Here is a 56,388-nt window from a genome sequence, read left to right on the forward strand (position 1 = left end):
AGCACATACGCGGGCACGGGTGCCGGGACCTTCGGCGGTGACGGCGGCCCCGCCACCGCCGCCCAGTTGCAGTACCCGTTGGGGGTGGCGGTGGACAGCACCGGCTCCCTCTACATCGCCGACCAACACAACCATCGAGTGCGGAAGGTCACGACCGACGGGAAGATCAGCACATACGCGGGCACGGGTGCCGGGACCTTCGGCGGTGACGGCGGCCTGGCCACCGCCGCCCAGTTGCAGTACCCGGCGGCGGTGGCGGTGGACAGCACCGGCACCGTCTACATCGCCGACCGATACAACCAACGGGTGCGGAAGGTCACGGCTGACGGGAAGATCAGCACGTACGCCGGTGCGGGTGCCGGGACCTTCGGCGGTGACGGCGGCCCCGCCACCGCCGCCCAGTTGAACTACCCGGCGGGGGTGGCGGTGGACAGCACCGGCTCCCTCTACATCGCCGACGTCAACAACCACCGGGTGCGGAAGGTCACGACCGACGGGAAGATCAGCACATACGCCGGTGCGGGGGCTGGCACCTTCAGCGGTGACGGCGGCCCTGCCACCGCCGCCCAGTTGCAGTACCCGTTCGGGCTCGCTGTGGACTGCGTCGACACCCTCTACATCGCCGACCAACACAACCATCGGGTCCGGAAGGTCGCGTCGGCGAGGATGGCCGGGCTGCCCGATACGGGCACGGTGGTCTCCTGGGCCAACATCCGGAGCCGGTTGCGGATGGGGGTTCTGCGCGAGTCCACCAAGGACGGGGCCGAGGTCCACCAGTTGCTCGCCGCCGCCAGGGATCACCAGCGGTGGCGGCTGGTCGCGGCAGGTCAGGAGAACGGCGACGTCCTGTACAGGATCGAGAACGTGCGCAGCGGCAAGGTCCTGGAGGTCGTCGGAGCGCAGGAGGCGGCCGGGGCGGTGGTCGCGCAGCGCGCCTACGAGGGTGCTGACGCACACCACCAGCAGTGGAGGCTGATCCCCATGGGACCGGTGACCGGCACCCCGCGGGTGTACGAGATCGCGAACCGGAACAGCGGTCTGCTCCTGCGAGTCGACACCAACGCCCGCGCGGTGATCAAGCAGGACGAGGCGGAGGGTGACCCCCGAGGCCGACAGTGGCAGCTGCTCCCTGCGTGACACAGGAGGGGTCAGGGGCGACCTCGCCCCTGACCCCTCGGCCCTCCGGCCTTACTCGGACTCGAAACGGGACGGTTTCTCGGCGGTCGCCTTGGGCGCCTGGGCTTCGGGTGCCTTGGGCGCTTCGGGGGCCTTGGGGGCCTTGGGGTAATCGCTCTTCGGCTTGTCCCCCAGGTCCTGATTCTTCTGAAGGTCGGGGTGCCCCGTCACCGTCGTGCTCGATGCCCGCATGCCGGCGGCCGCCGCCGTGGACACCGAGCCGGAATCCTTGGCGTACTCGGACTGCGCATCGGCTGACGCCTGGGTGGTCCGGATGAAGGAGCCGAGGAAGCCCAGGACGGCCCGCGCTTCGGGCGACGTCTCCCGCACGACCTTCGCCCGGGAGGAAGCCCCGTGGATGGCGCTGTTGAACAGGCTCGTGCTCGTGTCGTCGTACGTGTCGTCGCCGGCGTCTTCGAAGTCGACACCCGCCCCCGGCTGCGGCTTGTCGCCATCGGTGGTCACCGAGAAAAGCCCCGCGCCTTTGCCCGCGAAGTCGAAGATGTTGCCGAACACCATGGTCGTCACCCCTGGTCGTCGTCGTTCGCCCGGTCAAGACTGCTTGTGCAGTGCCCGTTGGCTGTCGGTCAGGCTCTCGCCGTCGAACATCGTGTGGTGGACCTCCAGGGCGGAGACGACCTCGGCCAGCCCCATCATGCGGAAGCCGCCGCCCGCCAGGTCGAGGTCGCCGATGGGGCGGGCGACCACCCGGTCGAGGCCGGGATGGTCCCCGGACTGAGGGGGAGAGAGGACCGCCACCGGCACGTCGTACTTCACCGCGATCAGCCCGGAGAAGGTCACCGGGATCTCGTAGCAGTACTGCTTGCGGCAACGCCGCTGCGTGGCGATCGTCTGCACACGGGAGCTCGGCGGGACCTGGCCGGAAATCTGCGATCGCGAGGTCCAGCTGGTGTTCAGGGAGCCGCCGACGGAGGCCGTGATGCCCAGCATCAGCTGTGCGTTGAGCGTCGCGGTGCCGGTGGCGGTGCCCGTGGTATTGAAGCCCACCGAGTGCGTCATCGTATTCGCCGCGGAGTTCGTCATCGCGTTCCGCATGCCCATCTCGGTGCCGTTGGCGTTGTCCACTCCGACGTTGTCCTTGCTGTTCTTGTTGGTGGCCGTGTTGGTGTTCCTGGCCGCCACCTCGTTCTGGAGCTGTGTCTGAAGCTGCGCCTGGAGGTCCATCCGGAGCGTGTTCTGCAACTGCAACTGCAGCTGCGCGCTGACGCTGCCGCCGAAGGTGAGCTGGGCCGTCCCCTGGAGCGACCACGTGATCCCGTTCGACACGGTGAAATCGACCGAGTCGGTGAAGGTCATCGCAGACGCCTGGCTGCGGTTGACGTAGGCGCGCGAGGAGAACGTGTCGGGCGGGGGCTGGCCGATATCGCACCGTTCCTCGATCAGCGGCTCCCCCAGGTTCATGTAGGCGATCCATCCCAGCTGGAAGGCGGAGCCGGGGAAGGCGCCGAAGCTCGACTTGTTCACGGAGAAACCGACGGGCTTGTGCCGCACACCGTAGTCGTCGACGTAGACCAGGTTGGGGTCGTTCAGGATGGCCTGCCAGGTCTGCTCGATGTTGAGCTCCCGCAGGTTCTTCTTCGTCAGCGGCTGGCGCTTGGCCCGATCCAGGTTGTACGCGTTGGAAGACATTTCCCGCCCTCGACTAATCTGGCCGAATACTGCCCGGTGAAATGCAAGCGAGGCCATGCGTACGTTCCGAAACGCGAAGCTAGCACGGGCTCCGCACTCCCGGGAAGGGTGTCTCCTTATTATGTGCTCAATCGAGTGACAGGGCTCGGGCACTATCACAACTCGCCTGAGATATAAGGTAACTTGGGACCTGACGATTGCCCGATCGAAGACTTCCGGAATCTTCTTTCCTGTCGATTCCGCGGCCTTGACCGCCGCTGCGGACGAGGTGTCCAATCGGTTTTGGAGCCGTTTCCATCGAATGCGGTCGAGTATGCGGAGATACCGCGCGACAGGCCACTGCACCGAGCGTCCGACCCGTTGTTCTCCCATTCAGAACAGGTGAGGTTTCCGCGATGTACACCCAAGAACGCACGGTCATGTCGAACCTGGTGGTCGGCGGGCCGGTGGCGGTGAACAGCTACGACAACGCGATCGTGGCGGCACTGGTCGAAAATCGTCCGGTCATGCTCGTCCACGCCTTCAACGGCGGCTACCTCCGGCCGACCGAGCTGGCCGAGGCGAGCCACGACAAGGGGGTCAAACTGGCCACCGCGCTCGACCCGGCCACCAAGGAGGCGAAGGGCCACCTCTGGTACATCACCCCCGCCGGCTTCTTCGGACAGCGACCGCTGTACTTCATCGAGAGCGCCGCGGGCCAGGTCTCGCCCCAACCCGCGGGAGTGAGCCAGGCCGACGACGGCCGCGGCGACGACGGCGCGCCCAAGCCGCAGCGCAGGCGCATCACCGTCCACCAGGAGGCTCCCCAGAGCACGGCCGACACCGTCCAGGTGGGCCTGCCCGACAAGGTGGGCGACAAGTGGCGCGGGAAGAACGGCGCGCCCGAGGACAGCCAGCTGTGGGTCGTCACGGTGACGCCGTGGGGCGGGATCACGTTCGTGCCGATCACCCACCCCGACGCCATCCTCGGGTTCAAGGACCACGCGGTGGCGGCCGACAGCGAAGTGCGCCTCACCTACAACTGGGGCGGAGACTTCACCGGGACGGTCATCAACACCTTCTACCCGCGGCTACCCAACGAGTGGAGCGTCCCCTACCACCACGTCTTCACATGACCGGCGGCCACTGCCGCGCCGCCCTCGTCCCGAGCTCATGCCCCAACCGCCTGGAAGAGGCAGACCGATGCCCGTGCCCACGGAAGAAGTGAAGCTTCAGATCGTCAACGCCGCCACGGGGAAGGCCCTCGCCGCCAAGGCCGCGCCGGCCGCGGACGGGGCGCTCGTCGTCCGCGACGTCCCCGACGACGGCCCGAGCCCGGAGGAGTGGCAGTTCATCCCCGTGCAGCCCGCGCGGGACGAGCAGACATATGTGATCCGCAACGCGGTCAGCGGCAAGGTGTTCGACAACCCCGCCGCCGCAGACCGCGGCGTCCGCCAGGCGAACGCCGCCGCCGGCAACAACCAGGCCCAGCAGTGGCGCCTTGTCCCCGTCGAAGGGGAAGCGGGCCTCCACTTCATCGAGAGCGCGACCGATGACGCGGTCCTCGACCTCGACGACCCCGGCCCGGGCGACACCCGGATCGTCCTGCGTGCGTACGACGACAGCGCTCGGAACCAGCGGTGGCGCCTCGTCCCGGCCGAGCCCGAGCGCACCAGCGACCAGGTGCTGCGCTGGTCGTCCCTGAGCCACTGGAACAGTCGCCAGTCCTGGCGGCTGGCTCCCTCCGGCGCGCTGCGGCCGGCACCCGGAGCAGCGCCCTCCTTCAGCGACATGCTGCTGGTCCTTCAGCGGTTCGGAAGCGACCAGGACGCCGGCGGCTGGAAAAGCGGCGGAGCCAACCGCTCTCCCAGCGGGCAGCCCACCTGGTGGGCCGGGCTCGGTGCGCGGTTTCTCACCGACATCACGGGATCCGGACGGGCGGACATCGTCGGGCTCAAGCCCGCGAAGGGCGTGGTGACGTCGTCCAGCCAAGGTGACGGCACATTCGACGACGACGAGCGCGTCCTGCACCCACCCGCGCCCTCCCCGAGTCCCGCGGACCTGTGGACCCTCGCGGACATGACGGGCGACGGCAGGCCCGACATCGTCGTGCTGTCCGCCGATGGCGTCCGGGTGCACCCTCGAGCAGAGGACGGAACGTATCCGCCCCCGGGCGGTGAGCCCGTCGTCAAAGCGTTCGGCCACGGCGACCAGGCCGGCGGCTGGCTGGCCGACCAGCACCCTCGCTTCCTCGTCGACACCACCGGCGATGGCAGGCTCGATGTCGTCGGCTTCCACGACGACGGTGTGTGGGTGTCCCTCCAGGACGAGGACGGCTCGTTCGCACCGCTGACCGACGAGCCGGTTCTCCGGGCGTTCGGCCACGACGAAGAAGCGGGTGGCTGGCTGGCCGACAGGCATCCCCGCTTCCTCGCCGAGACCACCGGTGACGGACGCGCCGACATTGTCGGCTTCCATGACGACGGTGTCTGGGTGTCACTCCAGGACGAGGACGGCACGTTCCCCGAACCCCTCTACGTCCTGGGCGACTTCGGGGTCGATCAGGGGTGGAGTTCGGTCGAGGAGCACCCGCGGTTCCTGCTCAGGACCACCGGTGACGGAGCAGTGGACATCGTCGGGTTCGGCCCGCAGGGCGTGGTCGTCTCACGCGGGCGCGGCGACGGCACGTTCGAGCCCGCCAAGCTCGTCCTGAACGACTTCGGGCCCGCCCAGGGCTGGACGAGCAAGAGGCACCTCCGCTTCCTCGCCGACGTCACCGGCGACGGCAACCCGGACATCGTCGGCTTCGGCGACGAGGGGGTGTGGGTGTCGCACAGCTGCGGCGACGGCCGGTTCGAGCGGGCTCAGCTGGTGTGCCGCGGGTTCGGGTACCACGACGACGCCGGCGCCTGGCGGGTCGACCGCCACCCCCGCTTCCTCGCCGACATCACCGGCGAGGGACGCGCCGACATCGTCGGCTTCGGCGGCCCGGGCGTATACGTGGCACGAAACCTCCACCGCCGCTTCAGGACCCGATAGACCCCGGAGGATCTCCACAGCCGCATCATGGCGACTCGTCACCGGCGTACCGTAACCGGTCACCCCGACCCGACGTGCGGCCTGGCACGCCTTCGCCTGCGAGGCCGCACGACGAGCATCCGCCCCTCGCCGAGGGGCTCCCCGCCGAAGCCCGGCGGGGTCCGCGCGCCGCGATCGACACGGTCAGCGCAGGGAGCGGATCGCCGGGCTCGCGGCGACGAGGCCGGCGCATGCCAGGACGGCGCTGCCACAGATCAGGAACAGCGTCGTCGTGCCGAACGGGAGCAGGGCGCCGGCGACCACGTAGGAGAACGGGTCCAACGCCACCGTTGCCAGCACGACGAGGCTCATGACCCGGCCCAGCAGTCGCTCAGGCACTCGCTCCTGCAGAGTGGCCACGACGACCACGCCGAGAAACGCGGACCCGATGCCGATGAGTGAGACGACCGCCGTGGCGGCGACGACCTGGGTGACGGCGGCGAGTCCGGCCATGCCCGCGCCGATCGCCGCGACTCCGCCGACCACGGTCCAGCCGCGCCGGGCCGGCGGCCGCCACCCGGCCATGAGCGAGCCGGCCAGTGAGCCGACGCCGAAGCCGGAGAGCACGACGCCCAGGGACCCCGCGCCACCGAGGCGTTGATCGGCGAGCACCGCGCCACCCACGAGCACGGGGCCCACGACCGCAAGGTTGATCAGGGCGACAGCCGCCAGCATTCCTCGCACCAGCGGTTCATGCCAGGCGTATCCCAAGCCCGCGCCGAGGGCACGTGCACTGCTGAGCCGCTCGTCGCCGACGGCGTCCGGACCGGCGTCGTCCCCGGCACCTTCGCCACGTCGTACCACGCGGACGAGCGTGCCGAGGGCGACGGCGGCCAATGCGGCCAACGCCGTTATCCCGCCGAGCGTCGCACCGAAGCCGACCGCGGCGATGGCTCCGGCGGCCACTGCCGGGCCGACCAGATCGCCCCCCGACTCCGCGCCCTGCACCAGCGCGTTGACCCGGGAGAGCTTCTCCGTCGGCACGATGGCGGGCAGCAACGCCAGGGCCCCCGGGAAGTACGCGGCGTCGGCGGCGCCGAGCAGCCCGCCGGGCAGCGCGACCGTCGTCACCGATGGCGAGGTGAAGGTGACCAGGGCGCCGAGGGCGAGCAGGACGGCGACCCGGAGCCAGGAGGCGCCCGCCATGACGCGGGCGGGACCGAGGCGGTCGACCAGCACTCCCGCGGGAAGCAGGAGCGCCGCCCGCGGCAGCGCCACGGCCACGAGCACGAGCCCCGTGGCGACGCCGGGTTCCGACAGCTCCAGCACGAAGAGCGTGAGCCATACGATGAACAGCGCATCGACCACGGCCGCCAGCCCCTGGCCCACGACCAGGCGGCGCAGCTGGGGATCGCCGAGCGGTTCGCGCCGAAGGGAACGGGCGGTCGGTTCCGTCGTCACGGCCGGCTCCCCGGGCCGCCGCGTGGACCGGTCCCGTGCGAATGGCCCGCCGGATCCGGCTCCGGGCCTGCGACGTCACCGCCGGCGTGGTCGCGCCCGGCTGCACCGGGGCGGACATGACCCCATCGCTCACTGATCAACAACATGAACGCATCCACTCGCGGATTCCGTTGGGACGTGCTGCTCGGCCGACGGAGCTCGCCGCCGCGGGGTGCTTCCCCGCTGGCGATCGGGCTGCCCTAGGCGATGTGCGTGCCGCCGTCCACCGTCAGGGTGGCGCCGGTGATGTAGGACGCCGCGTCGGAGACGAGGAAGACCAGAGCCGCGGCGAGCTCCTCGGGCTGCCCGATGCGGCCCGAGAGCACCCGCGGCATCATCGCCTCCAGGTAACCCTCGGCATAGCCGTCGGTCATCGCGGAGGTGAAGAGGCCCGGCGCGAGGGCGTTCACGCGGATGCCCTTGCCGGGGGTCCACTGCTGGGCGAGATCGCGGGTGAGCCCGAGGATCCCGGCCTTCGACGCCGAGTAGGCGGCCTGCGGCAGACCGCCGGTGACCAGCGCGAGGATGCTCGACACGTTGACGATGGCGCTGCCGGGCTGCATCACCGCACCCGCGGCCTGGGCCATCCAGTAGGAGCCGTTGAGATTGATGTCGATGACCTCGCGGAACTGTTCCGGTGTCTCCTCCGCCGCGGGTTGTTCACTGCTGATACCGGCGTTGTTGACAAGAATGTCCACCCGGCCGAACGCGTGCACAGCCGCGTCGACCAGCGCCCGGCAGTCCTCCGGCTTGGCGACGTCGGTACGCACGGCGACGGCCCGGCGGCCGAGCTTCTCGACGGCCGTGCGCACGGCCTCCAGCCTCTCGACGCGCCGCGCCCCGAGCACGACGTCGGCGCCGGCCTCGGCCACCGCGGTGGCGAAGGCGATCCCCAGCCCCGAGGAGGCGCCGGTGACGACGGCGACGCGACCGTCGAGCCGGAAGCGGTCCAGGACGCTCACGGTCGCCCGGCCCTGTGGTGGTCGGCGACGTAGCCCACCACGTCGCCGACGGTCCTCAGCTCCGCGGCTTGATCGTCGGGGATCTTCACCTCGAAGCTGTCCTCGAGCTGCACGGTGATCTCCACCATCGAGAGGGAGTCGATGTCGAGGTCGTCGGTGAAGGACTTCTCGGTGGTCACCTGGGCGGAGTCGATGCCGGTGACCTCTTCGACGATCTTGGCGAGGGCGTCGAGGATGTCGGTGGTGTTCACCACGGGTACCTCCTTCTGAGGACGGGGTCGATGTCAGAGCCCGAGGCGCCGTCGGTAGGCGAGGAGGGTGCGCAGGAAGCCGTCCATCTGCTCCTCGGTGTGGCCCGCGTGCGGGAACAGGCGCAGGAGCGCCTCGTTCCGTGCGACGGCCGGGTAGGAGAAGACCGGTACGAGGTAGCCGTCCTCGACGAACCACTCCCTCATCTGCAGGGCGGCGGCGTCGTTCCCGATCGGCACCGAGAGCATGTACGACTCGGTCGGCGTCGTCGGCGTGCCGGCCTCGTGCATCTGCCGGCGAAGGCGGTCGGCGTGCGCCAGGTAGTCGTCGACGATTTCCGGTTTGCCCGCGAGGACGTCGATCGTGCGCTCGGCGGCGTAGGCGGTGGGCGGCTGGATGGCGGCCGTGAACATCGAGGTGCCGGAGAGCAGTTCGAAGGCGTCGATGGCCACCGCCGGTCCGGCGATCGCGCCGCCTTCCAGACCGACGGCTTTCGACAGCGACACCATGACGAAGTCGGCTCGCTCCCGGATCGCGGCCGCTTCCCGCGCGTACGGGCGGTGCTCGGGCCCGTAGACCATGAAGCCGTTCGCATCGTCGATCATGCTGATGGCGCCGTGCCGGTCGCACTCGTCGAGAATCTCCACGATCGGCCCCATGGTGCCGTCGGCCGAATAGATGCTCTCGGCGATCACCACGGTCTTGCGGGCCCGGGTCCGGTTCAGGATGCGTGTCAGGTCGGAGACGTCGTTGTGCCGGAACGCGTGGACGTTGCGGCCGTAGTCGAGTCCCTCGACGCCTTTCCAGATGCTCCAGTGGACGTCGCGGTCGACGACGAAGACGGTGTCGCGATTGCGGACTTCGATCCCGGCGTCGAAGTGCGCGGAGCTGCTCATGGCGTGGACGAACCCGATGTTGGCCAGGAGCCCCGTGGCGAAGCTGATGGCCTGCTCCTTGCCGGTGTGGCGGGCGATCGTCTCCTCCAGCGCCTGGTGCGGGCGGCAGATCCCCTGGGTCATCCTGGATCCGCTGGTGCTCAGGCCGTGGGCGAGCGCGCCCTCGGCGAAATGACGCCGTACCGGGACGTGGCGCTCCAGATCGAGGAAGCTGATGCTGGCGAAGTTCACCAGTTCGCGGCCGTTGCGGACGATGGTCGGCCCGACGGGACCGTCCACCACCGGCGGGCGGTATGCCGTGTCGTGCGTGTTCGCCTCGACGAAGGCGGCGAAGCCCCACGGGGCCAGGCGGTCCACGGACGGTGCGGTGCTGCGGGACGCGGTCACGGCGAGGCTTCTCCTCCATGTTGGGCGCGGGGCGGTAAGGGCTCCAGGGCTGCGGCGAGGTGGCCGAGCGAGGCGGTTCCGGCCAGTTCGTCCGACGCGATCCCGGTGAAGCCGGACTGGTGGAGCAGCGCCAGCAGACGGGGAATGGCGACCAGGGTGACTCCGTGGTCGGCGAGGCAACGGTTCATGTCCACGGCATCAGGGCTGTACAGGGCGCCGACCGGCGGACCATCGGGTGCGACAGCGGCCACGGCCGCGGCCAGAGCCCGTTCGGCGCCCGTCGCGGGCGGGCGCGACGGCACCCGCGGGGTTCCCGTGCCGCAGGTGGCGGTGCGGGACCGGTCGGACGGCCGGCCGGATCCGAGGCCGGCCGGGGACAGGACGTAGCGGCCCGGGGCCACGAGACCGGGCACTTCGCCGAGGTGGTCCAGGACGTGGCGGTGCAAGTCGCCCGGGGTGACACCAGAGGCGGTGCGGGCGTGCGCGACCAGATGTGGTTCGTCGCCCTCTCCCGCGGCGTCCCCTTCTCCCGCGGCGTCCCCGCTGGGCGCCACCGTCACGTCGAGCACTCCGGGATGGCGGCGTAACACGTCTTCGACCTTGGTCAAGCACGTCCACCCCTGCGGGGCGCGCCACCATCCGGAGGCCGCCGGTGTGAGCGGGCGTGCCGGAACCGGGCACTCGGCACCGTCGGCGACCGCGCGCAGGAAACCGCACAGACGGGCGGGCAACGCCACGGCCTGCTCGGCGTCGAGCAGGTGATCCCCGACGGTGACGTCGAGGGTCACGACCCGCGCGTCGAGGGCGAGGTCGACGTAGAGCGTGTCGCAGGGCTCGTCGGGCGCGCTGCTGATCCAGGTGGCGGGCCCGTCCGGCGGAGTGTTCCGCGCGGGGACCAGGTAGTCGCGCGGCCACGAGTAGCAGTTGTATTCGATGGTGGGTACGGTCACGACGCCGCGGCCACGGTCCATGCGTGCCTGGGCGGCCACCAGTTCCGCCGGGCGCCACTGACCGTGCCGGTAGGCGGAGGCGCAGGCGGCGGTGACCGAGTCGACCACCTCGCCGAACCCCGCGCCCGGGCGGAGTGCGATCTGTACCGGGACCGTCAGGGCCCGGACGCCGATGCTGTTCCGCAGAGCGGCCCGGGCTCGGTTGGAGACCACCACGGACGCGAGGAACCGGTGTTCGCCGGTGCGGGTGGCGACGTCGTGGGCCAGTGCTGCGAGCACAACGGCTTCCGGGCTGGCCCGATATCGCCGGGCGACGCGGTCGAGGTCCTCGTACGCACCCGCCGAGCAGTACTGGAGGCGGTGGCGCCCGGCGCCGTCGCCGGTCCCGCCGAACGGGGCCAGCAGGCCCGTCGGGTTGCTCGCCAGGCGCGTGAGCCACTCGCGCTCCGCTGCGCGGGCGCGGTCCGGGGGCTGGGCGGCGAGCGTGTCGAGCGGGTGCGGGGTTGGCTCCACCGGCGGGTCGTCGCCGCGCAGTCGGCCGTGCAGTTGGTCGATCAGTACCGCCAGCCCCCATCCGTCGATCACCACGTGATGTGCGGCCACCACCACCGCACACGGTTTTCCCGCCTTGAGCAGCACCCTGGCCTGCCAGGGCGGATTCCGCTCGGGATCGATCGGGCGGGCGGCCAGCGCCGCTGTGGCGGCTTCCAGGGTGTCGGCGTCGACGCCGGGAACGTCGACGTGGTCGACCGGCAACGGGGCCCAGTCCGCGCGGTGGACGTGCTGTACCGGGCGGAGCGGGTCGACAGAGGTGCGCAGCGCCTCGTGGCGGGCGGTGAGGGACGTGAGCGCCGCGTGGACATCGGCGAGGGTTGCCGAGGGCGGGACGTGGCAGTGGTCGGCGAGCGGCGTCGGGTTCACCCGCCGTGCCGAGGGAATGGTGCGCTCGAACCAGTGCCACTGCTGGACCCAGGTCAGCGGCCCACTGCGGGTGACGGTGGCGGGGCTCGGGGCCGCTTCCGGAAGACGGTTCACGTGACGGAACCTCATACCGCTCGGACCACGAGAGCGGCATTGTGGCCGCCGAAGCCGAACGAGTTGCTGAGAGCGATCCGCATACGCTCGTGGTGCTGTGTCCGGTGCGGCACGAAGTTGATGTCAGGGTCGATCGGCTCGTCGCAGTTGATCGTCGGCGGGACGTCACCCGTGCGGAGGGTCTGGATCGACACCACGAGCTCGACCGCTCCGGCGGCACCGATCATGTGCCCGGTCATGGACTTGGTGGAGCTGACCGGGATGTGGGTGACACGATCGCCCAGCACCTTGCGCAGGACGGCCGTTTCGGTGGCGTCGTTCAGCAGCGTTCCGGTGCCGTGCGCGTTGACGTAGTCCACGTCCGCCCCCGTGATCCCCGCGTCGCGCAGCGCTGCCTCGACGGCAAGGCACGCGCCCCGCCCCTCCGGATGCGGGGCGGTCCAGTGATGGGCGTCGGAACTCGCTCCGTAACCCGTGAGTTCGGCCATGACCGTCGCCCCTCGCCTGTCGGCCGCCTCGGCGGCCTCCAACACCACCACGGCGGCTCCCTCGCTCATCACGAACCCGTCGCGGCGCGCGTCGAACGGCCGGCATGCCGCGGTCGGGGCGTCGTTGCGCCGGGACAGCGCGCGGGCGTTGCCGCTGCCCGCGAGGTCGACGGCGGTGACGCAGGCGTCGGCGCCGCCGGCGAGGACGATGTCGGCCTCCCCATGGCTGATCATGCGCATTCCCGCGCCCACCGCGTCGGCGCCGCTGGCGCACGCCGTGCTCTGGGCACGGCTGGGCCCCTGCGTGCCGAGACGCATGCTGATCTCGCCGACAGCGCTGTCCATGGCGGTCGTGACCTGGGTGAACGGGCTGATGGCCCGCGGCCCTTTGTCGCGCAGCGTGTTCGCGGCGCGGTAGATCGACCCCACCGGGCCGTAGCCACTGCCGATGATCACGGCGACCCGTGGCGCCAGGCGGTCGTCGACGACGAGTCCGGCATGCTCGCAGGCCTCCAGCGCCGCGGCGAGGGCGTACTGCGCGTACGGGTCGGCGCGACGGCTGACCGTCGGGGGCATGTAGCGGCCGGGGGTGAACCCGCGGACCTGGCCGCCGATCCGGACCCCGAGACCGGTCACGTCGATCGCGTCCACGGTGTCGATGCCGCTGCGCCCGGCCAGCATCGCCGCCCATGTCTCGTCGACGCTGTGACCCAGCGGCGTCACCGCCCCGTACCCGGTGACCATCACCCGGCGACGGCCCCGGCCACGCCCGGCGCCGGCTCGCTCCGTCACTGGGGAACCACCCCGGCGTCGCGGAGGGCCGGAAGGACGTCATCGGGGGCGACCGGCACCATGAGCACAGCCGTGCCTCCCCGTGAGCAGAACCGCCGCGCGGCGAGAATCTCATCGGTCAGCGCGGCTTTGTCGCGCAGCACGTGACAGTGGATGTCCGGCCCGTCCACCACGGGCGGTGGCGCGCCCGGGCGGGTGAAGGGGTGGCGTTCGGCGTCGAGGCCGAGGCGGGCGCGTTGGGCGTCCAGCCAGCCGTAGCCGCCGTTGCACAGCACCACGTACAGCACGCCGCCGTGAGCCGGAGCGGTGACGGCGATGTCCGCGCGGGCCGCGAGGAACGCCCCGTCCCCGACGAACGCGGTGACCTCGTGGTCCGGGGCGGCCCGCTTGACCCCGATGGCCGCGGCCGCCCCGAAGCCCAACGGGGTCTGCTCCGACGGCACGATGGACCCGCCCCCGACGCGGAAGGGGAAGCCGTAGGACCACATGTCCTGCAGCCCGTTCTCCTGGACGAGCACGCGGGGCTCGCCGGCGGTGGCATCGAGCGCGGCGAGCAGCTCGGCGATGCGGATCCCCGGCAGCGCCGCCGCGCGGGCCAGTTCCGCTTCCACTTCGAGCGACATGGCCTCGCGGGCGGCGGCGATCTCGTGCGTCCACGCCTCGGTCGCGTCCGCGTGCTCGGCCTTGCCGTCCTCGTCCAGCGCCCGCGCCCAGCCGAGCACGGCGTGCCGGGCGTCCCCGAGCACGCGCGGGCCCGGGAACTCGGCCGACAGCCCGCCCGGATCGATGTTGACCTGCACCACCGGGACCGGGGGCCACGGCGTTCCGCCTTCGACGACGGTCTCCTCGAGTCGCCCGGCGAGCGACACCACCAGGTCACAGGACGACCACACCTCACGGGCGGGGGCCGCGGCGTAGAGGCCGGCCACGCCGCAGAACAAGGGGTGGCGCTCGTCGACGGCACCGCGGCCGGACGCGGTGGTGAAGAGCGCCGCGCCCAGACGTTCGGCGAAGCGCTCGACCACCCCGTCGTCGTTGCGGTGCCGCATTCCGCCGCCCACCAGCACCACCGGACGCCGGCTCGCGCGGATCACCGCCAGTGCCGGTCCCGGCGTGACGGGTGCGGACTCGGGGACCAGTGGTTCGGGCCGTGTCGGCCGCACTCCGGTGACGAGGATCTCCGCGGTACGGACGTCGTCGGGTATCTCCAGGTACACGGGTCCGGACGGCGGCCCCGCGGCTCGGGTCAGCGCCGTGACCGTCGCGGGGACGACCCGGTCGGGATGACCCACCCGGTGCGCCCACCGCACGAGTGGCGCCGTCGCGGCGACCTGGTCGAGTTCCTGGAACGCACCGCTGCCCCGGCGCCGTTCGGCCACGCCGGCGGCGAGCACGAGGACCGGGGCACCGGACTCCCGCGCCTCGAGCAGACCCGTGGCCGCGTGCGTGACAGCCGGCCCTTTGCCCAGTGCGCACACCGCGAGCCGGCCCGACTGCAGCGCGTAACCCGTCGCCATGTATACCGCGTTGCGCTGGTCACGGCACGGCACGAGGTCCAGTCCGGCGGCGTCGAGGGCGCGGAGCAACTCCAGATCGTCACCGGGCAGCCCGAAGCAGGTGTCCACCTCGTGCGCCACCAGCAGGTCGACGATCGCGGACCAGGCGTCGGCGTAGCGTTTGCTCACCCGGGTCACTTCCCACCCACCGCGGCCGGGGCGGCCGTTGGGAGATTCCGCGCCACGGCCTGCGACATGAGCAGGGGTTCGGCGTGCCGCTCGCCGCCGTAGGAAAGATAGTTCGCCCTCATCCCGAATCCGCCGAACGGGCGGTTGCCGTCCTCGGCGTCGAGCAGCGTGTGGTCGACACAGGTCTGGTGACGCTCGGACAGGACTTTCACGGTCTCCGGATCGTTTCCGTAGACCATCGCTCCCAGCGCGCGTTCGCTGAAGTAGGGGCTGGACAACCGTTCACGCAACCGCCTCGCACTGGGGTAGGCCACGACGTTGAACACCGGGGCGAACATCTCGGCGAGGGGGATCTTGTCGTCGAAGCCCCACAGCAGCACGGTCGGTTCGATCCTGCGGGACCGCAGATCGATGCACCCGCCGTGCCGGATGCGGCTCACATGACGCACCAGGTAGTCCGAGCAGTTCACCAGCGCCGAGTCATAGTGGATCGGACCATAGTGGACGGCAGGGTCGCTGTTCTGCCCGAAACGCAGCGAAGCCAGTTCAGCCGACAGCAGGTCGATGAATTCCTCGGTGCGGCCCTGCGGCGCGAACACGACGTCGGGGCCGAAACAGTCCTGGCCCGAATTGTAGAGCCGTATCCTCGTGACGTCGTGTACGGCGTGCGCGAGGTCGGCGTCGGGCGCGATCACAAAGGGGTTGATTCCACGGCCGAAGAAGAGGAAGAGCTGGTCTTCCTCCAGCCTTTCACGGACGGTCTCGGCGTTGGAGTGACTTCCGGTGAAGACGGTGAGGTCCGCCTCGCGGACCGGCCCGGTCACGAACTTGCGCTGGCTGAGTTCGAAGATCTCGATGGGCAAGCCGTGAACCGGCGCCAGCAGGGCATGTAATCGCTGGATCTGACTTTTTATGTCGGAGGACGGCCGGAAGACGATGCGGTCGCTGTAAAGGGACGCCACAAGCAGGTAAAGCGCGTAGGAATAGAGCGGGATGTTGGAGGGCATGAAGACCGCGGCCTGGGGCACGCGGCCGGGCCGGACCCGGCGGATCTCCTCCTCCGCTCCGTCGAGGGTGCCGAGGAAGGAACGGATCTCCGCACCGGCGGTGCGGTGGGGCGAGATCTCCGTGAGGATCCTCATCACCGCGTCTTCGTTGTCGGCCACATACCGGCGCACTGCGCGCAGCGCATCGACGCGAGCGGCGAAGGGGATGCGGTAGTCGGGCGCGCCGACGGCCGGGCCGGCCGCGGTGACGTCGGTGGTCGTGTGGTGCGACACGGGCAGCGAGGTCATGGCGATCTTCTCCAGAACGGCCAGGTCGGTCTTCCCCGTGCTCGTCAGAGGCAACGCGGGAAGCACGATGATGTGGTCGGGCTGCTCGTAGCGGGCGAGCACGGACCGCAGCACCCGTTTCCAGTGCGCAGGCCCGTGACCGTCCGGGTCCGCGATCACGAACACCAGACGGCAGCCCAGACGTTCGTCCGGAACGGCGACGACCTCCGTCCGCGCGCCGGCCGATTCGGCCCGCTCGGCGAGGTGATCGGGATAGAGTGTGTGGCCGCCACGGTGCACGGCGCGCTTGCGCCCGACCGGGAACACGCGGCCCGCGTCGTCGAGCAGGCCGATGTCGCCGGTGCGGTGGACGGGGCCGGGAACCGGGACGATCTCGCCGTCGTCGCCCAGGTGACCGGTCATCAGGCCGTCGCTGCGCACGACGAGCTCGCCGAGCCGGCCGCTCGGAAGCGGCCTGCCGTGGTCGTCGTGGACTTCGACGACCACGCCGGGCAGCGGCGTGCCGCACCCGACCGGATCGGCAGGGGGCGCCAGCGCGATGTTTCCCACCTCGGTGGCCCCATAGCCGTCGAGCAGGTGCCGGCCCATGCGGGCGTGGAACCGCGCCGCCAGGCCGCGCCCCAGCGGCGCGCCGCCCACGCACCAGGCTCGTACCGTCTCCAGCGCGTTCGCGAGAGCGGGACGACGGTCGAGCAGATTGAGCAGGCTGTAATAGGTCGACGGGACCGCGTCCACGATGGAGAGGCCGTGATCCACGCCGACCGCGAGCGCACGGTCCAGGCGCGTCGTCGGTCCGTGGACCACCAGCGTGCCTCCGCCCAGCCACCAGCAGAGGACCAGCGACAGACCGTACTGGTGGGAGTACGGCAGGACGGGCAGGAAGACGTCGTCAGGCCGGTATCCCATGCGTTCCGCGCTGAGCGCGAGGTTGTCCAGGATCGAACGACCGGAGCGGACAATGCCCTTGGGGCTGCCCGTCGTACCCGACGACCACGAGATCGCGGCGTCCCGGCGCCGCGCCCAGGCCGCGACATCGGGCACGGCCGCCGTGTTCGATACGGGCCGCGGCGCCGCGATGCCGCCCGTCCCGTCGCCCATTTCGAGCACCACGCGCGCCCGAGCGCTGATCTGCGATCGCTGTGCCGGGGTGGCTCGGTGATCGGCCAGGACCACCGAGGCGTCAAGGTGAATGAGCGCGAGCAGATCGACGACCCATTCCTGGGAATTGGCCCCGCTCAGCATCACCCGCGAACCGGGTCCGATACCGCGGCGCGCGAGGAGTTCGGTGGCACCTAATACGCGGGCCACGATTTCGTCCGCATCCCAGATGCGCCCCTCGGGCGAGATCAAGCGCCTTCTTAAAACAGGCAAACCGTGCTCCCTAACGCCGGGATGTGTCCGACTTCCTGGGCGTGCACGTTCGGTAAAGCCGCATTCTGTCCAACAAGATGCATCTTAAACGACTATGCCATGCCGGTAGACCGGTGTCGAGTACGGCAATCACGCGCTGCGGCACGTGCGGGACCGTTGAGCATGTAGTGACGGAAGAGGTGTGCGGCAAGAATCTTCCGCACCGCCGGAACCGTCTGTCGTCACGCGTGACCCGGCCCCGTGAGCCAGGCGCTGATCGCTCCGGCGGTGGTACGTGCCTCCTCCTCGATGACGCTCCGGTGGTCGCCGAGGACATCGGCGGTCGTGCACGGAGCGGGCCAGGAGGTCTGCCGCCGGCCCCTGCCCGGTGACGGGGACCGGGTGGCGCGGATCAACAGGGTGGGAATCGGCATGGGTTCCGGGGTCCAGCCTCGGGCCGGGCGGCTGTAGGCGCCCAGGGCCGCCAGGGAGGTGTCGTCCACCACGGCGTCGAACCGCTCGCCCGGTTCGAGGGCCGGGCGGGCGGGCATGGCCGGCAGCCACGGCCGGTCCTCGTCGTCCGGGGTGACGTGGTAGGTGTCGACGAGGACGAGACCGGCCGGGAGTGAAGGCGGGGAGGCACCCGTGGACTGCACGAGGAGATAGACCGCGAGCGCGGCGCGCCCTCGCTGTGGGACGTGCGCCGGTCGAGCACGGCTTCGCCCGTTCTCGCGGTCGATCGCTGATGGCCGGCGCCGTCGGGATGCCAGGAGGTGTTTGGCGTCAGGACGGGGCGGCTGCCTGCATGACGGCGTGCCAGGGGGTGGCGTCGAAGATCAGGCGGATGGTTTCAATGTGGCCGTTGACGAGGTGGAAGTGTTCGGCGGTGCGCTGGGTTCCGATGGCCGGGACCGCGGTGTGGACGTCGTAGACCAGGGTGGCTTCCGCCTCGCCGTACAGTTCGCTGATCAGGTCGACGCCGGTCACGATGCCCAGGAACGTGTCCAGGCCGCTGAGGTGGTCGTGCGGGCTGTCCGAGGTCAGCAGGGGGCTTTGGAAGCGGAAGGGCCGGCCGAGCGTTCGGGCCGCGGCGGGGACGTCGCCGCGGAACCGTGCTTGGTGGTAGGCCCGGACGGTGGCGCGCGTCGTGGCTGTGGTCATGCGGGCGTAGTCTCCTGGGTGGCGGTGAGGTGGGCGGAAATGCGCTGCTGGTTCTGAACGAGCCGTAGGCACAGGTGTCGGAGCCGGCGGAGTTCGGTGTCGGTGAATCCGTGGAACAGCGCCGCCATCGCCCGCTGCGTCGGCGCTCGGAACGCGTCCAGCCACGCCAGGCCGGCGGGGGTGATGCGGACGACGACGGATCGCCGATCGCCCGGGTCGGGGTCGCGCCGCACGAGCCCTTCGCGTTCGAGCGTGTCGACCAGGCCGGTGGCGTTGCGGGGAGTCATGCCGGCGGAGCGGGCGAGGTCGCCCGGATTGGCCCCGGTCTCGCCGAGGGTGCACAGCCTGACGAGGACGTCGACCGCTCCTGTGCTGAGGCCGCGGCCTTCGGAACCGTGCGTGCTGAGCCGCTCGACGGATTTGTGCGCGGCACGTGCGGCGGCCGCCGCCTCCAAGCGGAGCGTGTCGCCCCCTGCCGCGAACTCGGCCATGGCCCTGCGGACTTGGGGGTCATAGAGCAGCTCGTCCGTGTCGCGGGCGAGCTCTTCACAGTTAGTTACGTGCTTCATAATGAAGTAGTACTGGATCTTGCCGGGTCCAGTCAAGGGAGGAAGTATCCGGATGCGGTACCCACTCGCAGGCTGTGGGCGCTCGGTGAGGTATCAGCGCGAACGGGCTGGACGACGTCGGTGCCGTACTCGACCACAACGTCGTCGAGGTCGTCGTCGACACGGAGCAGAACGCCCTGTTGTTCCCCCGGCAGGCGATCCCCTACCGCTCCGCTTCGTCGTCCCGTCATGATGACGCGGACGGCCTCCCGGCCGCGGACGCCGACGACGCCCTCTGGTTACCTGTCGGACGACATGGCTTGCTCGTGCACGAGAGGACGGCGACCTGATGAGTGACCCCGGCGCACTCACCGACGAGGAACTGACCGCGATCGAGGAACGCGTCGCGGCCGCGACCCCCGGGCCCTGGCACGTACGGCAGCTCGACGACGATGCCGCCATGTGTCTCGTCGCCGTCAGCACGGCCCCCGACACCGGGCGCGGGGAACGCCGGCCCGGCTTCGATCACGGCACGATCGTGGCGGCCGCGCTGGTCCAGCGGCCGCGGTACGTGGACGTGGCGGACGAACGGTGGGACGAGAACGCCGACTTCATCTCCCACGCCCGCCGGGACGTCCCCCGGCTCGTCGAGGAGGTCCGCCGCCTCCGTCGCCTGCTCGCGGCCGGAGACCTCGCGTCCGGCGGTGCGTGAGCGCGGGGGTGCGGCACGGGCGACACCCCGCCCCGCGGGCGAACGGCCGAGAGGTGCTCGCCCACCACGGCGCCGGGGCCGCGCCGCCACCGGGCGGACACGTGCCGCCGAGGACCTCGCCCCGGCGGCACGCTGCGCGGAAGTGACGGTCGTCAGGGCCTCAGCAGGCCGTCGAACTGCTCCCAGCCCGACCACGGGCCGCCGATGGCCGTCTGCCAGCGGTGGTACGGGGTGCCGCCGCGGTTGACGCCGAAGAGTTCGACGCGGCCGTCGGCGTTGGTCTCGGCGGCGACCTGGGTCAGCAGGCCGTCCATCTGCTGCCAGCCCGACCACGGGCCGCCGATCGCGGTCTGCGCCCGGTGGAAGATCTGGTCGGCACCGTTGGTGCCGAAGATCTCCAGCCGGCCGTTGGCGTTGCGGGCGGCGGCGATGGAGGTGAGGGTGCCGTCCAGCTGCTCCCAGGGGGACCACAGTCCGCCCAGCACCGTCTGCCACTTGTGGAAGACCGCGCCGTTACTGTTGACGCCGAACAGCTCGATGCGGCCGTCGGCGTTGGTCTCGGCGGCGACCTGCGTCACCAGGCCGTCCAGTTGTTCCCAGGCCGACCAGGGGCCGCCGATGGCGGTCTGCCAGCGGTGGAAGACGTTGCCGGCGGCGTTGCTGCCGAAGATCTCCAGCCGGCCGTCCGCGTTGCGGGCGGCGGCGATCGACGTGAGGTTGCCGTCGAACTGCTCCCAGTTCGACCACGGTGTGCCGGTGGCCGGGGTCTGCCAACGGTGGTAGATGTTGCCGGCGCCGTTGACGCCGAACAACTCCATGCGGCCGTCGGCGTTGGTCTCGGCGGCCACGGCGCGCAGTCCGCCGTCGAACTGGTACCACGGCGTCCACGCGGTCCCGGGGCGGCCCTGGTAGCGGTGGAAGACCGCGTCCCCGCTGTTGGTGCCGAAGAGCTCCAGGCGCCCGTCGTAGTTGCGGGCGGCGGCGATGGAGGAGCCGAAGACGGTGGCGCGGACCTGCCGGTCCGCGGCCGCGGGGCCCGGCGCGGCGCCCACGGCGGCCAGGGCCGCGACGGCCGCCACCACGGCGCCGAGCAGCCGGCCGAGGCGCCCGCGCCGTCTTCGCGGCCGCTCCGGCCTTCTCAGTGGTCTCATCGCTCGACCGTCCTTTCCTGTCGGGGAACGGAGTCAATCAACAAGGTTGTGCGGTAAAGGAGTTGGAGGGTATGGCCGTCCCGGTGCGAAACGCTGCGCACGCTACAGCCGGCCCCGCGCCACGCCCAGCACCCCGCCCCCCGCCGGAGCTCTTTCCGGCCGGATACGGGACGACGGGGCCGCCGCGGCGAGCGACCCACGGAATCGCCCGGGAACGCCTCCGCGACGAGACCGGCGGCCGTACGCCGGAAGCACGGCGATCCCGTCGCTCCTCGACGACCCGACGGGGTGCCGGCGGGAACGCCGCCCGTGGCCGGCCGCCGTTCACCCGGGGGGAGCGCTCTTCTTCTCGTCGCAGATGTCCGTCGACCACGTGCCGGCCTCGTCCCGGGTCGTGAACCCGGACTCCTCCATCTGCCGCCCCGACGCCGCCCGATACCTGATCCGTACAGGTGGGGGCCTTGTACAGGTGCGGGCACACGGGCTCTGACTTCGGCCGGCCGTCAGCCTATGATCACCCGGCAGAAGATCCACAGGATTCGGAAGGTCGGCGTACGGGGGACGTGCGGGTGAAGAGGTCAGAGGTGCCGGTGGGCGGGGCGGTTCGCATCCGTTTACTGGGGCCCGTCCGGTACGTCTCGGCCCGGGGGGACGCCAGCCGGCCCGGCGCTCCCGGGCCGCAGGCCGTACTGGCGGCGCTGGCGCTGAGCGCGGGGTCGATGGTGACGGTCGACGAACTGGTCAACGGCCTCTACGACGACGACCCGCCGGCCTCCGCCCGGCGGGTCGTCGTCAACTACGTCCACCGGCTGCGCACGCACCTGGAGCGCGAGGAGGGCGCGGAGCCGGGGGGCGGCGAGGGGCGGGACGCGCTCATCGCGACCGCGGCCGACGGGTACGTGCTCCGGCTGCCCGGGGAGCAGGTGGACGCCGTGCGCTTCGGCCGGCTCACCGCGCAGGCCCGGCGCCACGCCGAGGCGGGCGCCCCCGAGGCGGCGAGCGCCTGTCTCGAGGAGGCGCTCGGGATGTGGCAGGGCCCCGCGCTGGCCGGACTGCCCGGGCCGTTCGCACAGGACTGGCGCCGCGCGCTGGGCGAGCAGCGCGCGTCCGCGCTGGAGCTGCGCCTGGAGCTGCTGCTGGCGTGCGGACGTCATGCGGAGGCGGTGCCCGACATCGAGCAGGCCCTCAAGGCGTACCCGTACCGGGAGCAACTGCACGGTGCGCTGATGCTGGCCCTGTACCGGTCGGGGCGCGGCGCCGAAGCGCTGTCGGCGTACGACCGCGCCCGCCGGGTGCTCGCCGACGACCTGGGCATCGACACCGGCCCCGCCCTGCGCGGGCTGCACGCCGCGATCCTGGCGGGAGACCGGACTCTCCTCCTGCCGACGGCCGGCGGCGGGGGCGGGGGCGCCGCCGCGCCGCCGGACGCTTCCGGGACGCGGGAGCCGGCCCAACTGCCGCCGATCCCCTCAGACTTCACAGGACGTCACGAGCAGGTGGCCGCACTGGTCGCCGCGCTGACCGCGGGCGGCCCGCACGCCGTGGCCGTCATCACGGGCATGGGCGGAGTCGGCAAGACGGCCCTGGCCCTGCGGGCCGCGCACGCGGTCGCCGGGTCCTACCCGGACGGGCAGTTGTACGCGAGCCTGCGCGCCCCCGACGGCACGCCGGGCGAACCGGCCGGGATCCTGGCGGGTTTCCTGACGGCGCTGGGCGTGCCCGGCGAGCGGATACCGGTGTCCTTGGCCGATCGCGCGGCGCTCTTCCGCACCCTGCTCTCGCGGCGGGCCGTCCTGGTCGTGCTCGACAACGCCACGACGGCGGCGCAGGTCGAACCGCTGCTGCCGGGCGCGGGCCGGTGCGCCGTGCTCGTCACGGGCCGTTCCCTGACCGCGATGCCGGCGACGGTCACCGTGCCGCTGAAGGGGCTGGGCGCAGACGAAGCCGTGGAACTCCTCGGCAGGATCGCGGGGGCCCGGCGGATCGAGGAGGAGCCGGAGGCCGTCGCGGCGCTGGCGGCGACCTGCGGCACCCTGCCGCTCGCGCTGCGGGCGGCGGGCGCGCGGCTGGCGGCACGTCCCGCGTGGAGCGTCGCCGCGCTGCTGGAGCGGGTCTCGGACCAGGCCCGGCTGCTCAGGGAGTTGCGGGTGGGCGATACGACGGTCGAGGCGGTGTTCGAGATGTCGTTCGCACAGCTTTCCGCCCCGCACGCCGGAGCGCTCCTGGCCCTGTCCATCCCGCACTTCTCCGAGTTCGGCGTCCAGGCGGCCGCGGCGGTCCTCCGGGTACCGGAGCAGGACGCGGAGCGCACGCTGGAGGCGCTGGTCGACGCCGCGCTCCTGGAGGCGGGCGCGCCGGGCCGGTACCACTTCCACGACCTGGTCGGGGCGTACGCGCGGGAGAAGGCCCGCACCGGGCTGTCCGCATCCGAACGCCGCGAAACGGTGCGCAACGCGGTGGACTTCCTGTGCGCCGGGGTGGTGGCGGCCGTCGTGGCCTCCCAGCCGCTGGCCGGCCCGCTGACCGCCGACCTGCACCCGCGCCGGACCGTGGGCGTGCAGGTCGGCAGCGGGCGCGAGGCGATGCTGTGGATCCGCCGCGTGCTGCCCGAGCTCACCGCCGTCGTCGAGCAGGCGGCGGTCAGCGGCGACGCGGAGTCGGTGGCCCTGGCCGTCGACGTGCTGGTCCTCGTGCCCTGCTTCGAGGAGGTACTGCCCCTGGGCCGGCTGGCGCGGGCGGCCACCGCGCTGGTCCCGGCCGCCCTGGCCCACTGCGGGGAGAGCGTGGTCGGCATGGCGTACTACGCGGCGGGAACCGCCCTCAAGAAACACCTGTCCCCCGGTTCCCTGCGCCGCTCCCGGGAACACCTGCTGAAGGCGGTGGAGATCTTCGGTGCCGCGCCCCGGCCGGCCGACGGCCCGCGGCCCTTCCTCGTGGTGCTCTTCGCCCTCGCCATGCTGGCCCAAATCGACGTGCAGTTGGGGGACTTCGCGTCGGCCCGTGGCCACGCGCGACGGTCGGTGGCGCTGGCGGCGTCCACCGGTGACCGGTCCCTGGTCGCGCGGCGCGGCACCGTCCTGCTCCAGGTCGAGGTCCAGGACCCCGGCCGGCACGTGGACCTGGCCGCCATCGGAGCGCGGTGCCGGGAGCTGGCCGGTGTCTTCACCCGCGGCGAGGACGTGAAGTGGCTGATCAGGGTGATCATGACGGAGGCGGAGAGCCTGTTGTACGGCGGTGACCACGCGGCGGCCGCCCGCCTCTACCGGCGGGCCCTGGAGCGGGCCCGGGCCAGCGACCACGTCCGCAACGAGGCGGAGTGCCGCTTCCAGCTGGCCAGGGCCCTGCTGGCGGCCGGGGAGGCCGAGGCCGCCGTCGGTCACGCCCGGGAGGCCGTGGCCGTGGCCCGGCTCACCCAGGAACACCAGCTCATGGCGGGCAGCCGGCAGGCGCTCGGCGAGGCCCTGCGGGCCGTGGGTCGGACCGCGGAGGCGGACGGCCATCTGGCACGCGCCGCGGACCTGTACCGGGAGATGCGGCTGGCCGCGCCGGCGGACGCTGTGACGGCGCGAAGCCGCACCGCCGTGACGGCGTGCCGTCCTGACGGCATGACGTCCTGACGGCGTTACGGCGTTACGGCGCGACGCGGTAACGCCGTGAAGCCGCACCGCCGTCACGCCGTAACGTCCTGACGCCGCGACGTCCTGACGCCATGACGCGGCCCCGCCCCGATCATGGGGGTACCCGGGCGGGACCGCGCCGGTCTTGTCACCCGCGTGCGGGTGTCCGCCGGCCTCCGGCCAGCCGGTCGGCGAGGACCGGCCCTATGTGGGCGAGCCGGTCGGGGCGGGTCAGCTCGCCGTGTTCGCCCTGGACGGGGGTGACGTCGATCCGGCCCGTGCCGTACGGCCGCCAGGCGTCGGCTCCGGGGGCACCCGCGGCCTTGCCCTCGGTGGCCTCGAAGAGCAGCACGTCGCCCTCGAAGGTCCGGAGCTCGAAGCCGTCCTGGAGGGCGCCGTGGTGGGCGAACACCCGGACCATGGCGGCGAGGCCCCGCTCGACGAGCAGCGCGAACGGCCCGTCGGGGTCGGCGGCGTCCGGCCGGTGTCCCAGCGAGGCGAAAAGCGCCTGCCGGAGCACGTCCTCGTCCGCCTCTCCCCCGGCGGGGCCGGCGCCGGCCGGCGGGAAGCTGTCCATCAGCACGAGGGAGGAGACCTCCTGGCCTTCCTCCTGGAGCCGCACGGCCATCTCGTGGGCCACCAGCCCGCCGAAGGACCAGCCGAGCAGCGCGTAGGGTCCCCGCGGCCGTACCGAGCGGATCTGCGTGACGGGTGCCCGTCCGCGTCGGCTGCGATCCGGCCGTCCGCGTCGGCCGTGACCCCGCCGGGCTCGACGGTGCGCACGCCGTTCGGCCACGCGCGGCCGTCGGTGGTCAGCAGGACCCGGACTCCGGCGTCGCGCACCATGCCGTGCCGTCGCTCCCGCGGGTACGCGGGGTCGACCGGGACGTACGCCGCGCCCGCCCGCCGGACGGCGAGCAGCGCGACGACGAGGTCCGCGTCCCGGGGCAGGACGACGCCGACCCGGTCGCCGGGGGTGACGCCCAGCCCGGTCAGCGCGGCCGCCGTCGCGGCGGTGCGCCGGTCGAGTTCGGCGAAGGTCAGGTGGCTGCCATGGTCGTGGACGGCGGTCCCGGACGGGTCGTTCGCCACGGCCTGCCGGAAGCGCGTCAGAAGGTCGACGGGCGTGGGCGGGCCGTACGCCGCGGCCGGGGAGACGGCCGGCTCGGGGCTGTGGGGACCTACGGGAACGCCGGTCACGCGGCCTGCTCCTCGCGTGCGGCGGGGGCCACGGTGGGCCAGCAGGCGTCGAGCCCGACCGGGTCGCCCATGGCGACGACGATGCGCCGGTCGCCCCGGAAGGGGTCGCGGCCGTGCGTGGCCAGGATGTTGTCGACGAGCAGGACGTCGCCGGGCTGCCAGGTCCGGCGCATCGTCGCGGCCTCGTAGGCTGCGTTGATCGTCTCGATGTCCTCGCGGCTCAGGGGCTTCCCGTCGGCGAGGGCGGTCTCGAACGGCAGGCTGTCCGGGCCGAACTCGTCGAGCAGCGCCTCCCGGAGATCCTCGTCCAGCGACCACGAGTTCCAGAAGGCCATATGGTTGAACCAGACTTCCTCGCCCGTCCCGGGGTGCCGGATGACGCCGGGCCGCAGCTGCCGGGTGCGCAGTGCGCCGGAGGCGTCCCATACGCAGGAGACGAGGTTGTCCGCACAGTATTTCTCGACGTCCTCGCGGTTCTCGGTGCCGAACGCCGTGCGCCAGTCGAGCGAGATGTGTTGCGAGTAGGTGCGGGACAGCACCCAGCCGGCGGCGCGCATCCGGGCGACCAGGTCGGCGGGGAGGCGGCGCAGCACCTCGCGGCAGTCGGCGACCGGTGTGGCCCCGCCCTCCTCGGGGGCCGTCAGGCAGGCGAACAGCAGCAGACCGGGAAAGGTGAGGGTGTAGCTGTTCTCGTTGTGCATGCGGATCGGCTGGTTCGGCGGCAGGTCGGTCGAGGAGCAGACGTCGTTGCCGTAGCTGCTGCGCGGGGTGGCCTTCTCGCGGTAGGGCGTGCGCGGCGGGACGAGGACGTCCCGTACCCGCGCGAAGTCGTCGACGTCGTGCACGGGCAGGCCGCGGAGGTAGAGCGCGCCGTGCCGGTGCAGTGCCGCGCGCAGTTCGGTGTGGACCGAGGCGAGCCAGGCGCACGCCTCGGCGGCGTCCGCGAAGTGCGGGACCCGGGTCGTGGCCGGTTTTCCGGCCTCGATGGTCCAGGAGAGAGATTCCCTCATCGTGGTGCGTGTCCCGTCGTGTGGTCGCTGACGGACTTCCTCGAATGCCACCGGGTCCCGAGCGTCACCCCATCCGGTGTCACCCCCACCGTTCGGGCCGTGGTGCACGACGGTCGGGTTTCGGCGCAGGAGCATGGGGATTTCCTCGTGCTTCCGGAACGGGGGTGGATTCCTTTTCCGGCCGGCGTACCGTCTTTCCGGCCGCCGCACCGTCGGATTCGGGCGTCGCACCGTCGGACTCGGCCGGCGCGCCGTCGGACTCGGGCGTCGGACCGGAGCACCGCACGCGGTCGCCGGATGCGGAGACCGGTTGTGTTTCACGGGCCGACGGCATTCACGCTGTCATCCGAAAAGCGTGCTCACCAAGGGTGTTCGGGGCTGGTGTTCACGCCTGTCGCATAAATGAGGGGGGCGAAAAGGGGCGATCGCGGTCACAAGGAGCGCCCGGCCGGGCCCGCCGTCTCCCCTCGTGCCGGCAGGTCGCGGCGGGTGCGGAGGGGCGAGCACAGCAGGATCAGCGCGGTCAGCGGGATGCCCGCGGTCATCGGCCACAGCGTCGGGCGCACCCCGAGCCAGGTGCCCAGCCCGCCGGCGAGCAGCGCGCCCAGCGGCAGGGTCCCGTAGTTGAGAACGACGAGCAGGCGGAGACCCTGCCGAGCACCCCGGCCGGGCAGGAGGCCTGGTGGAAGCCCGCCTTGATGACGTTGCCGGCCACGACGCCGACCGAGGCGCACGCGTAGCCCGCGGCGAAGAAGGCCAGCCCGGCGTCCCGGGTGGTGAGCTCCATGAGCGGAGCGAGCGCCGGCACGCCGAGCTCGAACGCCAGCAGCGCCCGTGCGGTCCCGAAGCGGGCCACTCCCCCGCGCACCACAAGTGCTCCCAGGACACCGCCCGCCCCGCCGATCGCCACCAGTACCCCCACTCCCGTCCCGCTCATGCCGACGTCGCGTACCAGGAAGACCACGAGCAGCGTCTGGCATCCGCCCAAGAACAGGTTCGAGGCGGCTCCGAAGAGGGTGAGGCTCCGCAGGTAGGGGTCGCGCGCCACCAGCCGCACGCCCTCGCCGACCTCCTTGAAGAGGGCGCCCCGCGCCCGTACCACCACGGGTGCCGGCGGCTCGCGGTGCCGGATCCGGGACACGCACACGAACGACACGAGGAAGGTCGCCGCGGTGGTCGGCATGCTGTCGACCACGCCGAGGACCTGGGCGATCAGCCCGCCGGCGGCGGTGCCGGCGAGCTGCGCCGCCGAGGCGCTGCCGTGCAGCTTCGCGTTGCCCTCGGCCTGGTCCGCCGCGCCGACGATGCCGGGAAGGTAAGCGGTGTACGCGGTCTGGAAGAAGACCGCGGCGGTGCCGGCGAGCAGGGCGGCCGGCAGCAGCCCGCCCACGTCGAGCGCGCCGAACCGGTGGGCCGGCGGGACGGCCGCGAACACCGCGCAGGAGACGGCGTCGCCGGTCAGCATGACCGCCCTGCGCGGCAGCCGGTCCACCCGGACCCCGGCCGGCAGGCCGATGACGAGCCAGGGCACCCAGGTCGCGGCGGTGAGCAGGCTCACCTCGAGGTGCCGGCGTGCAGGGCGGAGACGGCGACCGGCGGCAGCAGCACGCCGGTGACCGCGGCACCGGACTTCCCCGTGGTCTCGGCGTACCACAATTGCCGGAAATCCCGGTTCCGGCCCAGGAGCCCGTCACGTCCGGACCGGCCCGCCGGCCACTTCCCGTCGGCCTTCCCGCTGTTGTCCGCCACCCCTTCTCCGCGGCTCTCCCGCTCCCTCACCGCCATGGGGACGACTCCGTCTGCTCGCTGTTGACCGGTTGTTGACCGGTCGCCTCTAGGCTGACCGCGATCGGTGGACATCTCGAATACCGCAGGGGGGTCATGAATACCTCGCACTCACTCGGTGAAATGGATCTGAGCCGGGAAGCTCTGGACGTTTTCGCATTCGCGGCGGACCGGACCGTATTCGGCATCGCGGATCTCGCGGAGGCGGGCCTCGACCCCGACGACGCGGAGCGGGCCGTCAAGGAACTCCTGGGCCTGCGGCTGCTGTGCCACCCCCAGGGGGTGCCGGACCGCCTCACCGTCGTGCCCCCGACGGTGGCCGCCAACCGGCTGCTGCGTCCGATGGAACGCCGGATCCAGCACCAGCAGGAGGAGATCGAGCGGTTCCGGTGGATGTTCGACGCGTTACTCCCCGCCTACGAGTCGCGCCGCGCGCGCAACTCCGCGACCGCGCCCGTGGAACTGGTCACCGACCCGCACGTGGTCCAGGAGATCATCGAGGAGCTGACCCTCACCTGTCGCGAGGAGGTCCTCACCGCGCAGCCCGGCGGCGGGCGTTGCCCCGAGACGCTGGGGGCGGCGCAGGAGCGGGACCGCCGCATGCTCGCGCGCGGCGTCGCCATGCGCACGCTGTACCAGCACCCCGCCCGCTACCACCAGCCGACGATCGCCCATGTGCAGCACGTGACGAGGCTGGGGGCGGAGGTGCGCACCCAGTCCGAGGGCTTCTGCCGCATGCTGATCTTCGACCAGCAGACGGCGGTGCTCGGTGTACCGGACGACCCGCGAGCGGCCCTGCTCGTACGCGAGCCCCATCTCATCCACAGCATGCGGGGCTTCTTCGACTGGGCCTGGCGCGGCGCCTCGCCCTTCCCGCTCGCCTTCGACACCGCGTCGGCCGTCCGCATCTCGGGCGAGATCCAGGAAGCGATCGTCGCCATGCTGGCCGAGGGGCTGGAGGACAAGTCCATCGCGCGGCGGCTGGGCATGTCGGTACGCAGTTGCCAGCGCCACGTCGCCGAGGTCATGAAGGCGCTCGGCGCCAAGAGCCGCTTCCAGGCCGGATTCCTCATCGGGCGGTCGCGCGACGACACCGCGGGCGGGGCGCTGCCCGGGGACGAGTGCCGCGTGCTCGCGAGCGCCGGCCCGCCGGACGCCCGGCGCCGGGGATGACGGCGGGGAGCCGTCCGCCCCGGGCGCCCGGCCCTCAGCCGGACCGGCGGGCGGGAACGGGCACGGGTGCCCCGGGGTCGGCCACGGCCGGCTCCGCGACGAGGCGGCCGAGGTCCGCGGCGTGGCGGTCGGCCTGCTCGGGCGAGTAGGCGGCCGGATTGGCCTCCACGCACACGGTCGTCCCCTCGCCCGGCGACCCCACGTCGAAGAACAGGCTGAGGTCCGGGACGGGACCGGTGACCAGCGTGCGCACCGAGCCCCCGGCCGTGCCGAAGCGCAGGTCGCGGTCGAGGTTCACGACGTTGACCAACGGTCCGACGCCGAACGGGACCGCCGGACCCGCGACGGCGGTCAGGGCGCGCCGGAACTCCTCGTAGCGGTACCGGTGGTGACGCATCGCCTGCCTGATCCGGCCGTCCGCCCGCAGACAGACGTCCCTCACCGAGGCGTCCGGCTCCACGGCCACCCGCACGGGCAGGATGTTCGCCGGCGGCGCGACCACGCCGCGCGGCACACGGGTGGGCCGCCCGTCCACGGAACAGCCGAAGGTCACCTCGTCCGCCCCGGTGACCTGCCGCAGGTACCGGGCGGTGGCCGCGATCAGGAAGTGCGCCGGGGGGATTCCCAGCCGCTCGCTCTGCTCCCCGACCGCGGCGACCGCGGACGCCGGCAGCCGATGACGGGCGTGCAGGGCCGCGGACGCGGGCGACGTCTCCGCGTGGAGCCGTCCCGCGGCCGGCCGGGCCGCCGCCTCCGCCGCCCAGAACTCCCGGTCCGAACGGTATGTGCGGCCGGCCGCGTACGCCCGGTCGTGCTCGATCGGGGCCGTGACGGGCTCGAAGGGATGCGGTTCCGCCGCGCTCCCGCTCAGCAGCGCGTTGTAGAGAGCGGCCGTCCCGCGGGCCAGGGCGGCCTGGCCGTATCCGTCCGCCACGATGTGGTGGACCCGGCGGTACCAGAGGTGGCGGTCGGACGGCACCTTGATCAGGGCGGCACCGAGCAGCGGGCCGGTGGTGAGGTCGACCGTCCGGGCCGGATCGGCACGCATCCAGGCCACCGCCCGCCCGTCCGGGTCCGGGCTCCCGGTCATGTCGAGGACCTCGAACTCCCACGCGGCGGGCCGCAGTTCCTGCACCGGCGTCCCGTCGGGATCCGTCACGAACCGTGCGCCCAGCGACCCGGCCTCGTCCACGGCGGTGCGTGCCGCCCGCTCCAGCAGCGCCGCGTCGAGGCGCTGGTGATCTCGTAGGAGTCGCCCACGTTGTAGGGCGTGCGCCGGCCGGTTCCAGGATCTGGGAGATCCGGATCTCCAGTGGACCGGCTGTCAAAGGGACTCGCACGTTCCGATCCAGACGCCTCGGGACCGTCGTCCCTTCACCCTGGCACCCGTCTCGACCTGCGCACAGACCCCACCGGGGGTGGTGTTCCCGCCTGTCGAGCATCCGAGGGGCACGCTCGGGGCCGCGGGTCCGCCACACCGCGCGGCGACGGACGCCCGCGTCCGACCGTCGGACGACCGGTGTGCGCGGCCGGCGCTCGGCGTCCGTGCGTCATGCCCCGCCCGCCGGCGGCAGAAGTCCGCTTCCCGGACGGAGAGTTCTCCGACCAGGGTGGCGAGGCGGGCACCGCCGGTTCTGTTCCGCATGCCGAGCGCCGCCCTCGGTGCGATCTCGCGGCCGGACGGGCCGGTGTACGGGATCTCGCCGTCTTCGCTCTCGCCAGGACGGACCACGGCCCCTGACGGGCGAGGTACGGGCCCAAGAGAGGCCGCGCGGCGCACAGCACCAGCGTGCGCCGGCGAACCGGCACCAGCACAGTCCCTGCGGTCGCGGTGTCACGGCCGCTTCAGCCCGCCGTGCTCGTCCAGCCGCTCGGACTCCCTCCCGGAGCGCTCTTCGCCGCCCCCCCGTTGCCCCGCACAACGCCAGGTCGCGCCGGATGCCGGCCCGCCGGTTGCCTGCCGAAGGCGCGGCCGCGTCGGCGTTCCCGAGCGGGCCGGTGGTGACGATCCGGTACGTGACCACACCCGGTTCCGCCACGATTGTGTGAATCCGCAGGCATGACGGGAGTACGGGAACGTTTCCTCTGGGTAGCCACGGCAAGGTCCCCGTTTGGGGTCTGAGAGGTACGGGTTCCTGCCGTGGACGGGAGCCGGGAGAAGGGGCGAAACGATGAGAATCTGGGCACGCGTGGCAGCCTGTACGGCATCCGCAGCCGCTGTGATCAGCGGCCTCGGCGTCAGCACGACGACAGCCCATGCGGCCGCCGGAAGCCACCCTCCGGCGGCGGCCGCCGCTCCGGCGCGGCCACTGGACAATGAGCCCGCGCCGAGCTGCTCCGACAACAACAACACGGTCCCCTGCTGGGAGTACCAAACCTGGTACTGGACTTACGACAACTGCAACAAGGCGGGCACCAACGCCGTAAACGCGGACCGGGGCAAGTTCGACAACCACGTGTGCGTCCTCACAGGCAACGGCGTAGGCGTGGGGCTGTGGCTGCACAAGCTCCACGACTGACCGCACCACACGAACGGAATTGCGGACAGCCTCGTACGCGGAATCGTCTACGACCAAGGCCGGGATCACGGCCCCTGGGAGGCGGTCAATCCCACCACAAGTCCCAGCGGTGGGCACTGGTGATCTGCTCGGCATAGGCAGCCGGCGTGTACGGCGCGCTGCCCTGCCGGATGTTGTCGGGCGGAAGGCGAAGTGCTCGGCCGCGACCAGGAGCGCCTCACGCTCATACGCCGGTGGTGAAGCGACGCTGAGCTGCAGGGTGTCAAAGCCGACCGCGGACGACACGGGCGCTGAACCGGTGGCGCTGGTGTATCTGTGGCCGGTCGGCCGTCTTCCGGGGTTCGTGCTCGGCATGATCCTGGCCAGGATCCCTCTGCGATCCGACGGGCGCGTCCTTCGCCCGGTCGGCAGCCTGCCCGCACTTTCACCTGTTCTCGGCGCCCTTGCCGCGGGCCGCGCGCTGCTTCCCTCACCGTTCCACCTCGCCGCCGTCACGGTGCTGCCGCTCGCGCTCCTTCCGGTGTCGGTGGCGGCCACGGACGTCACCGACCGTTCCCCGTACCTGCGCTCTCCGGTCATGGTGCGGCTCGGCGAGCTCTCCTACGCCATCCGCCTCACACACTTCACCGTGCTCCTGACAGTCGACCACTACCTCGGCCGCGCCCTGGGCATCCCGGCTCGCACCGCCATGGCACTCGCCATCACCTTGCTCCTCTCCTGGTTGCTCTCCACCTTCGTGGAACGTCCCTGCATGCGCCGTTTCGCCACTGCGGTTAAAGGTTGATCCGCACGGCGAAGCCCGGTCTTTCCCAGGCCCGGCGGCGCTCTCTTGGCGAAAGATCCGTTCGCTGAACGAATGGCCGGGAACGGCCCTAGGTCGGCCACGAACCCGATGGGAGCATGAGCATGCCAAGCACGGGTCGGTCGGTTCAATGACCTCAGGGGGAATCATGCGGATGCCTTCCCGTATACGTACGGCCTCGGTCGCCCTCGCCGTCGCCGCGGCCGGCCTCACGTTCACCACCCTCGGGACCGGATCCGCCCACGCGGCGAGCTGCCCCTCGAACGGCCAGGTGCTCGGGGCCATCCAGAGCATCAAGGCGGGCTCGCAGACCATCGGGCAGTTCTACCTCGGATGGAACTGCGGCGGCGCCTACACCGAGGTCAACCTGTGGAACACCAACTACGTCAACAACTGGAGCTTCGGCCAGGTCGTGGTGAGATCCAGCTCCAACTACGCCGTGAACCAGAACAAACCGGTGCTGAACAACGGCACGTATTGGTTCGACGCCGGGTACATTCCGGTGACCGGCGTGTCGAACACCCGCGAATACAAGGGCACCTGGAACTTCACCGCCAACGGACACTCGTGCTCCGGCCAGACCTCGACATGGAACTTCTCCTACGGCGGCGTGAGCACCACCGACAACAACCCGTACTCGAGCTGCAGTTGACGCTCCCGGCACCTCGGGAAGACGAGCGGCCCCAGAAGGGGCTCGCCGGTCGGGCCCCCTCCGGGAGCCGGAGCGTCGTCGTGCACGGACGGTGCGCGTCGTCCCCCTCGTACGCGACGACGATCTCCCGGGCGCCCGCCGGCACGGTCGCCGTGCGCAGGCTCGCCAGGCCGACCCCGTCCACGAGGACCGTGCCGAGGGACTGCCCACCGGCCGTGAACGTCACGCTGCCGCGCGGCGGCGGACCGCCGGGCACCGCCCGGGCGATCCGGACGGTCAGGGTGACCGGCGGACCGTCGGCCGCGGCTCGCGGGCCGTCGTTCCCGGCGCGGTAGGAGCGGGCGCCCGCCGGATGGGCGGCCGGCGTGCCGTCGCGCCCGAGGCGGAAGCCGCTGCACACGCCGTACGTGGTGCGTGGCTGGTAGCCCTTCGCCGGTACGAGGACGGCGGCCAGTTCGCGGGGCGGCCGGGGCGCCGGGTCCGGCAGTCCTTCGAGGCCGAGGAGGTCGCTGTCGGCACCGGCCGCGCTCAGCACCACCGGGAACCCGCCCACGACGAGCGTCCCCGTGCCGCGTCCGCTCAGGAACCGGTCGCAGGACGCGTCGTAGTCCACCGTGCCGTCCGGGCGGACGGTGTACGAGAAGTCGGCCGCCACGCCGGGACCGGCGAGGAAGACGTACCCGGCGGCCGGCAGCGGTGACGGTCTCCGTACGGGAGCGGGTGGTGACGCTCGGCGGCGCGGCCGCCCCGGAGGACGCGGCGGCCGCCGTCCGGGGCGCCTGGCGGGGTGGACGGGGGTGTGCGGGCGCCTTCCTGTGCGGCCCGCTGCCGTTCACGCGCGCCGCACGCGAGGCCTGCCGCGCGCCGGGGTGCCGGCACGCGCCATCGCGTACGAGGTCGTCGAACCCCGGCCTGCGGCCGGCCCTCGCGCCCGTGCTGTCGCCGTACGGGCCTGAGTACCCGTACTCAGGCCCGGGCCCTGCGGAATCGGCAGACTGTGCCGCATGAGCGGAGCGACGAAGCACACGGTGACGGGAGAGGCGAGGCGCGCCAGACCGTCGATCGGACAGGAGGTCGGGCTCAGCCTGGCACTGCTGCTCCTGGACCTGTTGGTGATGGCCTGGCTCTTCTACGGCTACGGGATCACCGCGTGGGCGGACGGTTACGCCACTCCCGGCTCGCGGGAGGCGCCGGGGGTCGCGCGCCAGGCGGTGTGGGTCCTGGCCGGTGGCGCGGTGGTCACGGGCGGCGGTCTCCTCGCGCTCCGGCGTCCCGTCGCCGGCGCGTTTCAGCTCCTCGTCCTGGGCACCGCGGCCGCGTTCTTCGCCGACCTCGCGTCCCGCTGACCCTCACGATGCCCGCCGGGGCGGTGGAGCGGCGTCCGCCGCCGGTTCGTACCCCGGCAGGGTGGCCGGGCGTCGGCCCGGCGAACCGGTCGCCGTGACCCGGCGGATGCGCGGGAGGTCACGCCCGGACCATGACGTGCTGACGACCGTTCCCCACCGCCCCGGTCCTTCGATCGGGGCCCCGACGCGACCGCGGTCGCCGGCCGTGGAGATCGGCAGGGACCTCGTCGCGCCGCCCGTACCGGTCATCTCCCGTGAATGGCGCAGTGGTTGGTCGGCAGGGGTCCACGCGCCGGCATCAGGAAGCTTCCGCTCGGCTCTTGACCGCCTTCGGGGACCCCTCCGAAACTTGGAGAGGTCTCCAAGTTTCCGGAAGGGCGTGAGGCGTGTGCAACCGGTCGAAAAGGGGCTGCGAGAGCGGCAGAAGGCCCAGCGGCGCACCCGGATCCTCGACGCCACGCGCGAACTCCTGCGGGAGAACCCGGAATCGATGATCAGCGCCGAGCGGATCGCCCGGCGGGCGGGGGTCGCCCCGGCCACCGTCTACAACCTGATCGGGCCGCGCGACAAGATCTGGGAGGCGCTCGCCGCCGGCTTCATGGACCGGCTCGAGCGCCGCCTGGCGGCGTCGGCGCGGGGAGCCTCCGGTGGAGCCGTCGACCCGCGGCAGGTCGTGGAGGCGACCGTCCGGCTGTTCGTGGGCGACCCGGTCGTCTCGCGCCGCATGGTGCGCGAGTGGGAGGCGAGCGGCCTCGTCTTCCGTCGCGGCCCGCTCATCCGGCTCCGCCAGGCGATGGCGGACGCGCGGGACCGGGGTCTCCTGCGCACCGACGTCGACACGGACGCGCTGGCCGCCGCCGTCGCCACCTCGTCGGTGGGCGCTCTGCACCAGTGGGTCGCCGGCCTGATCGACGACGACCGGTTCTTCGCGCGCGCCGTGTTCGCGCTGGACGTCGCGCTCGCCGCGGCGGCCGCGGCACCCCACCGCGACCGGTTCCTGGAACCGCTGCGCGTCGGGGGCACGGCGTGACGGCCGGTGCCCGGCCGCGTCCCCGGAGTTTCGTGGGCGGCGGCGGGGTCCGGCTCGCCGCGGACGTGTGGGGCGAGGCGTCCGCGCCGCCTCTCGTCCTGCTCCACGGCGGCGGCCAGACGCGGCACGCCTGGCGCCGGGCCGGCCCCCGACTGGCCGCTCTGGGGTGGCGGGTCGTCGCCCCGGACCTGCGCGGGCACGGCACCAGCGGATGGTCGCCCGACGGCGACTACGGCCTCGGCCTGTTCGCCGAGGACGTCCGGGCGCTCGTCACCGCACTCGGCGACCGGCCGGTGCTCGTCGGGGCCTCGCTCGGCGGCCTGAGTTCGCTGCTCGCCGCCGGGGAGGCGCCCCGGGCGGACGTACGCGCTCTGGTGCTCGTCGACGTCGCCCACCGGCCCGACCCGCGCGGCGCGCGCCGGATCGCCGAGTTCATGCGCGGCCGGCCGGACGGCTTCGCCGGCCTCGGGGAGGCGGCCGCGGCGGTCTCCGCCCACTTGCCGCACCGCCCGCGCCCGGACGACCCCGAGGGCATGCGGAAGAACCTGCGGCGCCACGGCGACCGCTGGTTCTGGCACTGGGACCCCCGGATGCCGGAGAGCTTCGAGGGCCGGATGGACCCGCCCGGCTTGGCCGACCGCCTCCTCGCGGCCGCGCGCCGGTCCGGCGTACCGATCCTGCTCGTCCGCGGCGGGCTGAGCGACGTGGTGCGCGCGGATATCGCCGAGCAGTTCTGCGACGCGGTTCCCCGGGCCCGGCGCGTCGATGTCGCCGGCGCGGGGCACATGGTGGCCGGCGACCGGAACGAGCACTTCGTCGACGCGATCGTCCCGTTCCTGGCGGAGGTCGCGGAAGGGGGCGCGTGAGGGCGGGGCCGTCAGTCGCCGGAGCGTCTCCACCCGGGCGGGATGGCGCGGAGCCGACTGATCCGGCACGATCGGAACGCACGGCTTCGTACGCTTCCCCTCCGGTTTCCCCGGAGCCGGCACCACCGCGCCGGTCCTCTGTTCAGAAGGGCGGCGAACGAACCTCCTTCACTCCCCCGCTCACTCCGCCGTGACCGGCTGCGGAACCGCCCTGGTCCGGCCGACTTCGACGCGGCCGATTCCGGACCGCAGGCCTGGAAGGCACACGGAGCCGCAGGGCATCGCCGCGGGGTCACCGTCCTGGGCGCGGTCTTCAACGGCGCCGCCGCCGTCACGTACCTGATCGGCCACGAATACCCCACGTCCCAGGCGGACATGAGGGGAATACCCCGCAAGTACGTACCGGTCCTGGGCCTGTTGCCGGCGGCGGGCACGGTCGGGCTGCTGGCGGGGCTCGCCGTGCCGCTGCTGGGGACCCTCGCCGCATCCGGTCTCGTGCTGTACTTCATTGGCGCGATCATCGCCCACCTGCGGGTGGGTTCGCGCGACATCGTGGGCGGGATCGTGTTCCTGGTCACCGCTGCGGCCGCCCTCGTCCTGGGGCTCGCGTACCACGGCGCCGTATGAGCGGGCCGGGTCCGGTCGTCGGGGGCCGGCCGCCGCGGATACCCTTGCGCGGGGGCTCCGACCCGCGGCGACCGCGCACATCGCGGGCCGGCCCCTGCGGGCCGCCGCGCCGGGAAGCAGTCAGAGCGGGGGCCCGTATCCATGCAGCGCACCACCTCCACCGACCGGACCGGTCACGGGCGGTGGCCGGACGACGAGGTGGGGCTCGCGGTGCTCCTGCGGGCCTGGCGGGCGCGGGTGGGGCTCCGGCAGGGGCTGGGCCGGCCGCTGCCGCAGGTGGACGTCGCCGCGCGGATCGGCATGAGCGAGCGCTGGTACCGGGACCTCGAACGCGGCGCCACCCCGCGCATGGACGCCCGGACGCTCGCCGCCCTGTCGGACGCCCTCCGCCTCTGCGCGGACGAGCGGGCGGCCCTCTTCCTCCACGCCGCCGGCGGCGAGCTCTTCCCCGCCGTGTCGCCCGCGGACGCCGACCTGGCACCACTGCGGCGCCTGCTCGGCCGGCGGCCGGAATGCCCCGCCTACCTGACCGACAACGCGTGGAACGTCCTCGCCCACAACGAGGCCATGGCCGAGTGGTTCCCGTGGGTCCGGCGCCCCGGGGCGAACCTCATCCGCTGGGGGCTGCTCTCCCCCGAGGCCCGCGAGCGACTGGCCGACTGGCCGCGGCACGGGCGGGCGTACCTCGCGATGCTGCGCTACGCCATGGCCCAGTACCCGGCCCACCCCGAGCTCGCGGAACTGCTGCGCACGGCCCTCGCCGACCCCGTGTGCCGGCGGATCTGGGACGACGGTCCGGTCGTCGTCGCCCGCCGCGACGGCCACGTGTTCCGCCTGAGCGGCGTCCCCCGCTTCGCGCCGCGCACGGTCGACGTCGTCGCCCGGGTGCTGCACCCGTCCGGCTGGCCGGGATTCCGGCTCACCTTTCTCGAACCGGCGGCGGAGGGCGGGCGTCGGTCGTCGGACGGTTGGCCGTCGGACCGAAGGGGCCTCAGGATGCGCCCCGTCTGAACCGTCCTGCCCCACACGCCGTTTCCGTGGACGGGGACTCTACGCACGGCCGCCCCGCCGCACAGGGTCCGCCGGGCCGGTGGACCCGAAGGCCGTCGCCAGCTCGTCGAGCAGGAGCGGCGCGGAGGGGTGGAGGCCGCGGCGAGGTGCGATCGTGTAGATCCCGCGGGTCGGGGGGTCGAGCAGGTCCACCGTGGTCACGTCGGTGCGCAGGGCGCGTGCCAGCAGGCCGGGGATCAGGGCGATGGCGTGGCCGGTCGCGACAAGGGCCAGCTTTCCCGGCAGATCGGCGGCGGTGAGGCCGACGCGGGCGTCGAATCCGGCGCGGTCGGCATACCGGCGCAGGAGCGCGGCCGAGCCGTCGTTGTCCTCGACCCAGGTCTCGCCCGCCAACTCCCCCAGGTGCACCGGGCCGTTCGCGGCCAGTGGGTGGTCCACGGGCAGGGCCACGGCCATGGCGTCGAGTCCGAGGAAATGGCGCGCGACGCGCGGGTCGCGCGGCAGCCCGGGCGGTGCGTCGGTGACGACGGCGACGTCGAGCTCACCGCCGGCCACGCGCTGGTGCAGCGCAGCGGTGAGGCCCGGGAGCAGGTTCCACCGGAGGGTTCCGGTCCGCCGCAGCAGAGACCGGACGGCCTCGGGGACGATCCCGGCGGCGAGCGACGGGGTCGCGCCGATGGCCAGTGGCCGGGCGGGTGCCCCGTCAACGGCATCCCGCGCGGCGCGGACAGCGCGTTCGGCCTCGTGGAGCGTGGCCTGGGCGTGGTGGCGGAACGCCTCGCCGGCCGGCGTCGGCCGCACTCCTCGCGCGTGGCGTTCCACAAGCGGCACGCCGAGGTGCCGCTCCAGTCCGGCGATCTGCCGGGAGACGGCCGACTGCGTGTGGTGCAGTTCGGCCGCCGCCGCCGACAGCGATCCCAGCCGGCATACCGTCACGAACGTCCGCCACACCGTCAGGTCCATGGCGCCCAGTATGCCCGGCCGGTATGCGCGTCCCGCAGGGCTGCCCTGACGGATCTGCGCTTGTGGCAGACGGCGGGCCGCACCACTGTGGCGGGTATGACCACACCGCACACGATCGCCGTCCTCGGCCTGGGCCGCATGGGCGACGCGATCGCGACACGACTGACCGCCGGGGACTGGAACGTCGTCGGCTGGACCCGATCCGGGCGCACGTCAAGCGCCGTCCGGACGACCGGTGATCCGCGCAACGCCGTGGCGGACGCCAACGTGGTGCTGTTGGCGCTGTTCGACGGCCCGGCCTGCCGGGACGTCCTCGACCGGGTCCGGGACGCGCTGCGGACGGACGCGATCGTGGTGAACACCGCCACCATCGCCCCCGCAGAAGCCGCCCGGACGGCCCGTTGGCTCGGCCCGTCCTACGTCCACGCGCCCGTCCTCGGCTCGGTGCCGGCCGCCTCGTCCGGCACCCTGGAGATCCTCGCCGCCGCCGACGAGGAGGCGTTCGACCGGGTGCGCCCGGTCCTGGAGGCCCTGGGTACGGTACGACGGATCGGCGCCTCCTCCACCGCGGCCACCGCCGCCGCGCTCAAGCTGATCGCCAACAACAGCCTCGCCGGCGCCGTCCTCGCGCTGCGGGACGCGCTACAGCAGGCCGACGCCCTCGGCCTGCCCCGGGACCAGGTCCTGGACGTGCTCGAACTCGGGCAGCTCGGCGGACTCGTGGCCCGTAAGCGCCCCTTCCTCACCACCATCCCGGGCGCGGGTGCGGAGGCGGCGGCCCACTTCACGATCGGCGCCCTGGCCAAGGACATGGAGCTGTTGGCCACCACGTCGGGCCTGCCCCTGCGCAGCGCGGCCGGCCTGGCCGACTCCCCCGCCGGCCCGGAGGCCGACATCGCCGTCGCGGCCACCGCGCCCGCCGTGGACGACGCGGTCCTCGCACCGCTGCGCGCCTACGTCCGCGGGCACGCCACCGGCGACCCCGCCCATTTCAGCGCGGCGTTCCTGCCCACCGCACGCGTCGAGGGGATCCGGGACGGCGCGTTCGTCTCGTGGAACCTGTCCGAGTACCGCGCCCTCTTCCCCGGCCGCCCGGCCCCGGACGAACCGGCCCGCTCCCGCCGTGTCGAGGCCGTCGACGTCCACGGCACGGTCGCGACGGCCACGATGACGCTCCGGCACGGCACGGACACCTTCACCGACGTCTTCCTGCTGGTACGCGTCGCCGACGGCTGGCGGATCGCAGGCAAGGCGTACCACCGGCGGCGGTCCTGAGGGTCGCGCCCGGCAGGGTCAGCCGCGGGGCGCGGAGCCCGGACCCGGGTCCCGGAAGGCGTCGCGGTGGCGGGCGGGGCTGAGGCCGCGGACCCGTTTGAAGGCGGCGCTGAGCGCGAAGGCGCTGCCGTAGCCGACCTGCCGGGCGACGGACGCCAGGGTGGCGTCGGAGGAGGCGAGGAGGTCGGCGGCGAGGGAGAGCCGCCAGCCGGTGAGGTACGCCATCGGCGGCTCGCCCACCAGCTCGGTGAAGCGGCGGGCGAGGACCGCCCGGGAGACGCCGACCTCGGCGGCGAGCGCGGCGACCGTCCACGGCCGGGCAGGATCGGCGTGCAGCAGTCCGAGGGCGGGGCCCGCCACCGGGTCGCCGTGGGCGCGGTACCAGGCCGGGGCGGCGGCGCCCTCCCGGGTGAGCCAGGCGCGCAACGCGCCGATCAGGACGAGGTCGAGCAGCCGGTCCAGGACGGCGGCCTGCCCGGGTTCGTCGCGGCCCATCTCCTCCTCCAGGAGCGGCAGCAGGGGCGAGTGCCAGGCGCCGGCGGTCAGATGCAGCACGTGCGGCAGGGTGTGCAGCAGGCGGCGGCCGACCTCGCCGGGCAGCTGGTAGGTGCCGCTGACGAGGACGTGCGCCGCGTCGGGGCGCTCGCCCCAGGTCCGTACGCCGCGGTGGAGTTCCGCGCACAGTGCGGTCCCGGCCGGGTCGGTCGCCAGCTGTCCCGGGTGGATGATCGCTCGCGGTGCGGTCGAGGGGTGGTCGGCGACGGTGTACGGCTCGGGGCCGCGCACGACGGCCAGGTCGCCGGGGCGCAGCCGCACGGGCGGCCGCCGGTCGTGCGTGATCCAGCCCTCGCCGCGGAACATGGTCAGGACGGTCAGCGGCGCCTCGTCCCGGACGCGGATCGCCCACGGCGGGTCGAACACCGAGCGCAGCAGGAAGGCGCCGTGGGCCCGGGTGCCGGCCAGGAGCGCGCCGAGCGCGTCCCCGCCGGCCGGTGCGGGGTCCGCGGGACGCTCGCGTATGCGGCCGAGGTCCTCGGCCATGGCCGCGGGCGGGCCCGGCGGGTTGACTTGCGGCATGGCACTGCGAACGGGGGTTGTGGGAATGTCGGTTGTACGCATGGCGGTCCTGTTCGGGGCGGTGGTGACCACCGGGCTCGGCGCCGGACTGTTCTACTCCTATGCCTGCTCCGTGATGCCGGGGCTGGCCCGCGCCGACGACCGGACGTTCGTCGACGCGATGCAACGGATCAACGTGGCCATTCTCAACGGCTGGTTCATGCTCTCCTTCCTGGGCTCACTGGCGCTGGTCGTGCTGGCCGGCGTGCTGGAGTGGCGCGGTGGCGGCCGCACGGTGCTGCTGTGGATCGGGGCGGCCGCCGCCTTCCAGCTCGCCGTGCTGGTGATCACGGGCACGGTCAACGTACCGCTCAACAACAGGCTGGCGGCGGCCGGTTCCCCGGAGCACATCAGCGACTTCGCCGCCGTCCGCGGCGCCTTCGAGTCCGTCTGGGTCCGGTGGAACCTGGTCCGCGCCCTGGCCTCCACCGCCTCCTTCGCCTGTGTCTCCTGGGCCCTCGTGCTCGCCGCCCGTACTCCGGCCGCCGACTGATGCTCCACGCGGACCTGGCCTGGGCCGCGGTCGCCGCCGCGCTCGGGGCGGCGGCCTGGCTGCTCACCTGGCTCCTGAGCCGGGTCACCGCCGCCCCGGCGGCTCCGGGCGGCGAGGCGTCCCCGGGGGCGGACGACGGGGCGTAGCGGGGCGGACGCGTCGGCCGTCGCGGCGGGGTGCTCGCAGGGGGTGCTCGCGGCGGGGGCGTTGTCAGTGGGTCGGGGTACGGTCCTTCATACGAGCCCGAACAGCGGGTGTCCAACGGGGAGATCAGCCATGTCCGGCACCGGGAGCAGTACGTACGAGGGGTTCACGGCCGAGGAGCGGGCCGCGATGAAGGACCACGCCCGGGAGGTCAAGACCGCGGCGCGGCGCGCCTCGCGGGCGGACAAGGCGGCGGAGGCGGAGCGCGAGGTCCTCGCCAGGATCGCCGATATGGGGGAGTCGGACCGGGGCATGGCCGAGCGCGTCCACGCCGTCGTCACGGCCAGTGCCCCGGAGCTCGCGCCGAAGCTCTGGTACGGGATGCCCGCCTACGCCCGGGACGGCAGGATCGTCTGCTTCTTCCAGAGCGCGGAGAAGTTCAAGGCGCGGTACGCGACGCTCGGGTTCAGTGACCAGGCGCGGCTGGACGACGGCCCGATGTGGGCGGCCGGATTCGCCCTGACCGGGGTGACGGCCGAGGTGGAGGAGCGTATAGCGGAGCTCGTGAAGCGGGCGGTGGGCTGACGCGCGCCCCGGCCGCCTCGGCCTGTCCCGGCCTCTCCCCGCTGCCCCGGCCCGCCTCATACGGACGGCAGCGGGCCCGGCCCCACCGGAGCCGGGGCCGCCCTGCCTCAGTGGCCGCTCTCCCTCAGGGCGATGCCCTGAAGGTTGTAGACCAGGCCCTCGTTGGACTCGGCGAGGGAGTGGTGCAGCACCTGCACGTGGACGTCCAGCGGTGTCCCGGGCTCGATGCTGTGGCCGGTCGCCGGGGACTCGATGACGATGTGTCCGTCCTCGCTGCCGTCCTTCACCACCGTGTACCAGTGGTCGGTGACCGCCGGGTTGAACCGGCTGCCGGCCGGCAGCCCGTCGAAGGAGAGCCGCCACTGCTGGACGCGGTTCTCGCTGGCGGCGAGGGTGAAGGTGTACGACCAGACGTAACCCGTCGCCTCGGGAGGCCAGCTCTGCTCGAACCCGTTCTTCGTCTTGATGGTGACGTCGATCTTCGGCGGGCTCACCTTGGTCGTCACGCTCCCGGCCTTGTCCGGTGAGGTGTTGACGACGTCCGGCGTCTCGATCTTCGAGGTGCTGGTGATGTCACCGGTGAAGCCGCGCTCGACCGTGCCGGTGACGCGGATGACGGCCGCGCCGCCCCGCGGCAGGTTCAGAGGCTGGACGAAGTCGCCGCCGGAGATGGTGCCTTCGCCGGCCGTGGCGCCTCCGGAGAGCCGGGGCGGCTCGAACACCGGTCCGGTGAGCCGCGGGGTGAGGGTGCCGGTGAGCCGGGCGGCCGGCACGGCGTCCGGGCCCTTGTTCTCGACCGTCATCGTGTAGGAGATCTGCTTGCCGGCGTCGGCCGTGGCCGGTCCCCGCATGCCCAGGGGGACTTCGGCGGACGGCGGTGCCGTGACCGTCGTGGTGACGGAGTCGGAGTAGCGCGTCGCGATGTTGGCGCGCGTCTCCGAGGTGACGGTCGCGTCGCAGGTGAAGCTGCCGCCGCTGCCGCCGGCGACGGTGCCGTTCAGCGGGATGACGGCCGTGCCGCCCACCGGGAGGCGCAGCGGCTGGGTGAACGTCCCGTCCGTGATGGTCGCGGTGCCCGCCGTGGCGCCGCCGCCGAGTTCGAGCGGTCCGAAGGCGGGGCCGGTCACCTCGGTCGGGAGCTTGCCGGTGACCTTCGCGTCCGGGACGGCGTTGGGGCCCTTGTTCTCGACCGTGATCCGGTAGCCGATCGGCGAGCCGGCCCGTACCGTCTGCGGTCCGCTCATCGCGAGCGGGAACTCGGCGGGGAGCGTCACTTCGAGGTCGCGGACCTCGTAGTTGTTGGTGAGCGCGCCGGTGGCGGCCGACAGGCCGAGCTTCAGCGTGGCCGGGAGCGCGGCCTGCCCCGGGGCGTTCCGCAGGTCGTAACCGTCGATCAGGCGCTGCCAGTTGTTGTCCTTGCGGACGGAGACGGTCACCTTGCGGTCGATGACCGAGAGCAGGATGCGGGTGGGGTTCTCCCGGCCGAGGCTCAGCGACGGCAGGGCCGCGCCGACGAGGTAGCGGTAGCCGTCGTACCCGTCGCCCGAGCCGCGCAGCACGGCGTTGTCCGGGCGCGTTCCCGGCCCGGTGTCGCCGGCCTGGCTCGGGTTGGAGAACGAGCCGTGCTGGTCGACCCCGATGCCGACGTAGCCGTGGGAGACACCGGGCCGCCGGTCGGGCTGCCCCTTGCGGTAGCAGGCGTAGCCGAGGGCCCCGCCGGGGCCGCCCACGCCGGTCTCGTGCGCGCCGTCGATGAGGAAGAACGACATTCCGTCGGCCGGGTCGGCACCGCCGTACGCGGCGAGGTCGAACTGCACCGAGATGCCGTCGGTGCTGGGGAAGGCGACGTTCAGCAGGGCGGTCCCCGCCTTGAACGTCTGCGCCGGCGTGAGGCTGAGCCAGCCCTGGCCGGTCATCCGCGCGGAGCCGTACAGCTTCCAGTCGGGCGGGGTGGCGGAGCCGGCGAAGGACTGCTTGTAGGGGAATAACGACATCCCGGTACCTCCGTGGCGAGGGAGCGCGTGCGGACGGATTGCGGACGTGCGGGCGGATTGCGGACGCGCTGACGTCCGTGACGTCGCGAACGTACGGGTGCGCCCGGTGCGCCCGCACCGGCGGCATCCCGCCACCTGTGCGGGAACCGGCCCGTCCGGGCGCGGGGGCGCCCTTGCGGCGCACCGGGCCGCCGCGGTGGCCCGGAGGTGCGCCCGGCGCACCCGGAATATGCCTCTGACCATGGCCGGAACCGGGTCCGTAACCGTTTCTGCTGCCGGGCGTCCGAAGTGTCATTGGCCTGCTTTGACGCATCGCGGGCGGCCCGCTCCCCCCGTCGGCGGGGCCGTGCCCGTCCGGTTGGAGGACCGGTTCCCGCCGGAGGCGGCGGCGGGCGGTGGTCGGACCACGGCGAGGCGGTGGCCGAGCGCCGGACGGCGTTCCGCGCCGGCGGCCCGCTCGACCGGATCGTCGACGCCCCCCCCTCCGGCCCGGCCCCCGGCCGCAGTCTGCCGGGCCCCCACGTGGTGGGCGCGGTCACGCACCCATGCGACCTCGCCCGCGCGGTCGGCCTGGACGAGCGGCTCGACGCGGAGACCGTGCGCGGGGCTCTTGGACCACTCCGCCCGGATCCACCGGGCTCTCCCGGAGAGTCCCCTCACGTCCGGCTCCGGTGACACGGGGTGCCGACGGAGCCGGCGGACGGATCCGCGCAAGGCCGGCTCCCGCGCCTGACGGGCCGCGAGCCGTAGGGCCCGAGGCGGGCGCAGTGAGCCCGGTCTCACTCGGGCGGCGGCTCTTTCCTATGAAACGAGTTGCATAGATGATCCAGGGCATGGCGCTCGAGCACGCGATCCTCGTTTCCCTGCTGGAGAAGCCGGGCTCCGGCTATGAGCTGGCCCGGCGGTTCGAGCGGTCCATCGGCTACTTCTGGACCGCCACCCACCAGCAGATCTACCGGGTCCTGAAGCGGATGGTGGGCGACGGCTGGATCGACGTCCGGGAGGTGCCCCAGCAGGGCCGGCCGGACAAGAAGGAGTACTCGGTGGCGGCCCCGGGCCGCGAGGCGCTCGCCCGCTGGCTGCGGGAGCCGGTCGAGCCGGAGGGCCTCCGGCACGACCTGGCGGTGAAGATCCGGGGCGCGGCCTTCGGGGACCCGGCCGAGCTGGTCGACGAGGTCGAGCGGCACCGCCGGGTCCACGCCGAGCGGCTCGCCCACTACCTCGCGGGCGAGCGGCGCGACTTCACCGGCCCCGAGGCGCCTCCCGCGCTCGACACCGGCCAGGAGCTCCAGCACGCCGTCCTGCGCGGCGGGATCGCCTACGAGCGGATGACGCTCGCCTGGCTGGACGACGTCCTCACCACCCTGCACCGCCTCGCCGCCCCGCACCGCATCGGCTCCGCGCCCCGGTGAGCGCGCCCGGCGCCCGTCAGCCCCCCGACCCTTCATTCCCCGAGCCGGAAAGGCGTACCTCCATGGCCATGGCCGACCCGCTGCTGTTCAACCCGCGCACCTACGACCCCACGCACTTCGACCCCGAGACCCGCCGGCTGCTGCGCGCCACCGTCGACTGGTTCGAGGAGCGCGGCAAGCGCAAGCTGATCGAGGACTACCGCTCCCGCGCCTGGCTCGCGGACTTCCTCGCGTTCGCCGCGAAGGAGGGGCTGTTCGCGACGTTCCTCACCCCGGCCGAGGCGGCCGAGGGCAACGGGGACAAGCGCTGGGACACCGCCCGGATCGCCGCGCTCAACGAAATCCTCGGCTTCTACGGGCTCGACTACTGGTACGCGTGGCAGGTCACCATCCTGGGCCTCGGCCCGGTGTGGCAGAGCGAGAACGCCGCCGCCCGCACCCGCGCCGCGGAACTCCTGGCGGACGGCGAGGTGTTCGCGTTCGGCCTGTCCGAGAAGACGCACGGCGCCGACATCTACTCCACCGACATGCTGCTGACCCACGACGGCCACGGCGGCTTCCGCGCCACCGGCTCCAAGTACTACATCGGCAACGGCAACGCCGCGGGCCTCGTCTCCGTCTTCGGCCGCCGGACCGACGTCGAGGGCCCCGACGGCTACGTCTTCTTCGCCGCGGACAGCCGGCACCCGGCGTACCACCTGGTGAAGAACGTCGTCGACTCCTCGAAGTTCGTCAGCGAGTTCCGGCTGGAGGACTACCCGGTCCGTGCCGAGGACGTGCTGCACACCGGCCGCGCCGCCTTCGACGCGGCGCTGAACACGGTCAACGTCGGCAAGTTCAACCTGTGCACCGCCTCGATCGGCATCTGCGAGCACGCGATGTACGAGGCCGTCACCCACGCCCACAACCGCATCCTGTACGGCCGCCCGGTCACCGCCTTCCCGCACGTGCGCCGCGAGCTGACCGACGCCTACGTCCGGCTGGTCGGGATGAAGCTGTTCAGCGACCGCGCGGTCGACTACTTCCGCTCGGCCGGTCCCGACGACCGCCGCTACCTCCTCTTCAACCCCATGACGAAGATGAAGGTGACCACGGAGGGCGAGAAGGTCGTCGACCTGATGTGGGACGTCATCGCGGCCAAGGGCTTCGAGAAGGACAACTACTTCGCGCAGGCCGCCGTCGAGATCCGTAGCCTGCCGAAGCTGGAGGGCACGGTCCACGTCAACCTGGCGCTGATCCTCAAGTTCCTCCGCAACCACCTGCTGGAGCCGGCCGGGTACGAGCCCGTGCCCACCCGTCTCGACGCGGCCGACGACGCGTTCCTCTTCCGCCAGGGCCCGGCCCGCGGCCTCGGCTCCATCCGTTTCCACGACTGGCGGACCGCCTTCGACGCGTACGCCCACCTGCCCAACGTCGCCCGCTTCCGCGAGCAGGCGGACGCCCTGTGCGCGTTCGTCACCACCGCGGCGCCGGACGAGGAGCAGAGCCGTGACCTCGATCTGCTGCTGTCCGTGGGCCAGTTGTTCGCCCTCGTCGTGCACGGCCAGCTGATCCTGGAGCAGGCGCGCCTGACGGGGCTGGACGAGGACGTGCTCGACGAGCTGTGCGCGGTGCTCGTCCGGGACTTCTCGGCGCACGCGGTCGAGTTGCACGGCAAGGACTCGGCCACCGAGGCGCAGCAGGGGTGGGCGCTTGGCGCAGTGCGCCGCCCGGTCGTCGATGAGGGGCGCTCGGCGCGGGTGTGGGAGCGGGTTGAGGCACTGTCGGGCGCTTACGAGATGGCGCCGTAAGCGGGCGGCTCTCGTCGAGGGGGGGTGCCCCAGTCCCTCCCCCAGAGGGGGCACCCCCATTCACCGTTTCTTGCGGGGGCTGCGCCCCCGCACCCCCGAAGCGCCGGACGGGCTGGATTGTGCCTGAGCTGGCACTTTCAGCCCGTCCGGCGTTTGAGGACGAGCGGCGAAGCCGCGATCACGGGGGTCTGGGGGCGCAGCCCCCAGGAAACGGCGAAGGGGCGGGACTGGGGACCGAGCCCTCAGCCACCCACCGGCGTCCACCGGATCCGTGTGCTGCACAGCGACACCACGCCCGCCGCCACCGCCACGGCGGCAAAGCCCCAGGCCAAGCCACTCGCGTTGGCGATGAAGCCGATGAGGGGCGGCCCGGCGAGCAGGCCCGTGGTGCCCATCGCGGCGACCAGAGTGAGGGAGTCGGAGCCCTGCCGGGCCGCCGCCGCGTAGACGCAGGGGGTGACGGCCGCGATGCCCAGTCCGACGCAGGCGAACCCGGCGAGGGCCGCCGCCACGCCGCCGCTCAACAGGGCGAAGGCGAGTCCGGCGGCGGCGAGGGCGCTGCCGAGGAGGACGACGCGGCCGTCGCCCCAGCGGTCGCGCCAGCCGTCGGCGAAGAGGCGGGCCACGACCATCATCCCGGAGACGACGGCGATGCCCAGAGGGGCGAGCCCGGCGGACGCGTCGGCGACGTCCTTCATGTAGAGGGTGGACCAGTCGTTCATGGCGCCTTCGGTGACGGTGCCGAAGGCCATGGCGCAGCACATCCAGAGGGTGATGCGGGACGGCAGGGCCCACCGTCCGCCGGTTCGCTTCTCCTCCTCGGCCTCCTGTACCCGCGGCCGCTCCTCCGTGAGGAGTCCGGGCCGAGCGGAGACGTTCAGCAGGACGAGCAGGGCGGCGGCCACGCCGAAGTGTGCCGCGACCGACGAGGTCACCGCGGTCATGCCGGAGGCCAGGAGCGCGGCGAGCAGGGAGCCGCCGCTGAACGTGGCGTGCAGTCTGGCCATGGCGGTGCGTTCGTAGCGGGCTTCGAGGGCGGCGCCCTGGGCGTTCATGGCGACGTTCAGGCAGCCCACGCAGACGCCGTCCGCCCCCAGGACCAGCAGCGCCACCGGGTAGTTCGGTGCGGCGGCCAGGGCCGGGAGGAGCAGGGCCAGGGCGAGTTGCGAGAGCAGGGCGAGCCGCCGGGAGCCCAGGCGCTTCATCAGCAGCGCCACCAGGGGGAACGACACCGCCGCGCCGATGCCCGCGGCCATCAGCAGGACGCCGACCTCGGCCGTGGACAGGCCGAGGTCCGTCTTGAGGGCCGGGATCCGCGCGGCCCAGGTGGCGTACTGGAAGCCCAGGGAGCAGAACAGCGCGACGATCGCCAACTGGGCGCGCTGGAAGGGGTCGTGGGGTCGGAACACGTACATCAGCTCGCTTCGTGGTGCACGGGCGGGCCGTGCGGCACCGTCCCGCCCGGTCGGGGGTCCTCTGGGTCGTCGGCGGACACCGGCCGGGACATGTAGACGGCGTGCGGACCGTAGCCGTCGGGCAGGGGCACGTCCGGGTGCGCGGCGAATCCGCGGGCCGACCAGAACGCCTCGCTGCCGCCGACGGCGACGAGCGAGATCCGTTCGTCCCCACGCGCCCGGGCGGTGCGCGTGAGGTGCCGCAGCAGGTGCCGGGCCAGCCCCCTGCGGCGCAGGTGGGGGGCGACGACGATGTCGTGCAGGTGCAGGTTGGCCGCCGGGCCCGCCGGGCCCGCCGGGTCCGCCGGGTCCCCCGGTGCTTCCGGCCGGGTCAGGTCCGGGCAGCGGAAGTCCGGGTAGGGCAGGGCCAGCAGATAGCCGGCCGGCCGGGAGTCGACGTCCAGGACGAAGCAGGTGCCCGGGGAGGCGTCCGCGCGGGACCGCAGCGCGGCGCGCCCCTCGGAGAGGCCGAGCGCGGTGTAGGCGCCGGCCTCCAGTGCCACGACGGCGTCCCAGTCGCGTTCGGCGATGCCGCGGACGCGGATGCCGCCGCTCACCGGGCCCACTCCGCTCCGTCGTCCGCGGTGCCGGCGCAGGTGTACGGCAGCGGGGCGATCCCGTTGAACCCCTGGGTCATGTAGCTGGTGGCGTAGGCGCCGCAGGACAGCACCCAGACCGGGTCGCCCGAGGCGAGGTCGCCCGGCACCTCGACGGGCGCGTGCCCGGGGGTGTGGGCGTCGTCGCTGTCGCAGGTGGGTCCGGCGAGGACCGCGCGGACGTACGCGGTGTCGTGGTGCCCGGGGAACACCAGCCGGTACTGGAGCGCGTCCATCTCGTACAGGCCGTTGAACTTGCCGACGCTCAGGTACAGCCAGTGCTGCCGGCCGCCGTCCGGGCGGGGGCGTTCGGCGAGGCGGACGACGTGGGCGCGGACGGCGCCGTGGTCGGCGACGAGGTGGCGTCCGGGTTCCACGACGAAGTCCAGCGGCGCGCCGTGGATCCGCCGCAGCGCGGCCGTGCCCTCGCGGATGGCCGCGAAGATGGCGTCGAGCGGCGGGTCGAGGGGCATGCCCCGCAGGTCGAGGTAGCCGAGGGCGGGCAGGCCGCCGCCGAGGTTGACGTGGTCGAGGGTGATCCCGCGCCCGCGCAGGACGGCGAGCACGTCGCCGAGGGACGTCAGCGCGTCGCGCCACGCCTCGGCCGTCATCTGCTGGGAGCCGACGTGCACGGAGAGGCCGGACGGGGTCAGGCCGAGCTCGCGGGCGCGTTCCAGGACGCGGACGGCCTGACCGGGCGGGCAGCCGAACTTGTGGGTGAGGCCCCACAGCGCGCCGTCCCCGCTGGTCGCCACACGGCAGAAGACGCGGGCGCCAGGGGCGTGCCGGGCGAGGGCCTCCACGTCCTCCAGGCTGTCGGACGCGAAGTCGCGGATGCCGAGCCGGTGGGCGTGGGCGATGTCCCGGTCGGACTTGACGGTGTTCCCGTAGTGCATCCGGCCGGCCGGTACGCCCGCGCGCAGCGCCTGTTCCATCTCCAGCGGGCTCGCGGCGTCGACGCCGGCGCCCGCGCGGGCGAGGGCGGCGAGCACCTCGTCGACCGGGCACGCCTTCATGGCGAACCGTACGTCCACGCCGGGGAGTTGACGGCGGAGTTCGTCGTGGCGGGCGCGGATGCCGTCCAGGTCGAAGACGATCCGGTCCTCGTCGGCGGTGGCGAGCGCGGCGAAGAGGGGGGTGGCGGCGGGGCTGTCGCACAGAGTCGTCGTGGCGCTCATCGGGGCCGTCCCGACGGGGTGCGGACGACGGGGGTGGTGCGGGCGGCGCGGACCAGGGCCTCCCATGCCTCGGTGAGCAGGGCGAAGTCCTCGATGTCGCGTCGCGCCTCGTCGAGGAGTCGCTCGCGGCGGCCGGCCAGGAGGTCGGCGAACTCGGCGTACCGTCCGCCGAGCCGGCGGTAGGCGGCGTCGAGGGCGTCGAGCCGCCGGACGTTCCCGGCCCGGTCGAGGCCGGCGCTCTCCCGGGCGAGCGCGGCGACGACGGAGGCCCGGACCCGTCCGCGGCCGTCGAGCAGCGCGTCGCCGGCCTCGGCCATGCGGGCGTAGACGGCGTTGAAGTAGAGCATGGACAGCAGGAACTTGGCGTAGCGCAGCTGGTAGGCCGTGAAGCCGGTGCCGGTGCGGCGCTCGCCGGTGTAGTAGTTGACGATGTGGCGGTTGTGCAGGACGCCGGGGAGTCCGGCGTCGTGGACGAGGTGGATGAGGAAGTAGTCGCTGCCGATGGTGTCGGTGGCGGGCGGCAGCGGTACGCGTTCGTGGACGTCGTGGAAGGCGATGTTGCACATGTCCACGCGCATCGGGTCGACGAGGGTGAGCAGGGAGCGGTCGCCGCGGAAGGGTTCCGTGCCGGCGCCGCGGAAGGACTCGGCGACGAGGTCGCGCTTCTGCTCGTCGGTCCAGTCCTCGGGTGCCCAGAGGCTGACCACGTCGTGGTAGACGGCGGGGTCGAGGGCCTCGATCTCGCCGATGTCGACGGAGAGTTCGCCGATGAAGGAGGCGCCGACCATGGCCACCCGGCGGTCCAGCTGCTCCGGGGCGAGGGCCGTCGCGGTGACGTCGGCGCCGGCGTCCGCGGCGCGCCGGCCCAGCGACGTCAGCTCGTGGTGGATCGGGTACACCGGCTCGCCGTCGAGCGTCTGGTACCGGCTGTCGGAGTCCCTGCGGTGGACGGATTCGCAGCCGAGCGCGGCGGCGATGAGGAAGGCGCGGTTGGTGCAGGCGCCGTAGGAGAGACGGTCCGGGAGCATCAGGTCGAGCAGCAGCTCGGGCTTGGGCCCGCCGGCGTCCGTGATCACCCGCCGGAGGAAGTCCCGCTGCGCGGCTTCGTCGAGGTGGTGTGCCGTGATCCGGGGGTGCGCGGGCAGCCGGCGGACTGCGGCGGCGTGGGCGGCGGCGTCGGCGGGCGCGCAGGAGTCGAGGACGAGCAGGTGCACCTCGACGTCGAAGTGCTCGACGGCGTGGGCGGCTTCGCGGGCGACGGCCGCGATCGTCTCGGCGCAGGGCCTGTTGGTGGGCAGGGTCAGACAGATTCCGCGCATATCTCTTCCTCGGTGGCCCGGCCGTTCTCGGCGGTCGTGGCGGCCCCGGCGGTCGTCACGGGGGCGGCGTCGGCGGATTCGCCGGCGGACGCGCCGTGCCAGGTCCGCAGGCCCAGCAGCTTGGCGCCCAGGTCGGTGAGTTCGGCCCGCCCGTAGCGCAGGGACTCGTGCCGGACGGCGTCGCCGAGGAGGGTGGCGTTCCAGTCCGGGGTGGAGAGGTCGCGCCAGGAGGCGATCCGGGAGGCACGCAGGGCCCGGTGGTTCTCCAGCGCGGGCATCATGGACAGGTACTGGACGGCGCGCACCCCGTCCTCGGAGGTGTTGGGCGCCACTCCGTGGGCCAGCAGGCCGTTCCAGATGAGCAGGTCACCGGCGCGCAGTTCGGGTCGGACGACGGGCATGTCGTCGCGGTCGATGCGGGGCCGGATGGGGTCCCGGTCGTCGGGCTGGAGGGCCTTCCAGCGGTCGAACCGGCGGAAGAGTTCGGGGCAGCACTGGAAGCCGCCGACATCGGGCCGGGTGTCGTCGAGGGCGATGATGCCCTGGACGCGCTGCGGGAGGATGCCCTGGGAGGTGTCGACGTCCCAGTGGAGCTCGATGTCGAAGCCGCGTTCGCGGCGCTCGATCAGGGAGCGGGAGCGGTTGCGGACGTTGGGCGGGTTGAGGTTGAGCCGGTCCAGGGTCACCCACAGCTCTTCGCAGTCCCACACGTCGGCGAAGGCGTCGTAGACGCGCCGGGTCTGCCGGCTGTCCCAGATGAGCTGGTGGTGGTAGGCCTCGACGAAGCCGTAGACGTGCAGTTCCCGGTCCAGGTCGGAGCGCCACTCGCGGTCCTGGTACCAGGTGTCCGGCCGGTCGGGGTCCATACCCTGGAAGTCCCAGGCGAAGTCGAGGAGGCGCCGGGCGGCGGCCGCGGGGATCGCCTCGCGGACGACGACGTAGCCGTAGGTCTGCCAGAAGGCGAAGTCCTCCTCGGACAGCACTCTGAGGGGCCGTCTCTTCTGAAGGTCTCTCAGTTGGGTGCGCGCGAGGTAGGTTTCGCCGTCCGCGCTGAAGTAGGGGAGGTCGGTGACGGCTCGGTGGAGGTAAGGGTCAGCGGTCGGCATGCGGTACTCCGGATCCTTTCTGTCGCCCCCCGGATCTGGGAACGCCAACGGTGCACGGTGGGCGCGAGGGGCGCCGGCGCATGCCGGGGCCGCCTTCGCGCAGGGGTGGGTCACGGTCCGGCCGGTGGGTCCGGAACGCGGGACGGCCGGGGCCGTCCGTCGAAGAGTCTGGGGCGGGAGCCGGGTCGCGGCTCGTCACGCCTCCGGGAACGGCGCCCGTCTCGGGCCGTGGTCCCGGGCGCCGCCGGGGGGCCGGTGAGTCCGTGTCGGTTCTTCCGGGCCGCGCGCCTCACGCGTCCCACTCTGTATGTGCACCCGATCAAGGTGGACTAGACCAACTCCGAATGTCAACATCCGAATTGAGATCATTTCACACGCTCATGATCCATTCGCCCGCTCTGCGCGGGCGCGCGCGAGACCCCGTCAGCCCGCGAACGAACCCCGCAAACCCGGACGTTGCCCATCGAAGTGATGCCGCACACCCTCTTGACACATGCGGTTAACCTAAGCGCACCCTTGTTGGTCTATACCAAAGCCAGCGAGAGTGTCGCCGCCGCTCCGCCGACGCCTTCGCCGGCCGCTCCCCCACCGAAAGGCACCGGCCGATGTCCTCCAGTCAGCACAGCACCACGTTGCGGCGACTCGCCCTCTCCGTCCTGCAGCCGGGTTTCGTGGGCACCGAGGCGCCGGACTGGGTGCTGCGGGACATCGGTGACGGGCTGGCATCCGTCGTCCTCTTCTCGCGCAACATCGTCTCCCCCGAGCAGGTCGCCCGGCTCACCGGGCGGCTGCGGGCGGAGAACCCCGATCTGGTCGTCGCGATCGACGAGGAGGCCGGGGACGTGACCCGGATCGAGTCCGGGACGGGTTCCACCCGGCCGGGCAACCTCGCCCTCGGCACGGTCGACGACACCGGACTGACCGAGGCCGTCGCCGCCGACCTGGGCCGCCAGTTGCGCGCCGCCGGGGTGAGCCTGGACTACGCGCCCAGCGCGGACGTCAACTCCAACCCGGACAACCCGATCATCGGCGTCCGGTCCTTCGGCTCCGGCCCCGAGGTCGTCTCCCGGCACACCGCCGCGTGGATCCGCGGGCTCCAGTCGTCCGGCGTGGCGGCCTGCGCCAAGCACTTCCCCGGCCACGGCGACGTCGCCGTCGACTCCCACCACGACCTGCCGGTCTACGGCGCAGGCCGCGAGGAGATCGCCGCGCAGGCGCTGCCCCCGTTCCGGGCCGCCGTGGACGCGGGCGTCCGCGCCGTCATGAGCGGCCACCTGCTGGTGCCCGCGTACGACCCCGGCCTGCCCGCCACGCTGAGCCGGCGGATCCTGATCGACCTGCTCCGCGGGGAGCTCGGCTTCGACGGCCTGATCGTGAGCGACGCCATCGAGATGGGCGCGGTCTCCGGCCCCCACGGCATCGGCGGGGCCGCGGTGAAGGCGGTGGCCGCCGGCGTCGACGCCGTCTGCGTCGGCGGCGAGAGCGCCGAGGAGTCCACCGCCCGCCTCCTGACGGACGCCCTCGTGGACGCGGTGGTCCGCGGCGACCTCGCCGAGGAGCGGCTCGCGGAGGCGGCCGGCCGGGTGCGGTCGTTCGCGGACTGGTCGACGGGGCTGCGCCGGGCCGCCTCCGCCGGCGCGGCCGACGGCGGCATCGGGTTCGTCGCCGCCCGCCGCGCGCTCCGGCTGACCGGGGCCGTGGACGCCGCGCTGCCGCTGGCCGCGCCGCCCCATGTGGTGGAGCTGGTCCCCGCCACGAACCTGGCCATCGGCAAGGAGACCCCGTGGGGCGTCGCCGGCCCGCTGAGCGAGCGGCTGCCCGGGACGACCTCCGTCCGGCTGTGCCCGCAGGACCTGGGCGCGCCCGACGCCGCGCTGGAGACGCGCGCGCTGGGGGCGGCGGTGGGCCGGCCGCTGGTCGTCGTCACCCGGGACGCCCCGCGCCACGCGTGGATGAGCCGGGCTCTCGCGGACCTCACCACGGCGCGTCCCGACGCGATCGTCGTCGAGATGGGGCTGCCGGGGGCCGCGGCGCCGGGGGCGGTGCAGATCTTCACCCATGGCGCGAGCACGGCGTCAGGGGTGGCCGCGGCGGAGGTCCTGGCGGGCGGGCGCTGAGCTCCCCCAGAGGGGCACCCCCCCCATCGCCGATTCGTCCAGGGCCGCGCCCCGGACTGCCGGCCTCGCGGCCGCGCCGCGAGGTCCTCAGACGCCGGACGGGCCGGAACGCAGCCCGCCCAGCCGCTCCGCCACCTCCCCCGCGCCGGACGGCGGGACACGCAGCGCGACATGGTGGTCGGGCCGCACCAGCAGCAGGTCCGGCGCCGCCGGTTCCTCCTGGA

The 56,388-nt window shown here is 72.8% G+C and carries 51 protein-coding genes (2 of these 51 running past the window's edge); 21 read left to right on the forward strand and 30 right to left on the reverse strand.

Annotated elements, in window-relative coordinates; all coding sequences use genetic code 11:
* On the forward strand, positions 1–1,137 hold the 3' portion of the coding sequence (locus tag ACH4PU_RS29890) for an RICIN domain-containing protein (protein WP_398278788.1). Its footprint begins 222 nt before the window's first position; the window shows 1,137 of its 1,359 coding nt (coding positions 223–1,359); its start codon lies beyond the left edge, outside the window; its stop codon occupies positions 1,135–1,137.
* Between the two features lie 51 nt (positions 1,138–1,188).
* On the opposite strand, the gene ACH4PU_RS29895 is transcribed toward ACH4PU_RS29890, so the two are convergent.
* Both ACH4PU_RS29895 and ACH4PU_RS29900 read right to left on the reverse strand, forming a co-directional pair.
* Positions 1,189–1,695 (reverse strand): hypothetical protein, encoded by a 507-nt coding sequence (locus ACH4PU_RS29895; RefSeq protein WP_398278791.1) that lies wholly within the window; start codon positions 1,693–1,695, stop codon positions 1,189–1,191.
* A gap of 33 nt (positions 1,696–1,728) precedes the next feature.
* Entirely contained in the window at positions 1,729–2,826 is a 1,098-nt protein-coding gene (locus tag ACH4PU_RS29900; protein WP_398278794.1) for a hypothetical protein, read from the reverse strand.
* A gap of 395 nt (positions 2,827–3,221) precedes the next feature.
* On the opposite strand from ACH4PU_RS29900, the gene ACH4PU_RS29905 reads away from it, so the two are divergent.
* Both ACH4PU_RS29905 and ACH4PU_RS29910 read left to right on the forward strand, forming a co-directional pair.
* Complete coding sequence (locus tag ACH4PU_RS29905; RefSeq protein ID WP_398278797.1) at positions 3,222–3,941, forward strand: hypothetical protein; 720 nt, start codon at positions 3,222–3,224, stop codon at positions 3,939–3,941.
* Between the two features lie 67 nt (positions 3,942–4,008).
* Positions 4,009–5,844 (forward strand): FG-GAP-like repeat-containing protein, encoded by a 1,836-nt coding sequence (locus tag ACH4PU_RS29910; RefSeq protein WP_398278800.1) that lies wholly within the window; start codon positions 4,009–4,011, stop codon positions 5,842–5,844.
* Between the two features lie 183 nt (positions 5,845–6,027).
* Here ACH4PU_RS29910 and ACH4PU_RS29915 read toward each other — a convergent pair whose 3' ends face one another.
* From ACH4PU_RS29915 to ACH4PU_RS29965, 11 genes are all read right to left on the reverse strand, one after another.
* Entirely contained in the window at positions 6,028–7,284 is a 1,257-nt protein-coding gene (locus ACH4PU_RS29915) for an MFS transporter (protein ID WP_398278803.1), read from the reverse strand.
* Between the two features lie 239 nt (positions 7,285–7,523).
* The gene (locus ACH4PU_RS29920) at positions 7,524–8,285 is read right to left on the reverse strand and encodes an SDR family NAD(P)-dependent oxidoreductase (protein WP_398278806.1); all 762 of its coding nucleotides are present in this window, start codon (positions 8,283–8,285) and stop codon (positions 7,524–7,526) included.
* Positions 8,282–8,539, reverse strand: coding sequence for an acyl carrier protein (locus ACH4PU_RS29925; protein WP_398278809.1), 258 nt, complete (start codon positions 8,537–8,539; stop codon positions 8,282–8,284). The genes ACH4PU_RS29920 and ACH4PU_RS29925 overlap by 4 nt, the downstream gene beginning before the upstream one ends.
* Before the next feature lie 30 nt (positions 8,540–8,569).
* A complete protein-coding gene (locus tag ACH4PU_RS29930) occupies positions 8,570–9,817 on the reverse strand; it encodes an aminotransferase class I/II-fold pyridoxal phosphate-dependent enzyme (RefSeq protein ID WP_398278811.1) in 1,248 nt (415 codons plus the stop codon).
* Positions 9,814–11,802, reverse strand: coding sequence for a condensation domain-containing protein (locus ACH4PU_RS29935; RefSeq protein WP_398278813.1), 1,989 nt, complete (start codon positions 11,800–11,802; stop codon positions 9,814–9,816). Before ACH4PU_RS29935 ends, ACH4PU_RS29930 begins: the two co-directional genes overlap by 4 nt.
* Before the next feature lie 11 nt (positions 11,803–11,813).
* Complete coding sequence (fabF, locus tag ACH4PU_RS29940) at positions 11,814–13,082, reverse strand: beta-ketoacyl-ACP synthase II (RefSeq protein WP_398278815.1); 1,269 nt, start codon at positions 13,080–13,082, stop codon at positions 11,814–11,816.
* The gene (locus ACH4PU_RS29945; protein WP_398278818.1) at positions 13,079–14,767 is read right to left on the reverse strand and encodes a thiamine pyrophosphate-binding protein; all 1,689 of its coding nucleotides are present in this window, start codon (positions 14,765–14,767) and stop codon (positions 13,079–13,081) included. The genes fabF and ACH4PU_RS29945 overlap by 4 nt, the downstream gene beginning before the upstream one ends.
* 5 nt (positions 14,768–14,772) lie before the next feature.
* The gene (locus tag ACH4PU_RS29950) at positions 14,773–17,412 is read right to left on the reverse strand and encodes an aldehyde dehydrogenase family protein (RefSeq protein WP_398278821.1); all 2,640 of its coding nucleotides are present in this window, start codon (positions 17,410–17,412) and stop codon (positions 14,773–14,775) included.
* Between the two features lie 242 nt (positions 17,413–17,654).
* Positions 17,655–18,068, reverse strand: a complete 414-nt coding sequence (locus tag ACH4PU_RS29955) for a hypothetical protein (RefSeq protein WP_398278824.1) — start codon at positions 18,066–18,068, stop codon at positions 17,655–17,657.
* Between the two features lie 127 nt (positions 18,069–18,195).
* Positions 18,196–18,573 (reverse strand): hypothetical protein, encoded by a 378-nt coding sequence (locus ACH4PU_RS29960; RefSeq protein ID WP_398278827.1) that lies wholly within the window; start codon positions 18,571–18,573, stop codon positions 18,196–18,198.
* Positions 18,570–19,178, reverse strand: a complete 609-nt coding sequence (locus tag ACH4PU_RS29965; RefSeq protein ID WP_398278830.1) for a MarR family winged helix-turn-helix transcriptional regulator — start codon at positions 19,176–19,178, stop codon at positions 18,570–18,572. Before ACH4PU_RS29965 ends, ACH4PU_RS29960 begins: the two co-directional genes overlap by 4 nt.
* A 292-nt stretch (positions 19,179–19,470) precedes the next feature.
* Here ACH4PU_RS29965 and ACH4PU_RS29970 point away from each other — a divergent pair, with 292 nt between their 5' ends.
* A complete protein-coding gene (locus tag ACH4PU_RS29970) occupies positions 19,471–19,833 on the forward strand; it encodes a hypothetical protein (protein WP_398278833.1) in 363 nt (120 codons plus the stop codon).
* Positions 19,834–19,985: 152 nt separating this feature from the next.
* Here ACH4PU_RS29970 and ACH4PU_RS29975 read toward each other — a convergent pair whose 3' ends face one another.
* Positions 19,986–20,984, reverse strand: coding sequence for a tectonin domain-containing protein (locus ACH4PU_RS29975; RefSeq protein ID WP_398278836.1), 999 nt, complete (start codon positions 20,982–20,984; stop codon positions 19,986–19,988).
* A 569-nt stretch (positions 20,985–21,553) separates the two neighbouring features.
* Between ACH4PU_RS29975 and ACH4PU_RS29980 the strand changes: the two genes are divergently transcribed.
* On the forward strand, positions 21,554–24,601 hold the full coding sequence (locus tag ACH4PU_RS29980) for an AfsR/SARP family transcriptional regulator (RefSeq protein ID WP_398278839.1): 3,048 nt from the start codon (positions 21,554–21,556) through the stop codon (positions 24,599–24,601).
* Positions 24,602–24,749: 148 nt separating this feature from the next.
* Here ACH4PU_RS29980 and ACH4PU_RS29985 read toward each other — a convergent pair whose 3' ends face one another.
* From ACH4PU_RS29985 to ACH4PU_RS30005, 5 genes are all read right to left on the reverse strand, one after another.
* Positions 24,750–25,268 carry a thioesterase domain-containing protein gene (locus tag ACH4PU_RS29985; RefSeq protein ID WP_398278971.1) on the reverse strand — a complete coding sequence of 173 codons (519 nt, stop codon included), beginning with the start codon at positions 25,266–25,268 and terminating at the stop codon, positions 24,750–24,752.
* The gene (locus tag ACH4PU_RS29990) at positions 25,178–25,801 is read right to left on the reverse strand and encodes an AMP-binding protein (protein WP_398278842.1); all 624 of its coding nucleotides are present in this window, start codon (positions 25,799–25,801) and stop codon (positions 25,178–25,180) included. The genes ACH4PU_RS29985 and ACH4PU_RS29990 overlap by 91 nt, the downstream gene beginning before the upstream one ends.
* On the reverse strand, positions 25,798–26,811 hold the full coding sequence (locus ACH4PU_RS29995) for a TauD/TfdA family dioxygenase (protein WP_398278845.1): 1,014 nt from the start codon (positions 26,809–26,811) through the stop codon (positions 25,798–25,800). Before ACH4PU_RS29995 ends, ACH4PU_RS29990 begins: the two co-directional genes overlap by 4 nt.
* A 541-nt stretch (positions 26,812–27,352) precedes the next feature.
* Entirely contained in the window at positions 27,353–28,369 is a 1,017-nt protein-coding gene (locus ACH4PU_RS30000) for an MFS transporter (RefSeq protein ID WP_398278848.1), read from the reverse strand.
* Positions 28,366–28,596 (reverse strand): hypothetical protein, encoded by a 231-nt coding sequence (locus ACH4PU_RS30005; protein WP_398278851.1) that lies wholly within the window; start codon positions 28,594–28,596, stop codon positions 28,366–28,368. The genes ACH4PU_RS30000 and ACH4PU_RS30005 overlap by 4 nt, the downstream gene beginning before the upstream one ends.
* A 123-nt stretch (positions 28,597–28,719) precedes the next feature.
* On the opposite strand from ACH4PU_RS30005, the gene ACH4PU_RS30010 reads away from it, so the two are divergent.
* Complete coding sequence (locus ACH4PU_RS30010) at positions 28,720–29,769, forward strand: LuxR C-terminal-related transcriptional regulator (RefSeq protein ID WP_398278854.1); 1,050 nt, start codon at positions 28,720–28,722, stop codon at positions 29,767–29,769.
* A gap of 34 nt (positions 29,770–29,803) precedes the next feature.
* On the opposite strand, the gene ACH4PU_RS30015 is transcribed toward ACH4PU_RS30010, so the two are convergent.
* Positions 29,804–30,961 carry a condensation domain-containing protein gene (locus tag ACH4PU_RS30015; RefSeq protein WP_398278857.1) on the reverse strand — a complete coding sequence of 386 codons (1,158 nt, stop codon included), beginning with the start codon at positions 30,959–30,961 and terminating at the stop codon, positions 29,804–29,806.
* A gap of 979 nt (positions 30,962–31,940) precedes the next feature.
* Here ACH4PU_RS30015 and ACH4PU_RS30020 point away from each other — a divergent pair.
* The 3 genes from ACH4PU_RS30020 to ACH4PU_RS30030 all read left to right on the forward strand — a co-directional run bounded on the left by ACH4PU_RS30020 (position 31,941) and on the right by ACH4PU_RS30030 (position 33,742).
* Complete coding sequence (locus ACH4PU_RS30020) at positions 31,941–32,288, forward strand: hypothetical protein (protein ID WP_398278860.1); 348 nt, start codon at positions 31,941–31,943, stop codon at positions 32,286–32,288.
* Between the two features lie 259 nt (positions 32,289–32,547).
* Positions 32,548–33,072 carry an acyltransferase family protein gene (locus tag ACH4PU_RS30025; RefSeq protein WP_398278863.1) on the forward strand — a complete coding sequence of 175 codons (525 nt, stop codon included), beginning with the start codon at positions 32,548–32,550 and terminating at the stop codon, positions 33,070–33,072.
* Between the two features lie 172 nt (positions 33,073–33,244).
* Positions 33,245–33,742, forward strand: a complete 498-nt coding sequence (locus ACH4PU_RS30030) for a hypothetical protein (RefSeq protein ID WP_398278866.1) — start codon at positions 33,245–33,247, stop codon at positions 33,740–33,742.
* Here ACH4PU_RS30030 and ACH4PU_RS30035 read toward each other — a convergent pair.
* Positions 33,639–34,397, reverse strand: a complete 759-nt coding sequence (locus ACH4PU_RS30035) for an Ig-like domain-containing protein (protein WP_398278869.1) — start codon at positions 34,395–34,397, stop codon at positions 33,639–33,641. The genes ACH4PU_RS30030 and ACH4PU_RS30035 overlap by 104 nt on opposite strands.
* Before the next feature lie 349 nt (positions 34,398–34,746).
* On the opposite strand from ACH4PU_RS30035, the gene ACH4PU_RS30040 reads away from it, so the two are divergent.
* From ACH4PU_RS30040 to ACH4PU_RS30060, 5 genes are all read left to right on the forward strand, one after another.
* A complete protein-coding gene (locus ACH4PU_RS30040; protein ID WP_398278872.1) occupies positions 34,747–35,088 on the forward strand; it encodes a hypothetical protein in 342 nt (113 codons plus the stop codon).
* A gap of 388 nt (positions 35,089–35,476) precedes the next feature.
* Positions 35,477–36,118: a TetR/AcrR family transcriptional regulator gene (locus tag ACH4PU_RS30045; RefSeq protein ID WP_398278875.1), complete on the forward strand. Its 642-nt coding sequence runs from the start codon at positions 35,477–35,479 to the stop codon at positions 36,116–36,118.
* Entirely contained in the window at positions 36,115–36,984 is an 870-nt protein-coding gene (locus ACH4PU_RS30050) for an alpha/beta fold hydrolase (protein ID WP_398278878.1), read from the forward strand. Before ACH4PU_RS30045 ends, ACH4PU_RS30050 begins: the two co-directional genes overlap by 4 nt.
* A gap of 300 nt (positions 36,985–37,284) precedes the next feature.
* The gene (locus tag ACH4PU_RS30055; RefSeq protein WP_398278974.1) at positions 37,285–37,611 is read left to right on the forward strand and encodes a DoxX family protein; all 327 of its coding nucleotides are present in this window, start codon (positions 37,285–37,287) and stop codon (positions 37,609–37,611) included.
* A 141-nt stretch (positions 37,612–37,752) separates the two neighbouring features.
* Positions 37,753–38,622 (forward strand): helix-turn-helix transcriptional regulator, encoded by an 870-nt coding sequence (locus ACH4PU_RS30060; RefSeq protein ID WP_398278881.1) that lies wholly within the window; start codon positions 37,753–37,755, stop codon positions 38,620–38,622.
* A 39-nt stretch (positions 38,623–38,661) separates the two neighbouring features.
* On the opposite strand, the gene ACH4PU_RS30065 is transcribed toward ACH4PU_RS30060, so the two are convergent.
* Positions 38,662–39,585, reverse strand: a complete 924-nt coding sequence (locus tag ACH4PU_RS30065) for a LysR family transcriptional regulator (protein WP_398278884.1) — start codon at positions 39,583–39,585, stop codon at positions 38,662–38,664.
* A 96-nt stretch (positions 39,586–39,681) separates the two neighbouring features.
* Here ACH4PU_RS30065 and ACH4PU_RS30070 point away from each other — a divergent pair, with 96 nt between their 5' ends.
* Positions 39,682–40,860, forward strand: a complete 1,179-nt coding sequence (locus ACH4PU_RS30070) for a nuclear transport factor 2 family protein (RefSeq protein ID WP_398278887.1) — start codon at positions 39,682–39,684, stop codon at positions 40,858–40,860.
* Positions 40,861–40,878: 18 nt separating this feature from the next.
* Here the strand turns inward: ACH4PU_RS30070 and ACH4PU_RS30075 are convergent, their stop codons facing one another.
* Positions 40,879–41,901: an AraC family transcriptional regulator gene (locus tag ACH4PU_RS30075; RefSeq protein ID WP_398278977.1), complete on the reverse strand. Its 1,023-nt coding sequence runs from the start codon at positions 41,899–41,901 to the stop codon at positions 40,879–40,881.
* Between the two features lie 61 nt (positions 41,902–41,962).
* On the opposite strand from ACH4PU_RS30075, the gene ACH4PU_RS30080 reads away from it, so the two are divergent.
* From ACH4PU_RS30080 to ACH4PU_RS30090, 3 genes are all read left to right on the forward strand, one after another.
* On the forward strand, positions 41,963–42,469 hold the full coding sequence (locus ACH4PU_RS30080; protein WP_398278890.1) for a DUF1772 domain-containing protein: 507 nt from the start codon (positions 41,963–41,965) through the stop codon (positions 42,467–42,469).
* The gene (locus ACH4PU_RS30085) at positions 42,469–42,615 is read left to right on the forward strand and encodes a hypothetical protein (RefSeq protein WP_398278893.1); all 147 of its coding nucleotides are present in this window, start codon (positions 42,469–42,471) and stop codon (positions 42,613–42,615) included. The genes ACH4PU_RS30080 and ACH4PU_RS30085 overlap by 1 nt, the downstream gene beginning before the upstream one ends.
* Positions 42,616–42,745: 130 nt before the next feature.
* On the forward strand, positions 42,746–43,198 hold the full coding sequence (locus tag ACH4PU_RS30090; protein ID WP_398278896.1) for an iron chaperone: 453 nt from the start codon (positions 42,746–42,748) through the stop codon (positions 43,196–43,198).
* A 107-nt stretch (positions 43,199–43,305) separates the two neighbouring features.
* On the opposite strand, the gene ACH4PU_RS30095 is transcribed toward ACH4PU_RS30090, so the two are convergent.
* Positions 43,306–45,192 carry a hypothetical protein gene (locus ACH4PU_RS30095; RefSeq protein ID WP_398278899.1) on the reverse strand — a complete coding sequence of 629 codons (1,887 nt, stop codon included), beginning with the start codon at positions 45,190–45,192 and terminating at the stop codon, positions 43,306–43,308.
* An 833-nt stretch (positions 45,193–46,025) separates the two neighbouring features.
* Here ACH4PU_RS30095 and ACH4PU_RS30100 point away from each other — a divergent pair.
* Both ACH4PU_RS30100 and ACH4PU_RS30105 read left to right on the forward strand, forming a co-directional pair.
* Positions 46,026–46,604 carry a PadR family transcriptional regulator gene (locus tag ACH4PU_RS30100; protein ID WP_398278902.1) on the forward strand — a complete coding sequence of 193 codons (579 nt, stop codon included), beginning with the start codon at positions 46,026–46,028 and terminating at the stop codon, positions 46,602–46,604.
* Positions 46,605–46,672: 68 nt separating this feature from the next.
* Positions 46,673–48,394, forward strand: coding sequence for an acyl-CoA dehydrogenase family protein (locus tag ACH4PU_RS30105; protein WP_398278980.1), 1,722 nt, complete (start codon positions 46,673–46,675; stop codon positions 48,392–48,394).
* A 242-nt stretch (positions 48,395–48,636) separates the two neighbouring features.
* On the opposite strand, the gene ACH4PU_RS30110 is transcribed toward ACH4PU_RS30105, so the two are convergent.
* Genes ACH4PU_RS30110 through ACH4PU_RS30130 form a run of 5 tightly spaced genes read right to left on the reverse strand, consistent with a single transcriptional unit; the run spans position 48,637 to position 54,047 of the window.
* Positions 48,637–49,809: an MFS transporter gene (locus ACH4PU_RS30110; RefSeq protein ID WP_398278905.1), complete on the reverse strand. Its 1,173-nt coding sequence runs from the start codon at positions 49,807–49,809 to the stop codon at positions 48,637–48,639.
* A complete protein-coding gene (locus ACH4PU_RS30115; protein WP_398278908.1) occupies positions 49,809–50,405 on the reverse strand; it encodes a GNAT family N-acetyltransferase in 597 nt (198 codons plus the stop codon). Before ACH4PU_RS30115 ends, ACH4PU_RS30110 begins: the two co-directional genes overlap by 1 nt.
* Positions 50,402–51,622, reverse strand: a complete 1,221-nt coding sequence (locus ACH4PU_RS30120) for a type III PLP-dependent enzyme (protein ID WP_398278911.1) — start codon at positions 51,620–51,622, stop codon at positions 50,402–50,404. The genes ACH4PU_RS30115 and ACH4PU_RS30120 overlap by 4 nt, the downstream gene beginning before the upstream one ends.
* Positions 51,619–52,941 carry a DUF6271 family protein gene (locus tag ACH4PU_RS30125; RefSeq protein ID WP_398278914.1) on the reverse strand — a complete coding sequence of 441 codons (1,323 nt, stop codon included), beginning with the start codon at positions 52,939–52,941 and terminating at the stop codon, positions 51,619–51,621. Before ACH4PU_RS30125 ends, ACH4PU_RS30120 begins: the two co-directional genes overlap by 4 nt.
* A complete protein-coding gene (locus tag ACH4PU_RS30130; protein WP_398278917.1) occupies positions 52,923–54,047 on the reverse strand; it encodes a phytanoyl-CoA dioxygenase family protein in 1,125 nt (374 codons plus the stop codon). The genes ACH4PU_RS30125 and ACH4PU_RS30130 overlap by 19 nt, the downstream gene beginning before the upstream one ends.
* A gap of 605 nt (positions 54,048–54,652) precedes the next feature.
* On the opposite strand from ACH4PU_RS30130, the gene ACH4PU_RS30135 reads away from it, so the two are divergent.
* Positions 54,653–56,164 (forward strand): glycoside hydrolase family 3 protein, encoded by a 1,512-nt coding sequence (locus tag ACH4PU_RS30135; RefSeq protein ID WP_398278920.1) that lies wholly within the window; start codon positions 54,653–54,655, stop codon positions 56,162–56,164.
* 87 nt (positions 56,165–56,251) lie between these two features.
* Here the strand turns inward: ACH4PU_RS30135 and ACH4PU_RS30140 are convergent, their stop codons facing one another.
* Positions 56,252–56,388, reverse strand: partial view of an FAD-dependent monooxygenase gene (locus ACH4PU_RS30140; protein WP_398278923.1) — the final stretch only. It continues 1,303 nt past the right edge of the window; the window shows 137 of its 1,440 coding nt (coding positions 1,304–1,440); the start codon falls outside the window, past its right edge; the stop codon is at positions 56,252–56,254.

It is taken from the genome of Streptomyces sp. NPDC021100, assembly GCF_044333095.1.
GTDB lineage: Bacteria > Actinomycetota > Actinomycetes > Streptomycetales > Streptomycetaceae > Streptomyces.

Bases quoted from the DNA above. Each gene is read 5' to 3' on its own strand.
- ACH4PU_RS30065 (WP_398278884.1), bottom strand. From the start codon at position 39,585: ATGGACCTGACGGTGTGGCGGACGTTCGTGACGGTATGCCGGCTGGGA.
- ACH4PU_RS30070 (WP_398278887.1), top strand. From the start codon at position 39,682: ATGACCACACCGCACACGATCGCCGTCCTCGGCCTGGGCCGCATGGGC.
- ACH4PU_RS30095 (WP_398278899.1), bottom strand. From the start codon at position 45,192: ATGTCGTTATTCCCCTACAAGCAGTCCTTCGCCGGCTCCGCCACCCCG.
- ACH4PU_RS29970 (WP_398278833.1), top strand. From the start codon at position 19,471: ATGAGTGACCCCGGCGCACTCACCGACGAGGAACTGACCGCGATCGAG.
- ACH4PU_RS30090 (WP_398278896.1), top strand. From the start codon at position 42,746: ATGTCCGGCACCGGGAGCAGTACGTACGAGGGGTTCACGGCCGAGGAG.
- ACH4PU_RS30110 (WP_398278905.1), bottom strand. From the start codon at position 49,809: ATGTACGTGTTCCGACCCCACGACCCCTTCCAGCGCGCCCAGTTGGCG.
- ACH4PU_RS30080 (WP_398278890.1), top strand. From the start codon at position 41,963: ATGTCGGTTGTACGCATGGCGGTCCTGTTCGGGGCGGTGGTGACCACC.
- ACH4PU_RS29910 (WP_398278800.1), top strand. From the start codon at position 4,009: ATGCCCGTGCCCACGGAAGAAGTGAAGCTTCAGATCGTCAACGCCGCC.
- ACH4PU_RS30120 (WP_398278911.1), bottom strand. From the start codon at position 51,622: ATGAGCGCCACGACGACTCTGTGCGACAGCCCCGCCGCCACCCCCCTC.
- ACH4PU_RS30105 (WP_398278980.1), top strand. From the start codon at position 46,673: ATGGCCGACCCGCTGCTGTTCAACCCGCGCACCTACGACCCCACGCAC.
- ACH4PU_RS29905 (WP_398278797.1), top strand. From the start codon at position 3,222: ATGTACACCCAAGAACGCACGGTCATGTCGAACCTGGTGGTCGGCGGG.
- ACH4PU_RS30100 (WP_398278902.1), top strand. From the start codon at position 46,026: ATGGCGCTCGAGCACGCGATCCTCGTTTCCCTGCTGGAGAAGCCGGGC.
- ACH4PU_RS29900 (WP_398278794.1), bottom strand. From the start codon at position 2,826: ATGTCTTCCAACGCGTACAACCTGGATCGGGCCAAGCGCCAGCCGCTG.
- ACH4PU_RS30010 (WP_398278854.1), top strand. From the start codon at position 28,720: ATGGATCTGAGCCGGGAAGCTCTGGACGTTTTCGCATTCGCGGCGGAC.
- ACH4PU_RS30125 (WP_398278914.1), bottom strand. From the start codon at position 52,941: ATGCGCGGAATCTGTCTGACCCTGCCCACCAACAGGCCCTGCGCCGAG.
- ACH4PU_RS30130 (WP_398278917.1), bottom strand. From the start codon at position 54,047: ATGCCGACCGCTGACCCTTACCTCCACCGAGCCGTCACCGACCTCCCC.
- ACH4PU_RS30020 (WP_398278860.1), top strand. From the start codon at position 31,941: ATGAGAATCTGGGCACGCGTGGCAGCCTGTACGGCATCCGCAGCCGCT.
- ACH4PU_RS30005 (WP_398278851.1), bottom strand. From the start codon at position 28,596: ATGGCGGTGAGGGAGCGGGAGAGCCGCGGAGAAGGGGTGGCGGACAAC.
- ACH4PU_RS29960 (WP_398278827.1), bottom strand. From the start codon at position 18,573: ATGACCACAGCCACGACGCGCGCCACCGTCCGGGCCTACCACCAAGCA.
- ACH4PU_RS30135 (WP_398278920.1), top strand. From the start codon at position 54,653: ATGTCCTCCAGTCAGCACAGCACCACGTTGCGGCGACTCGCCCTCTCC.
- ACH4PU_RS30040 (WP_398278872.1), top strand. From the start codon at position 34,747: ATGAGCGGAGCGACGAAGCACACGGTGACGGGAGAGGCGAGGCGCGCC.
- ACH4PU_RS30075 (WP_398278977.1), bottom strand. From the start codon at position 41,901: ATGGCCGAGGACCTCGGCCGCATACGCGAGCGTCCCGCGGACCCCGCA.
- ACH4PU_RS29895 (WP_398278791.1), bottom strand. From the start codon at position 1,695: ATGGTGTTCGGCAACATCTTCGACTTCGCGGGCAAAGGCGCGGGGCTT.
- ACH4PU_RS30085 (WP_398278893.1), top strand. From the start codon at position 42,469: ATGCTCCACGCGGACCTGGCCTGGGCCGCGGTCGCCGCCGCGCTCGGG.
- ACH4PU_RS30030 (WP_398278866.1), top strand. From the start codon at position 33,245: ATGCCTTCCCGTATACGTACGGCCTCGGTCGCCCTCGCCGTCGCCGCG.
- ACH4PU_RS29975 (WP_398278836.1), bottom strand. From the start codon at position 20,984: ATGAGACCACTGAGAAGGCCGGAGCGGCCGCGAAGACGGCGCGGGCGC.
- ACH4PU_RS29995 (WP_398278845.1), bottom strand. From the start codon at position 26,811: ATGAGGGAATCTCTCTCCTGGACCATCGAGGCCGGAAAACCGGCCACG.
- ACH4PU_RS30060 (WP_398278881.1), top strand. From the start codon at position 37,753: ATGCAGCGCACCACCTCCACCGACCGGACCGGTCACGGGCGGTGGCCG.